A 57671-nucleotide genomic window follows, 5' to 3' on the forward strand; every position below is an offset into this window, starting at 1 on the left:
CCGTGCATTTCAATTGGCTCACGTCCCTAATATGGAATAAATCTCTATTCTCCATATTTATTCATATTCCCTTGTGCCAACGAAGAAAATATCCAACAAAATTTTGGGTAGACCTAAGTAGTTACAGCAAAAAGTGTCCTTATCGCGGGGGTGAGGAAACTACAGTGCGCTATTTTGCTGTTTGATGGGAAATTCAGCGCTTTTCGTGGAAATAAGAACCTGTAGTTCCGCTATGACCCTCGCATCCCTGCTATTTGCCTGAATAGCGCCCTCCATTTCCCTTACTAGTTTTTTCGCTAATTTGCGGATGATCTCCCTATGTAGCGAAGCCTTTTTGTTTTGGGGACTGAGATATCTACAATGAATCGACAGCCTCCTACAGTGCCTTATTTCCACGAAATAAGCTGGATTTCCCGTCAAACAGCAAAATAGCGCACCACAGTTCCCTCAAACTTGAAATAATGACACTTTTTCCTATAATAGCGCACTGTAGTTCCCTCCCTCTTCACGCGAGGCAGCGCGGGCAACTCCTCGTACACAAAGACACCTCCCATTCACGCAAGTGGATGGGAGGTGTCTTTGTGTACGTGCGGTGCGCGGGAGCGGAGCCTACATCCGCTCCGGAGCCGATACGCCTACAACGCGAAGCGTGTTGGCGAGGGTCGTGCGCAAGGCGCCCAGCAAAGCGAAACGCGCCTGCGTCAAAGCTGCGTCATCCGAGATGACGTAGTGGCCTCTGTAATAGCTATGGAACTGGCTCGCCAGTTCGTATACATAGCGGATAAGGCGATGCGGCGCATATTGATCAGCCGCAATGGCGATCTCTTCCGGCAGCTCGCCAATCTTGCGCAGCAAGTCAAACTCAGCTTCAGACGTAAGCTGGCTCAGGTCGACCTGCTCCAGCGGGAGCAGCTGGATGTTCTGCTCTTCCGCCTGGCGGAAGATGCTGCAGATCCGTGCATGGGCATACTGCACATAGAAGACCGGATTCTCATTGGACTGGGAAACCGCCAAGTCCATGTCGAAATCCAAATGCGAATCCATGCTGCGCATCGCGAAGAAATAACGAATCGGATCGACGCCAACTTCGTCCATGAGATCTTCCATCGTAACCGCTTTGCCGGTACGCTTGGACATCTTCACCTTTTCACCATTCTGGAAAAGGCTCACCATCTGCGCGATCAACACAACCAGTCGATCCGACTCAAAGCCAAGCGCAGTCATTGCGGCTTTCATCCGCGGGATGTAACCATGATGATCTGCGCCCCAAATATTAATCAAGCGCTCGAAGCCGCGCCCGAATTTGTTGCGGTGGTACGCGATATCCGGTGTAAGGTAAGTAAACGAACCGTCGTTTTTGATCAACACACGATTCTTGTCATCCCCCAGCGGCGTTGTGTTCAGCCAAGTTGCGCCTTCTTCTTCATAGATGTGCCCATTGTCCCTTAGCTCTTGGAGTACAGGTGGGATGAGGTTATCTTCATAAATCGACGTTTCCGAGAACCAGTTGTCGAAATGGACACCGAAGCGACCCAAATCGCGTTTGATTTTGTCGAGTTCTTTTTTCAATCCGTACGTACGGAAATATGCACGACGCTCATCGTCCGATAAGCTCAAAAGGCGATCCCCTTCTTCGGCAGCGAGATCCGCAGCAAAGCCTTTGATATCTTCTCCGAAGTAGCCATCTTCAGGCATCTCCGCATCTTGCCCCAATGCTTGCAAATAACGGGCTTCGATGGATTTCGCCAAGTTGACGACCTGGTTGCCTGCATCATTGATGTAATACTCACGGGATACCTCGTATCCGGCCAGATCCAGCACGTTGCAAAGCACATCCCCAACAGCCGCTCCACGGGCATGTCCCAAATGCAAAGAACCCGTCGGGTTCGCACTGACGAACTCGATCTGGACTTTCAGCCCTTGACCAATATTCGATGCCCCGTAACGCTCACCCTGCTCAAGAACATTAGCGATCACTGGGTACAAGTACACTTTGTTCATTTTGAAGTTAATGAAGCCCGGTCCAGCAATTTCCGCCTCTGCGATGTTTGCTTTTTCCTTGTTCAGGCCCGCGATGATCTTCTCAGCGATCTGTCTTGGATTCTGCTTGGCAATACGCGTCAGCTGCATCGCGACATTCGTAGCGAAGTCCCCGTGTGTTTTCTCTTTGGGCACCTCAAGAATAATTTCCGGCAATTGATCCGCTTCCACGATGCCCGCAGCCAGAACCGCCTCAACAATCGCTTCTTTCACTATACCTTTGACTTCGTTTAGTACATCCATTCGTCTTACTCCTCCTGAATTAACAACTTGATCCTGTATGTCCCCGCATGTGAGCCTGATGCATATAAATCATAGCGCCACCTCGTAATGCCGATGCCATGATCGGCCTCCAAGGTCAGCTCATGAGTCTCGATTTCGAGTTCCAACCGGCCCTGTGGGGTTTGATAAAAGCCGATCCGCTTCTCACCGGCCACAAACGTCTGCTCGGCTTGTACATCTCCTTGACGGACGATGCGTATTAAATTCTCTTCCAGCTTAATTAGCGTTACCGTTCGTCCTAGCTCGCTAGGCTCTTCTTCATAGCGAATATACGTGTGATTGCCTTTGCGATAGAGATCTCCCCGTGCCTTCTGCACCGTCGTCTCGCTTCCGCTCCGACTCTCAATTCGAATGCGCACAGGCGTTTTTGCCGTCATGGTCCGTCATTCTCCTATTCTGCAGGTCCTCTAGCACCTGATGTCAAGATAAGGCAAGTTAGGTATTAGTTTATATGATAAGGTCGATGAATTCAATGGATGAGGACACGATACAAACAAAAACCACCAGCCCATTCCGTGACAAGCACAGATTAGCTGGCGGCTCTCATATCCTGATTACTTAATCAAATCTTCCACAAATTTCGGCAATACGAATGCCGCTTTGTGTAGACGTGGCGTGTAGTACTTCGTCGGAAATTCCGGAATCGATGCTTCTTCAACTTGCAGCGGATCATGTTTCTTGCTGCCCAGGGTGAACGTCCACAGACCGCTTGGGTACGTAGGAATGTTCGCGCTATACACACGTACGATAGGGAAGATTTCTTTGACATCCCGGTTCACTGTTTGGATCAGGTCTGCTTTGAACCAAGGGTTGTCCGTTTGAGCAACGAAAATCCCGTCTTCTTTAAGTGCCTCATAGATCCCTTGATAGAAACCTTTGGAGAAAAGTTCAACAGCCGGACCCACAGGTTCCGTGGAATCAACCATAATCACATCGTACGTATTCTTGTGGTCGTGGATATGCATGTAGCCATCGTTCACGATCACTTCAACACGAGGGTTGTCCAATTCGCCGGCAATTGTCGGCAGGTACTTCTTGGAATACTCAATGACTTTCCCATCGATATCCACAAGCACCGCTTTTTTCACTTTGGGATGCTTCATGATTTCACGAATAACGCCGCCGTCGCCGCCGCCTACAACAAGGACGAACTCTGGGTTCGGGTGAGTAACAAGCGCTGGGTGCGCCACCATTTCATGATAGACGAATTCGTCTCTCACAGTTGTCATGACCATGCCGTCCAGGGTCAGCATCGTTCCCCATTCTTCGGTTTCGATCATCGAAAGGTCTTGGAAATCCGTTTGCTCTCTTACGTAAGTTTCTTTTACTTTGGCTGTGATGCCGAAGCTATCCGTTTGTTTCTCTGTGTACCACAAATCCATGTTCATACCTTCTTTCGCTAGACTATATTGGGATGAATAAATACTGATATTCGTTATCTCTAACAGTGTGCCACCAGTTGGAAAACTCATGCGATGGGCGTCTAATATTTCCTGTCCCTTTCTACGCACAAATTGTATTATAGTTCATTACCCTCAAAATGCAATATTTTCCTAGCCATTTTACACATTTCACAAAAAATATTTACAATTTGTTGAATACGGACTGCCATGCTTTTCCATACTGGATAGTAAAGCCTTTGCGGCCATGGAGAAAGGAGGCAGAGCACGATGTCCGAGAATGAAAATAATAACCGCCCGCCCGCCTCAGGCACACCTCAGAAACCAAGAGACAAAGAACTTCCTGCTTCTATGCGCTGGATGCGTCGTATTAAGAAATTGTTTTCCTTCTTCTTCACGTCCTGCATTCTGCTGCTCATTCTGGCTGCCGGCTTCTTCGTCTATTTGCGCGCCCAAACTTTGCCTGTCACCAAGATGCTGCAAACCTCTCAAATGTATGATACCCACGGCGAGTTGATTGACACCTTCTATTCCGGGCAAAATCGGCAGGTCGTTACACTGAAGGAAATATCACCCTATCTAATCAATGCGACACTGGCCGTCGAAGATCAGCATTTCTATGACCATTTCGGGGTCGATGTCAAAGCGGTGGCCCGGGCTGCTGTTGTCAATGTGCAAGCGATGGCCAAGGTGCAAGGAGCTGGGACAATAACCCAGCAATTAGCTCGGAATTTATATTTGAATCATGATCGAACCTGGTCTCGTAAAATAAAAGAAACCGTCTATGCAGTACAGATGGAAATGCAGCTTAGCAAGGATGAAATTCTGACGAATTATCTGAATCAAATCTACTACGGTCATTCCACGTATGGCATCGAAACTGCTTCTGAGCTGTTCTTCGGCAAGCATGCCAGTGAATTAACGTTGGCCGAAAGCGCCATGATTGCCGGGGTTCCGAAAGGCCCTCGCTATTATTCACCCTACTATGATTTGAAAAATGCGATGGATCGCCAAAAGATCGTCCTGCAAACCATGGTGCGCAGCGGGTTCATTACACAAGCTGCTGCAGATGCCGCAGGCAAGGAAAAGCTGACCATTCAACCGCTAACGAAGAAGAAACCGGCGGCCGCTCCCTATTTCCGCGATTATGTACGTTCTCTGGCGACTGATAAGCTGGGGATCTCGGAAGAACAATTCGACGAAGGCGGCATTCGGATTTACACGACTCTGGATAAAAAAGCGCAGGACATCGCAGAACGTGTTGTCACCAAACAGCTCGCTGATAAACCGGATCTGCAAGCAGCCCTCGTCGCCATCGACCCGCGAACCGGTGAAATTAAAGCGATGATCGGCGGGCGCGACTACGCTGAGAATCAGTTCAACCGCGCTCTCTCCAATACAAGACAGCCGGGGTCTTCCTTTAAACCGATCGTCTATATGGTTGCCCTGCAAAATGGTTACACGCCAGTTACGCTGGTGAAAAGTGAACCAACGGTGTTCACTTACGATGAAGGACGGCAGAAGTACACACCGAGAAATTTCAATGACCAGTACGTCAACGCCAATATTGATATGCGCCAAGCCATTTCGAAATCGGATAACATTTATGCCGTACACACGATTCTGGATGTTGGCCCCGCGAAGGTCATCGACTTAGCCCGCAAGCTTGGCATCGATTCTCCGATGAAGCCTCTGCCATCGCTAGCTCTAGGGTCGTTCCCTGTCAGCCCCTTCGAGATGGCCTCCGCCTTCGGGACGATTGCCAATCAAGGCATTCACCATGAGGCGACGGCGATTGTGCGGATTGAAGATGCCAGTGGGAATGTCTTATATGAAGCAAGTCCGAAGACTGAGACCGTGCTTGATCCTGCTGTTGCTTATGTGATGACGAATTTGATGGAGAGTGTGTTCGAGGAAGGCGGCACAGGAAATCGGGTTGCCAGCACCATTAAGCGGCCGATTGCCGGCAAAACCGGCACAACGGATACCGATGCGTGGTTGGTCGGCTTTACACCAGAGCTTGCGACAGCTGTCTGGGTCGGCTATGACAAGAACCGGGATATCTCTACGGTGGAATCCCATCTGGCTTCACCGATTTTCGCCGAGTTCACGGAACAAACCTTGGAGGCGATCCCGCCTAAGCTATTCCCTGTACCCGAAGGCGTCAACAGCGTTTATATTGATCCGGTGAGCGGTAAGCTATCCAATGAAGATTGCCCGAATGCCCACCTGGAGACATTTCTTGCCGGCACGGAGCCAACGACGTATTGCACAGGCAAGCCTGCGAAGCCCGCTTCGGGCGATGATCATAAAGGCACGCCAAAAGGTCAAAACGGCTCCTGGTGGAACGATCTCAAACGTTGGTGGAACGACTGATCCGACCAGTTCCAGTAAACACAAAAAGGCAGAACTAAGCGCGTCTTAGTCTGCCTTTTTGCTGTCCTAGTATATGAGGTAACATACACTAGGGTCTAGTATACTCGGTTCACCATTGTGTAACAATGGATGACACATAATGTTCATATTCTCAAATCAAGCCCCGAATTGATTAAGATAGCGCATCTTTCAGCACTTGATCCGAGCGATTCCACCATTCTTCGTTGTGGCTGATCAGCTGTTTTTTGAGCGCGGCCTTCTCCCCGTCTGACAAACCTTCGAGGATGAATTTGCGTTTCATCGCGCCATCCATTTTGTTCACATGATCCGCTAGGATTTTCCATCCACGACGTGCTTCTGTATCGACCAACATTTCACATGCGGACATCCCGGCATAATAAGCGCCTTCTTCCGTGCGGTCTACCGCAACCCACACAATCCAGGCTTTGCGGCCATTGGGCACATCTTCTTTGTTCGTCGAGAATTTGATGCCTTTCTCAATTTTACTCTTCGCATGAAGGGTACCTTCATCCAGGTAAGCTTCATCGCCATCAATAATGACACCCGACACATTGCTTAAATCGATCGCTCCGGCACCAAAGCCTTTGTGATTCACTTTGGAGCTTACTATATTTAAGGCCAGCTTCTTTTTATCCGCTTCCATAAGGGCACCATCCACTCTTCGTAATAATAAAATGACACTTTGCTTCATTGTAGCGAAAGTCACCCCTCAGAACAAGGGCGAGATCGCCAGATCCCCAGAATGGCCGTCTATACCGCCTTTTTCAACAATTCTTTTCCACTCGCAGAAATATTCCCTAGGTTGTCTACATATACATGCTGTAGATGCTTGTTAGGCGGGGTGAATCTATTGAGTGTTCTATTCAAAAACCGCAAGGTACAATGGTTCGTTGTCATGCTCCTTGCAGCAGGCGCTGTCTTGCTGTCTGAAACTTTGCTCCCATCTGCAAGTAGACTGGCGGTTCCGGTCATCTCCAAAGAAGAACCGTCTGCTCCGGCGCCGGACATGCAGCCTGCTGATAGCGGCAAACCATTGGATAATCAAACAACGGCGCCACTTAGTTACCGCATTGCGGAGTATCACATGAACGTTGCCTATACACCGGAATCAAGACAGCTCCAAGGGCAACAAACGCTAACATGGGAAAACCCGGGATCCGTTCCTGTACAAGAGCTTTACCTTCATCTGTATCCGAATGCCTTCGCGTCCAAGAAAACGACGTTCATGCGCGAATCCGGCGGGAAGCTGCGACAAGATGAAGCCCGGACAGGCACCAGCGGCAGTATGGACTTGCTATCCGTTAAAACCATGGATGGCGAAGATCTTAGTCCCCGAATGACGTTCGTTCAACCGGACGACGGCAATAAAGACGATCATACGCTGCTCAAAATTCCGCTGCCAAAGCCGGTAGGTGCTGGTGAACAAGTGACGATCAAAACGGAATTCCTCGTCAAGCTGCCTGCTGTTTTCGCCAGAATGGGCTATGTCGACGATTTCGTAATGGCAGGGCAATGGTTCCCTAAGGTTGCTGCCTATGAACGGGCAGGAACAAGGGGGCGCACGGAGCCGGGCTGGAATCTCCATCAATACCATGGCAATTCTGAGTTTTATGCCGATTTCGGCTTGTACGACGTGAAAATCCAAGTACCGTCGAACTATACGGTAGCGGCGACCGGATTCCCTGTTAAACCGGCAGTAACGGATAAAGGTATGAAAACGTATCAGTTCTACGCGGATGATGTGCATGATTTTGCCTGGTCCGCGTCGCCGCATTTCGTTTATGTGGAAGAGCCCTTCTCGACGCCGCAAATTCCCGGCGTGAAGATTAAGCTGTACCTCGATCCCAACCATCAGGATTTGAAAGACCGCTATATGAATGCAGCGAAAAAAGCCCTTACCCGCTACAGCCAATGGTACGGAACGTATCCGTACTCGACGCTGTCAGTCGTGGTGCCTCCCCCTGGCGGCAATGGCGCTGGCGGCATGGAGTACCCTACGCTCGTCACCGCGTGGGGAGCCGACGACAAAACGCCTGATCTGGAACTGGAACGCGTCGTTGTACACGAGATTGGCCATCAGTACTTTTACGGACTTGTCGCCAGCAATGAATTCGAGGAAGCTTGGCTCGATGAAGGCTTTACCTCCTATGCGGAGGACAAGGTCATGGAAATGGATTATGGGGTTTCCCCTAATCTGCCGGTCGAGTCCAGCTATATTACTTCCCCTAATACATTGAATCAGAATGCATGGGCCTACACCGGACATGATCAGTATGCGGAAAATGTGTATACACGGGGGAAACTCGTGCTGAAAGCTATTGAGAAACAAGTCGGTACGAAGACGATGGACCGCATCATGCGCACCTACTTCCAGAAATGGGAGTTCAAACACCCTTCGACGAAGGATTTTCAAAATGTCGTTGAGGACGTGACCAAAACCAAATGGGATGACTTCTTTAATGACTATGTGTATGGCGCGATGATGATGGATTACTCCGTGGAGAGTATCCAAGTGAAAGCCAGCGGAATGAAAGAGAAGCCTTCCTATGACAGCACGATTGTTATTTTTAAGAAAGGCGGCAATTCACCAGAGGTTCCTATCCACTTCCATTTCGCTGACGGCACCTCGCTCGACAAAACGTGGGATGGCAAGGAAAGCCGGATTGAATTCAAATTAACCCACACGGCACCCGTAGACTGGGTTCGCATTGATCCTAAGTATTCACTCATTCTAGAAAACAAGCACATCAACAATTATCTGCAAACGGAAGTGAATCCGAAGTGGAAAATCCGTTGGAATCTCGGCATCATTCAATTCTTGCAAGCCATTTTCGGCTGGGTTTCCTGGTAAAGCACAACTCTTAAGGAGGGACCACCATGACATCCTATCTCAAATCCGGCTTAAGGGCAGCTTTCGCGCAGCCTTTCGCCACGATCATCTTGTTCGTGTATCAAATGGGCTGGAGCATTCTGCTCTATAAGCTGGTGCAGGGGGTGCTTGTCCCTCTTATGCACCGCTTTCCAGGCGGTCAGCAGCCCAAAGAAGCGCTGCAGGTGTTCCTGGCTGAAAGCCAGTTTCAGCTCATGAAAACAGATCTGAGCCATTCCTATCTCTGGTGGCTCGGAGCTCTGCTGGCGCTGCGCATGCTGCTCACGCCGGTGCTCAGCAGCGGCGTTTATTACTCGCTCACGCATTCCGAACAAAATGCCGGCTATCGCTTCTTCCGAGGCATCAAGGTGCTGACGCTCCCTTTCCTCCTTGCGTATATCACGCGAATTGCGCTTACCTTGCTGCCGCTCATCTGGCTGCTGCCCAAGGCGCAAACAACCTTGGCGCACAGCACATCTTATGAGCAGGCTGCCCTGCAGCTGCTGCCATGGTTCATCGGCATGCTGGTTTATGGATTTCTCTTTCATCTACTCTTCATGTATGTGCAATTCGCGCTTGCCGGCCATCTGGGTGTTCTCTCCACCGTCATTACCTTTATTCGCTATTCGTTTCCTATTGTCGGACTGGCGCTCCTTCTTTTGCTTAGCTCGGGACTATTGGCAGGGCTCACCATTACGGCTACTTACCTATGGGCAGGTCTGGTAGCGCTAATCATTTATCAGCTATTCCCACTTTTCCACATATTCCTGCAAATTTGGGCGATCACGTCACAATTCAAACTGCTTTCCGCCAAATTGAACGGTTAAAATCAACAAAAAAAGCTTATACTGACTTAAATTTCCTCATTCCTCAGCGAATGGGGATTTTTTTGTCTGTTTAGCTTTGTTTTCCACACTTTTTCAAAAGAAATCGTTCCTAAAAAGAGGAATTTAGATCTTTATGACGAATTACAAGGACTAGCATCAAAAAAACCAAATATTTCATGCCGAATTCCCCATTTCATGGGGAAACGGGGGAACCACTACCCGGGTGAATTGATCTTGCAAGACAGGGATCATAGGGAACCTTCAACCGAACCCTCCAGCTAACCTCGTAGGCACCGGAAGGAGACAAGCAGTTGAAAAAGATTGTAGCTCTTGTTTTTAGTCTTGTTTTGTTTTTGAGTGTAGCTTTAGGAAGTGTATCAGCGTCACAATCTAAGTTGGATGAAACGGTTGACGGATTGCTCGGTGTTCCGTACAGAGATGCGGGAACGACAACAAAGGGCTTTGATTGCTCTGGATTCACCGCATACGTTTTCGACCAGTTCGGCATTGACCTTCCTCATAGTTCATCTGCTCAAGATAAAGAGGGCTTCTGGGTTGACAAAAGTGATCTTCGCAAAGGTGATCTTGTGTTCTTCAACACAGGTGGCAAAGGTATTTCTCACGTAGGTATCTACCTTGGAAACGGTGAATTCATTCATTCCGCGTCCAATGAAGGTATTGTGAAAAACAAACTAAGCGAATCCTATTATGCGAAACGGTATGTATCCGCCAGACGCGTTCTGTGGGATGATATCTACAATCAGCTGACTGCTGAATCCAAGTAATTTTCCTGTAATACTATGAATAAAGCCTGGACAAGCCTCAGCTCGAAAGAGCCGCTTTCCAGGCTTTTATTCTTTCTGGAGGCCTAGTCTATAATGAAATTATTCCTACATCGGAAGGATTTGCGGGTAGATGATCTGGCTGCATTCAACTACTTGTTGAGCAGTAGCGAACCTAGTCTGCATATGCTCATTCTCGATCCGTTTTTACTGCGCCATTCTAGACATGAAGCCCATAGCGGCAAGCAATTTCTGCAGTATGTGAGACGGTTGATGAACCTTTATAAGCAGTATGGCAAAACGATCTATGTGGTATACGGAGAGCCGGAAGTTGTTCTTGAACAAGTGCTGCACAACGCACCGATTGATGAGGTTATCGTACATAGGGATTTCACGCCTTATGCCAAAACACGCGATCGGAAGCTTCGTGAAGTCGCTCGAGCACGAGGTGTATCGTTCACAGAATTCGTTGATCACACCTTGGCTGATTTAGCCGATTTCCAGATTTCCTCTGGCAAAAGCGGTCCTTACAAAGTTTATACCCCCTTTTATAAAAAGCTAAACACCTACTTGCAAACTTTTTATCGTCCTTCTTCGCCGCTTCATCTGGGTGATTTGTCGACGGTGGATCTCGCCCAGTTGGAGGGCAGCCAACGCTTATTGGAGCTCATCCAAAGCTGGGTTCCCCCTTTCTCTCTCGAAGATTATATGCCTGCTGAAAATCCCATAGAATCCCTGGACGATTTCCTAACGGACCATCTCCCCTTCTATGCGGCGCGGCGCGACTATTACGCTTACGATGGCACAAGCTCGCTAAGTGCCGCGATTAATGCAGGCGCCATCTCGATCCGCAAAGTTTACGAGGCAGTCATGGAGCAGGAACATTCGGCCGCATGGGTGCGCCAACTGGTGTGGCGGGATTTCTATTTGTATCAATCCATCTATGATGAGAACTTTTTCGGCTATGAGAAGACGTTTGACTTCACCAACCTCAGTGATCGGCATTTCGAGGCTTGGCGCAAAGCTGAAACCGGCGTGCCCATCATTGATGCGGCGATGACAGAGCTCAATGAAACCGGCCGCATGCCCAATCGACTGCGGATGATTACAGCCATGTTCCTCACGAAGAACTTGCTGTGTCCATTTACGTTAGGCGAGCAGTATTTCCGCTACAAACTCAGTGATTACGACAATACCCTTAACCGCGGTGGGTGGTTATGGTGCGCCTCTTTGGGCTTCGATGCGTCGCCCTATTTCCGCATTATGAATCCCGTGACGCAATCGATCACCTATGATCCGAGCGGCCAATACCTGCGCAGATGGCTGCCGCAGATGGCCGGACTAAGCGACAAGCAGATTCATCAGCCTCAAGCCCATGCCATCGTTGATCTGAAGCAGTCCAGAGCAGCCGCGATCGAGGTTTACAAGCATATTTTGAAAAGTAAACCTACCGTTGAGCTCGGTGGCTCTGAGGATGGATAACCTCTGCCAAAACTGTAACTTGACATCACATGTAAGCCATTCTATAATAACGGCATGTCGTTTTCTAGGGTTCCGCGGCGCTCATCCGCCGGTCTGGTCCGAGAGAAAACACGCAGCGAATACGCTGTGGTCACGGAGGGAGAAAAGCCCGGGAGTCTTATCGCGATGCGATAGCTTCCGGGCTTTTCTCTGTCTGCTTATTTTATTTTACGAAAAGGAGTGGTTTATCATGGCTTGGTTATTTCTCGTTATTGCTGGTGTTTTTGAGGTGGTTTGGGCCATCTCGCTGAAGTTTTCCAACGGTTTTACGCGTTTGGTCCCTTCTGCGATTACCTTGGCTGGGATGGTCGTCAGCTTCTACTTTCTGGCTGCTGCAACCAAAACCCTTCCGATTGGCACCGCTTATGCGGCTTGGACCGGAATTGGCGCTGTCGGCGCCATTATCATTGGCACACTGTTTCTCGATGAACCGATCAGCCTCACTCGAATTTTGTTCATGATCCTTATCTTGGTGGGTGTTCTCGGCCTTAAATTTACTTCTGGTCATTAAGCCCCAATCTTTCTATCAAACATAGAATACTCTCGAAAAGCGCAGGTATGCCCAAAGCAAAAGCCTTGCTGCTGTATCATGCGCGAGTCAAGAAACATAGCCTATCAGGGGCAGGTCGTCTTGTTGCTCAACCCACCGTTTCGATTGGAACTGATAATTCCTGGTTCAACGCCCAGATCATAGCTCGCAACCTGAGCAATGAAACGGCTATCGTCTCAACACGCTTCTCAATTTCACAGCGCAGAAACATTCTCGCCGCTTCCCTGTTCCTTTCTGTCGATAACTACGCCACTGTCATCATCAATGGTGTGCCGCTCGTGTATGACGCGCCTCAGAATACACCAGCTTTCTACAATACCGGACGCAGCTTCAATATCCGTCAGTTCCTCCGCCGGGGCCGTAATGACATCGTTATTATCGCCTTTAATGCGAACGGACAGCGGACTGTTGATAATCCTGCTGGTGTAGCCGCAAGGCTCGATATTCGACTTAGTTCTTTGATTAATTGACCGGGCTTATGCCTGGTCTTTCATTTTCAATACCATAATGGTGTGGGAAATTAATGTGGACGATTATTAATCCAATTATTATTATTATTATTATGATAGCGAAAATGCTAATTATTGGTTAATGATCAACTATCTTCTAAATCTTAATTGGATTGAAATACAGAGAGTAAGTGCGTAGTAAATAGACGGAGGCTCCCTATGTTTTTTATTAGTGATCCTCGACATTATATAGGCGCTTAATGGGCAGTTAAATGTAGTGATATCTTCTTGATTAAGTAGGGTTACAACGAAGAAGGTTTGCCAGATAGAATCTCTGCGTAACAATTCGCCTGCTGTGATAGAATTGAGAGAAATTGCTTTTAGTCTATACCGGAAGGGAAATTGCTGATGAAATCTTTGTCCTATAACAGGGGTTATATGGCCGTGAGTATTGCTCTGAGCTATGTCTGCATTCAAATGCTTCCCGATGCGCCTGCAGCCCGGTGGGCGGCGATCGGACTATGTCTCTTGTATGTCGCGGGGCTAGGCGCCGTTTTTAAGCTCTCTTCGCTACGCGCCCTGTCTCTGGTATTTGCCTTGCTATATGGTGCGGCGCTCGCTTACGGATTTTTCTTCAAGGATCAGATTTCCCTGCTCTTAATCCTGCAGGGGTTTCTTACCAGCTTTATTGCCCTCAAACTGCCGGACTGGCTTTCTGCACTAGAAGCAGGGACTTTCCTGATGATTACCTTTGTCCTGCTCGTTTATGATCGAGACTATACATGGGTGTCGCTACTTAGGCAGGAACTGTTCATTCATATCGGTTTGTACGCTTTGCTGCGCATGGTTCGGATCAATCGGGGTCGGGATATAGAAAGGATGGAGCACGCAGAAGAACAGCGTCGTAATGCGGAGGAGCTGACCGTTGTCCACGCCGAACTTGCGCAGACGCATGACAAGCTTCGGCGGGCGCACGAGGAACTTGAGCGGGCGACGCTGCAGTCGCTGCGTTATGCGGTGCTCGAAGAACGGAGCCGGATCGCCCGGGATATTCACGACAGTATCGGGCACCGGCTGACGTCTGTCATTGTGCAGCTCCAGGCCTTGCCTTACGTGCTGAGAAACAATGAAGCTAAGTCGGCGGAAATCGTGAAAAATGTGCTAGGGGTCGCACGCAGCTGTCTGCAGGAGGTACGCACGGTCGTGCACAATATGGGCGTGGATGAGACTGGGGCGGGAGCCGTTTCGCTGCACAGTCTAGTGCAGCAGACCACATCATCATTTGATCTGGACATTCGTCTGGACCTGGACGAAAGCGAAGATCAGGATACCTGGCCGCTCGATACTGCCGTCGTGCTGTACCGCTGTCTTCAGGAGGCGCTGACAAACACCATCCGCCATGCGCAAGCGAAACGGGTTGAAGTTTCTATAAATCGGAGCGGAGAAGGTATAATGCTTCATTACCGCGATGACGGAGAGCTTGCATCTGGCAGTGATTTGCATGAAGGCTTCGGGCTTAACGGCATTCGCAAGCGCTGTGCGGAGGCGGGAGGACGTTGTGAGATCGGAGCGCAGGAACCACACGGTTTCGGCATGAATATTTGGCTGCCTCTGGCAGCACTGAAGGAGAAAGAAACGTATGGATAAAGCGCGTATTTTGCTGGTGGACGATCAACCGCTCGTCAGGCAGGGCATAAAATATATTATTGCGGCACAGTCCGACATGGAGGTGGCCGGCGAAGCGCGCAACGGTCTCGATGCTGTGAAACTGGCGCAGGAGACAATGCCGCATCTCATTCTCATGGATGTGCAGATGCCAGAGTTAGACGGGATTGAAGCAACCCGGCGTATTCTGGCGCAGCAGCCGGACTGCCGGATCGTCATTCTGACAACGTTCGATACAGAAGAGTATGTTTATGAAGGGATTCGTGCGGGAGGAATCGGCTACCTCCTCAAGGACACGGAACCGGAAGAGCTGCTGATGGCCATCCGCGCCACGCTGCGAGGCGAGGCCATCTTCCGGACCGCACTTGCCGCAAAGCTGATCGGGCAGGTATTTCAGAAACAGCAGGCAGATGCCACTGCGAAAGCCGGCGTTGAAACATCGGAACACGGAGGAGACACAGATGGAGACTTGTCTTTGATCCAGACTTTTACCAACCGTGAATTAGAGGTGCTCCAGCAGATGGCCTACGGCCTGCGAAACGAAGAAATTGCCGCGAAGCTGTTTGTCAGCGAAAGCACAGTCAAAACGCATGTCCACCGTATTCTGCAGAAATTTGACGTCCAGGATCGTACGCAGGCGGTCGTCTACGCTATCCGCAATGGAATCGTTAAGTAGGTATTTCTCATGAACAAGGGCCGGTAAATGCCGGTTCTTTTTTTATGGATACAGGACTATTTAAAACAATCATTCACTCGTCTATCCACCTGCAGATTGATTCGCGCGGACAGCAGAATCCATCCACCGATGGACGCGGTGCCTCCTTAAGTCCGGTAAGATGAAGACATCCCAAAACGAAACAACAACCAAGGAGGAACTCAATGAATGACAACTAGTATCTGGATTTCCATCATCGCCACTTTTGCAGTAATCGTACTCAGCACTTTCGGACGCAAATCCTTTAACGGCATTCGTCTTCTAATTCCTGTCGGCATCCTCGGATACTTCGGCGCCACTTACCTGAAGGATGTACCGACCGGCGGCAACAACGGCTGGCTTCTTGCAGCATCTACCCTGTTCGGCGCTCTGATCGGCGCCGTGCTGATTGGCCTCGCCAGTGTCGAACGTGATGACAAAGGTAAAACGTATGTAACAACCGGTATTGCTAGCGTTGCCGTAATGGCAATTGTTTTCATTCTGCGTATTTTACTGGTCGAATGGGTAACACATCATCTGGAGAAGGCTTATCTCTATTCGGTTGAGCATCATTTTGACCTGAATTTAATTGCACCGGCATTCGTCCTGATGGCTATAGCCATGGTAGTGGTTCGAATCGGCGGTGTAGTTGTTAAAGTAAAGCGAGTAAAAATCGGAGCGGAGCTCCAGGATCAGCGCGTGTTAAGCTGAGGAATGAAATCCGTTAGTGTATCAGTTAGTTCCGGCACCATGTATGTATTTGTGTACTCTATATCACCATCACTATAGCGGCAAAGCAAAAGCCCGCGCTTAACGCGGGTTTTCTTCACATCTACTCCATTTTTTTCAGTAGCAGCGAGCATTAGGATTCTCCTCAAAACTAACTATTCATTCCGATTTTGATATGCAGCCTGCTCTGTGCGGGATTCTTGATGGGGCAGAAATAGGTCTGATCGGGAAGGGTGGCAAAGCCGCTTTTATGCGATAGCCCGCTATCGACCGGAAGGATGACCCCTGTAATGAAGGAAGCGTGATCACTAAGCAGCCAGGCTAATTTGTTATTTCAGCAAATACGTGAACAAAAGGGAGTAGGTGAAGCACTTAACGAAGCAGCGGCTTCATTAGGAATTGATCTACCTAAAACAGTTGCTCTAACGTTCTAGCCGTGGTACTGTATACATACAGGTTAATTGTCGTGGAAACACGAAATCACAGGTTGAGAAAAGCTACTGGAAACGGGGCTTTTTTCGTTTTTATATTATGAATATTTTAGAAAAGTTCTTGCGAAAGCAAGGGCTTTTTTACTTATAAATAAAAACAAAAAAGCCTCTGCGTATTACACGTCAGAGGCTTGATCACAATAAGCTGAAGGCTCTTCTTTCTTAATAGAGTTAATATAAGAAATAATCAAATCGATAAAACCACTCGCTGCCTGTCCCAAATATTTATCTTTATGATAAACAATTCCTACTTCTCGGATGAGCTTTGGGTTTACGATTGGAATGATGAGTAAATCCTCATAGTGATACATCTCGATTAATGTTTTAGAAAGAATTGTGGCCCCTATCCCGGACCTGACTAAATTAAATAAAGAATCGATCGTTGTTGTTTCAATAAATGGCTTTATTTCTAGACCTGCATTTCGACAGGTGGAGTCAATCAGTTGCCGGCATCGGTGTGTTTCAGGAAACATCACAATAGGCGTTGTAACTAATTCCTCTAAATTAATTTGAGCATAGCTGGCCAAAGGATGGTTGGCGGTAGTCACGAAAAAGAACGCCTCTCTATAGAGAGGCTTAACCGCCAGTTTATCATGTTCTACAGGTAAAATGGAAATAGCAAAGTCCAGTTCATTTTGCAGGACACGTTCAACAATGTCTTCATTCGTAATCAGCTTTATGCGTATATTTGGAAAATTGCGATGATAATCGATTAAAAGTGATGAAGCGAGTTCATTCAATTCTCCCGGCAAAGCGCCAATCGATAAAGTGCCGCGTTCAACTTTCTGCAGTTCTTGAATTTGCTCGCGTGCACTTGTCAAAGATCTTATAGCTTTATGGGATTGTTGGTACAAAATCATACCTGCTTCTGTAATCATCGTCTTTTTACCGATTCGATCAAACAAGCGAACACCAAGTTCGTTCTCAAGTGCCTTTATTTGATGACTTAACGTAGGCTGTGTAATACCAAGCTTATCTGCGGCCCGAGTAAAATGGAGTTCTTCACAGGTCGTCATGAAATATTCTAGCTGCCTTAATTCCATCCTCATTCACCTCCGGTTTCTTCATTATACCGCTACAACCGATGTCTTTTCACCCTTGTAAAAGCTTTCCGTTGAACAAATTAATGAGCGTCCGAATAAGTAAAACGATGATGACAATCGTTAAAATCAAAAGGATCAACGCTGCAATAACTTTTAATGGCCACGTATTCACATGTATCGCATATTTTAAAGCGGCATTACTAAGTGCAGCCATAGGAAAGCTAACAGCCCACCACGATGCGCCAAAGGTAACGGATTTCTTAAATACTTTAAAAGCAAGCACGATAAAGAGGAAAAGACCGAAATAAAACAATACGGCTGCAAAGTTATCAATCCGCTGCATGAAATTACTATAGCCCAAAAAACCTACTTCAAAAGGTGCGATCAAAATAATCATCGAAGGCATCAGGCCAATGCCTAGCGCCTCATGATGGATTAAACGATTGATAATCAGCGGCAAAAATAGGAGTGCGGCAAAACCACCAATGGCAAGACTCATTAAATTGACTTCATGCGCCCAAGCAAAGGGCATTGTTCCTCCTGTTACCGCAATATCTAATACGCCTACGCAGGGAATTAACCAGGCAGGAACCGCATGGGATGGATCCAATTTACCTTTAAGCAAGCGGGATATGATAATGTAACTTAACGCTAATGCGAGAATCATACCTATTATCCAAACAAATTCACTAAGAACTTTCTGATACGGATTCAAAATAGATGACAACAGCAAAATCGCAATGGGTATGGTACCGAAAAAGTTTCCCACAATCGGATGAGTGAACTCTGCTGCTACCTTCTGAGGATAACGAATCCCTTTCACCAGGAATCCTATGGAAAGTAGAATGAATACGATAATGGCTATGGCTGCTGTCAGATCAGCTAATACAGCAGACGTGTGAAAGAGTTCGTGGGAAAGTCTCCATGATGAAGAAAAACCTGAAATCCCCATTACAGCGGCGAATAAATTCACCGGCAAGTATTGAATGGATCCGATTTTGCCTATATTCTGTTGCTTGGTTGCTGTCAATTCCATGCTGCTCACCACTTTCGAATCATATAGTCTTCCAAACACTCTTCGTAAACATGCCAGTAATGTTTGTTATTGTTTGTTACTGACAAGAGGACAATACATGTGAAAACCTCACTATTACGTTGTACAGCAATTATAATAAATCAACAGATCACCCATCAATGTTCATTTTTCTATCATAATGATGCACAGTTTCTATCGTCCATTGAAGATAAAAAGGCTGCTCCCCTGGTTTGCAACCTGGGGAGACAGCCTTCTGATTTAAGTGCTAAACTGCGCTTGGTGCAAGCGGCTGTAAACCCCGCCTACCGCGATGAGTTCCTCGTGCCCGCCTTGCTCGGTAATGCCGTGCTCCGTCACGACGACGATGCGGTCGGCATTCTTGATCGTCGCCAGTCGGTGCGCGATGACTAATGTCGTGCGCCCCTGCGACAGCTCGGCGAGCGACTGCTGAATCGCTGCCTCTGTCTCTGTGTCGAGCGCCGATGTCGCCTCATCGAGGATGAGTATCGGCGGATTCTTCAAGAACATCCGCGCGATCGCAAGGCGCTGCTTCTGACCGCCGGACAGCTTGACGCCGCGCTCGCCGACAATCGTATCCAGTCCCTTAGGCTGCGACTGGATATAGCCTACGAGCTGCGCGCGCCGCGCAGCATCCCAGATCTCCACGTCCGTCGCGCCCAGCTTGCCGTACGCGATGTTCTCCCGCAGCGTGCCGGAGAACAGGAACACATCCTGCTGCACGATGCCGATTTGGCGGCGCAGCGACTCCAGTTCGATACCGCGAATGTCGCGGCCATCGATGGCAATGCTGCCCTCGCTTACATCGTAGAAGCGCGGCAGCAAGCTGCAAATCGTTGTCTTTCCTGCACCGGACGGGCCGACGAAGGCAATCGTTTCTCCAGCTCGAATGGATAAGTTGATATCATTCAACACCCTAGCCTCATCGCCGTAGCCAAAGGACACCGAATCAAACGTAATTTGACCATTCAGGTGGTCCATTTTCACCGCATTCGGTCGGTCGGAAACTTCCGGCTCCGTATCGATGACTTCGACGTACCTTCTGAAACCAGCGATTCCTTTGGGATAGCTCTCAATGACATTGTTAATTTTCTGAATCGGACCCAGGAATACATTCGTTAAGAGGATAAAGGCAATAAACTCACCATAGCTAATCTGCTTGTCAATGACAAACCAAGTTCCGCAGATGAGGACGAATACCGTAACTAAACGCATCAAGATGTAGCTTAACGAAATATTCCAAGCCATGATTTTATAAGACAGCAGTTTGGTCAAACGGAACCGTCCGTTGTTCACTTCAAACAACTTTCTCTCGTACGATTCATTCGCGAACGCCTGAACCACACGAATCCCGCCAATATTGTCCTCGACTCTCGCATTGATATCAGCCAGGTCGCCCATCATACGGCGGAACGTTTTGGTCATTTTCTGATTGAAGAAGACCGCAATCCACAGCAAGAATGGCACGATAACGAACGTCAACAGCGCCAGCTTCACATTAATTTGCAGCATCAGCAGCAAAGCACCGATCAGCGTCATCACCGCGATAAACAGATCTTCCGGCCCATGATGCGCGACTTCACCAATTTCGAGCAAGTCGTTGGACATACGTGACATCAATTGGCCTGTTTTGTTATTGTCATAAAACCGGAACGACAGCTTCTGCAGATGATCGAACATCTTTTTACGCATATCCGTCTCAATATTAATGCCCAGCTTATGTCCCCAATAGGTCACAACGAAATTCAGCACGGTGTTTATCCCATAAACAGCAAGCAGCCCCGCACAGGCCCATATAATCCAGGACCAATTGCCAGCAGGAAGCAGCTTGTCTACGACTTGATTAACAGCAAGCGGGAACCCCAGTTCGAGAAGTCCAGCCACAACCGCACAGGTGAAATCCAAAATAAACAAGTGTTTGTAGGGCTTATAATATGAAAAGAAGCGTTTTAACACGTGTCCCCACCTCCCATCGACTATTATACCTGAAAGGGTAGTAAAAAGTGGAATATTTTAGTTTGCGCGCAGCGAACCTCTCTATCATGGTGCTCTAATAAATAGGCTTCTGTCGGAGGACAGGTATCCCCTACTTTCATATATATAGATGAACAGCATCTTGTGTGTGGAGGTATCGACCTATGCTCAGTAACTCGTTAGACACACGAACGGCAATATTCCTTGCAGCTATGTGCAGCCAAGGCTATCAACTACTTGAATATGGACCAGAAAGCATTGTTTTGCCACAACGCTATCGGTTGGTCACTTCTTTTGCAGCGAACTCTATTCTGAGTAAAAAAGAACTGTTCGGCTTCATTGCCGAATCGGACGGGCAAATCGTCATCGTCTTCCGCGGCACGCACTCCACATCCGACTGGATCTCTGACAGTATTGCCAGACAAATCGTGTTCCCATATGCCAAAGAGGGCGGACTTTCCCATAAAGGGTTTACTGATATTTATGAGTCGGCTCGCAAGCAAATCCTTGCCGCGCTGCGCAAACTCTCTGCCGACAAAACCCTTTACATCACAGGACACAGTCTCGGCGGAGCCCTTGCCGCTCTCTGTGCGGCTGATTTAGCCACTAACACCAAATTCAAGTCGCCATCCGTCTACACCTTTGCATCTCCACGTGTCGGAAATCCGACATTCGCGGAACTATTTAACCGCCGAACAGGTCCTCATTATCGCATTTACAATACCAACGATATCGTCCCTGATCTTCCACCCGTCATCTATAAATCCTTACGAACCGACAAGATCTATCACTACCTTCATGTGAAAAAGGCAGTCGAACTCACCTTCCAAGCAGGCTCTGTTGCTGCGAACCATGCCATCGGCAATTATTTTGCCGAGTTGACGAAGTTGGACCCTCGCTACACGCAGCGGCTATGCAGTCAGAACCCGGGATTCTGCCCGAATGCTTAACCTGAACATCATCGATCAGCCCCGCTACATGCCAACCATCCGGTGGAACAAGCCGGAAAAGGGGGCTTTTTTTACGCTCAACCAGGTCTGGTCTTCCAGAAATATTTCTTTGTACGACCTTCAAACCCTGACAGACTATTGTCAGGGTTGCTTCTTTATAATCAAGTTATACCAAACATTGAAATAAAGAAGGGAATGGATGAAAGATGAAATCAAAAAACCAAACCGGATTCATTCTAGCCGGACTCCTGCTAGCTATCCTAATGGCCTCGATGGATAATACGATTGTTGCAACAGCAATGGGCTCGATTATCGCTGACCTTGGAGGGCTCGATAAATTTGTATGGGTCACATCCGCTTACATGGTTGCTGAAATGGCCGGCATGCCGATCTTCGGCAAGCTGTCGGATATGTATGGACGCAAGCGATTCTTTATTTTCGGAATTATCGTGTTCATGATCGGTTCTGCTTTATGCGGGACAGCGACCTCCATCGTCCAACTGAGCTTGTATCGGGCCATTCAAGGGATAGGCGGCGGGGCATTAGTGCCCATCACCTTCACCATTATGTTCGATGCTGTTAAACCAGAGAATCGCGGCAAGTTGATGGGCTTGTTCGGAGCTGTATTCGGTATGTCCAGCATCTTCGGCCCCTTGCTTGGCGCCTACATGACGGATTATATCAAGTGGGAGTGGATTTTCTATATCAATCTGCCCCTAGGTCTTATCGCTTTCGCCTTGGTTGCTTTCAATTATAAAGAGTCCCTTCAGCATGCCAAACAAAGAATCGACTGGACAGGCGCGTTGACACTGGTAGGAGCAATTGTGTGTCTCATGTTTGCTTTGGAATTAGGTGGTAAGCAGTATGCTTGGAACTCTGCCCCGATCCTTGGTTTATTCGCTGGATTCGTCGTGCTTGCGATCAGTTTTCTCTATGCAGAAACGAAGGCTCAGGAACCTATTATTTCTTTTAAAATGTTCAGAGATCGCCTCTACTCAGCAAGCAATGCCATCGCTATGTTAAGCGGTGCAGCTTTCATTACGGCTTCTGTTTATATTCCAATCTTCATCCAGGGCGTCCTCGGCGGAAGCGCAACGAATTCCGGCCTCGTGCTGCTGCCGATGATGCTCGGGACAGTTGTTACGGCTACAGCAGGTGGAATGCTGATCAGTAAATTTACGTATCGTGCCATTCTGATGTCGACACTCGTGCTTTTACTAATCGGAATAGCACTGCTTACGACGCTTACGCCGGAATCATCACGACTGCTGATCACCCTGTATATGATATTGATTGGTTTGGGGATAGGCGCTTCCTTCTCGGTGCTAAGCAGTGCGGTTATTCAATCGGTTGACCCTAGTCAACGGGGGGCGGCGAGCTCTACCCTCAATTTCCTTCGTTCGCTCGGCATGACGATTGGGATCACCATTTTCGGTATTATCCAAAGCCATTCACTGACCCGGCATTTGACAGATGCCTTCTCCAGTAATGGGCAATCTGCGATGCCAGCAGGGTTGGATTTCAAGGACCCTCATGCACTGTTGGATCCAGCAACCCGCACCCAAATTCCGGGGCAGGCTCTGGAGCAAATCTCGGCGGGACTCTCATCCTCCATTACGCTTACTTTTGCATGGGCGATTATCCCGGCTGTACTGGCTCTTATTGCCGCTTTCGCGATGAGCAGAGAGAAGTTTGTCTTGGAGGCAGAGACAGAGAAGTTCGTGGCTTCGCACTAAAAAAGACCAAGAAGAAGACCAGAACCCACTTGCGGGTCTCTGGCCTTTTTTTGCGAACAGCGATAGGTTCTGTTATTCATCAAAAAGCGACGTAGACAAATACCGTTCCCCCGTATCCGGCAATAGCACGACAATCGTCTTCCCTTTATTCCCAGGCCGCTTCGCAATTTCCGTAGCTGCGAACACAGCAGCACCGGAAGAGATGCCCACGAGCAGTCCTTCGGATTTGGCTAATTCACGCGCTGTCTGTACGGCATCCTCATTGTTAACCGTGACGATCTCATCGACCACCTCTCGGTGGAAATTGTCCGGAATAAATCCGGCGCCGATTCCCTGAATCTGATGCACACCGCGTTTGCCGCCTGAAAGAACCGGAGAATCCGCCGGCTCCACCGCAACAATCTGCGCGGCTGGGTTCCTCTGTTTGAGCAGCTCACCTACACCTGTAATCGTTCCACCCGAACCAACACCAGCGACGAAAATATCAACGTCACCTTCGGTATCGCGCCAGATTTCCTCGGCTGTCGTTCTTTTGTGAATCTCAGGGTTAGCCGGATTGCTGAATTGCTGCGGAATGAAGGAATTCGGCATTTGTGCCGCCAACTCTTCCGCTTTCTTAATCGCCCCAAGCATGCCTTCGGCGGCTGGTGTCAGAACAAGCTCAGCGCCCAGCGCTTTCAATAATTTCCTCCGCTCCACGCTAAAGGAATCCGGCAAAATAATAATCAACCGATACTTCAGCGCCGCCGCCGCAAAAGCAAGTCCAATTCCGGTGTTCCCGCTGGTTGGCTCAATAATCACCGTGTCTTTGTTCAATTTCCCTGAGGCTTCTGCCTCTTTGATCATCGCGAAGCCGATTCGGTCCTTGACGCTGCCCGCCGGATTAAAATATTCCAGCTTCGCCAGCACTCTGGCCTCCAGGTTAAGCTTATTGCTATAGTTCCAGAGTTCAAGCAGCGGTGTATTACCGATTAACTCTGTGAGATTGTTATATATTTTGGTCATGCGATAGCCTCCTCATCTATTAAACCAATGAACTTAGTCGGATAAGTATAGTATACCTGCTGGACGGCGAAAAATTAAATCAATAATGTTGATGAAAGTGTAGGCTATTTTCTTATATATGGGTGGTTTGTTATAATGACTATAGACGAAGAACGTCCTTTTGCCTTTTGGCGAGAGGGCGTTCTTTTTATTTTATTTAAGGAGGCTTAGACGAATGGACTTTGAAACTGCACATCAAGCATTTCTTGCGCTTCATATCGAGCTTAGACAGGGGGAACGAAAGGGGCGTTTAATTAGAGGGCATTCTTACGCGGAAACAAGTTTTCTCAAGCAAGTGTGGTATCCCTTGTTTGGGCATCTAGATGATCTTCATCCCGAATATGAGGTTTATGATTGAAATCGCAAATCACAATTCATCGATTTTGCTTATATAACACCTTTTGGCCGCTTTGGGATTGAATGCGATGGTTACCAGAGTCATGTCAAAGACATGGACCGTGAGAGGTTTAATTATGCGCTTAACCGCGACACGTTTCTAACCGCATTAGGTTGGAAAATGCTTCATTTCTCTTTGGATGATATCCAAAATCGTTCGGAGGTTTGCCGAATGCTGCTGCAAATGGCCCTAGGCCCGAGTATCGCGCGAAATACCCCATTGACGGCCACCACCATCATGGAAAAAGAAGTGCTTCGTCTAGCATGGCAGCTTGGACGGTGGATTCGTCCCAAAGATGTCACCACCAACCTTGGCGTCGATTTCCGAACAGCACGGAAGTGGTTGCACACCTTGGTCGAACGAGGTTGCCTTTCCCCCATCGTCAGAGGAGCGGACGTTCGGCACTATGAATTGAAGGCGGGTTCCTTCGAACATCTATAGGACATAACTAACGATGCTGGAATGTAGCTCCACCTCCGGAGCTCCTAAATCAGCCATTCCACTGGATTTATCCAATGAAAGCTCCCTCTGGAGCGCCTAAATCAGCATTCCATTGGATTTATCCAATGAAAGCTCCCTCTGGAGCGCCTAAATCAGCATTCCATTGGATTTATCCAATGGCCTAGTGGAGGTACTAGAGAATTGCTGACTATAGCGACCACCCTCGCAAATCCTAGTCGAGCGTTGCAGCACCGCCCCATAGCGGTGGTCAACCCACATGCAGAGAAGCGCATCATGGAGCAGCACATGCATTCTATGCTACACTAGCATAAGAATCTATCGTCAGCAGCAAGGGGAATCTACGAGTATGATACTAGTATCTTGGAATGTGAATGGGATAAGAGCATGTGTGAACAAAGGGTTTGTGGATTACGTTCAGCAGAAGGATGCTGATATTATTTGTCTGCAAGAAACCAAGCTGCAAGAGGGACAGATTAACCTCGAACTTGGCGAGGCGTATACACAGTACTGGAACTATGCCGTTAAGAAAGGCTACTCTGGAACAGCTGTGTTCACGAAGGTGCAGCCGATTTCCGTTCGCTATGGGATGGAAGTGGATGAAGAGCCGGAAGGGCGAATCCTGACACTGGAGTTCGAGCAATTTTACCTAGTCACGGTATATACGCCGAATGCGAAACGCGACCTTTCGCGGTTGGACTATAGGATGGAGTGGGAAGATCGTTTCCGCAGCTATCTTCTGCAATTGGATGCTCTGAAGCCCGTTGTTGTCTGCGGAGATCTGAATGTAGCGCACAATGAAATCGATTTGAAGAATGCCAAAGGGAATCACAACAATTCTGGCTTCACCCTCGAAGAACGCGGCAAAATGACGGAACTCTTGGCCGCTGGTTTCATCGATACATTCCGCGCTCTCTATCCGGACCGGACGGATGTCTATTCCTGGTGGTCCAACATGCCTGGGGTCCGGGCACGGAATGTCGGATGGCGCATCGATTATTTCCTTGCCTCCGAACGGCTGCGCCCTCAAATCGTAGATTCGGTCATCGACTGCGACATCTTGGGCAGCGATCACTGCCCTGTCGTTTTAGAACTCGATTGGGCCCGATAGCACCCTATATCCGCACACGCTCTACACCAAAGAGCACCTACCACAGATTAGCGGGTAGGTGCTCTTTGGTCATGGATCCAACTTGCTAAACGTCTTCGTCTTGCTAATCTTCTCACAGAGGATATACATCAAAAAATATATGGGGAATGACCACCAATAGGCCCAATGAACGAGCACATAGTAGCCTAACCATCGGAAGATAGGCTCAGCCACGAAGGAACATAAGGTGGAATAGATAGCTGCTTTGAGGTAGGGCGACCAGCTCGGCTTCATTTGCAAAAGCACCATGACCGCAACCGGAAATAGCGAGAAATCCCATGGCACATAACTCGGAATTGTGGGTATCGCTACCCCCGTGTAATACCAGAGCCCCATTTCACTACCAAGAAAATCCAACCATGATGAGAAAATAATCGCAAAGAAACCGACAAACAATAATCGGCCTGTGCTGTCTTTCTTTCTATATTTGACCCAAAAGATCCAAGGAGCAATGGCTAGAACCCAAGAAAGTATAAAATCCCAATGGAGAAAGGTATGATGATACCAATACGTTAAATATTCTTTGTTAAGATCAGCGATCTTTTTAAAAAACTCGCCGGCTTTTCGAATCTTTTCCTCGCCTTGCAAAGACCCTATCTCCAGTTGCTCCACCCTCCTCTCCATCCTCCATAGCCTATATAGATTTCCCAATATAAGTAATTCCAATTCCGAATTCATCCCAGCAAAATGAATAAGGCTGCGGCTATTTCCTAAGGAAATAACCACACCCCTGTAAATTTAGTACTCGAAGCCCCGATCATACGAAGATCGTCCCCGGCCCCGCATGTAGGATCTAATTGCCTTATACCCATAAAAAGCAAGCAGCATAAGCTCAAGCACCCAAATAATGATTGTCGAGGTATTGCTCGGTTCAATTTGCAAATAGCTGAATTCTGCGAACTGCTTTCTCTCAAACTTATCCGCTACCATCTGCGCAACATGATCAACGATCGGCGCAAAATCTTTCCCAAAGCCCATCTCACTCAGATAGTCCTGAACCTCGAGCTTCAGAATATCGACTTCACTCCACGAAAATGCATAAACCCATTTCATCGTTCCATCCAGCGCGGGACTGAAGCTGACAATAAAATCATTCTTGTTGCCGTTTTGCCAGCGGTCCTGAAGCGCATAGCCGTATTCTCTAGGCTTGTCCGTCCCCACATTAACGAAAATCAGATTCACTTGCTTCCAGGACCGCGTCTTCCCCGGATGATCCGGATCAGGTATATCTTTATTCAGCTTCGTATTCCAAGCAGCCAGGATATCCAAGGCTCTATCTTTGTTAGGAACAGCGCCGACGATACGATCGACTTTAATTAAATCTCTCACATAACCTGGATACGAGGGTAGATCAGTATAGTCTTTGGGATCAAGCTCTGTGTGTTTAAAAAGACTATACGATCCCTTCACCTTATTGGTGTAGATATGTGTAGAAGCTGACGGCATGCCTAGCGGAAAATATTTGGCCAGATCAGCTGTCGAATTAGGAAAGCGATCATTGAAATCAACCTTCCCATCCAAGGATTCGTCGACGGTCATCCAGCCGTTGTCCGAGGTCTGAATTTTGTTCTTCGCCTCGTGGTGTTCCCAATGCCCGCGGTCCTTGGTGCAGCTCTTGCGGCCATGGCTGTCCGTCTCGCAATCTTCCTTGCCCGGAATCCACTCATCCCATTCCTCTTTATGCTCCCAGCCTGTAATCGAACCCGACCAGACTTCCTGATCCAGTGTTCGCCAGTAATAATCCGCTGCAATCACACCGCCAAAGATGAGAGTTGCCACAACCGTAACCCAGACCAAGCGCCACCATCTTCTGCCCAAAAATAGTTCAATCGCAAAACCGACGATCAGAACAAGAAAGAACGCTGCCCAGTATGCCATCTGCTACCTCAGCTTTACTTCATTATCTTTGCCGGTTTGATAAGCGTCACTCGTTCGCTCCGATGTAATGATGAATTTATCCGCATCCATCGTTTGAAAATGAAAAATACTGTTCATCAGGACATGTTTGCGAATATGCGTATTATATTCCCGCACCAGATCTGCGATTTTCTTCTGATTCCTATCGAATTCTGTACGCCCTGCGGAAATTTCATTTTGAAGCTTGGCATACAAATCTTTGTTCATGGTAGGATTCTGTTCCTGCACGATCTTGAAGAGAGCCCCTGTATCGTTGTAACGCCCTGCAATCAAATCGGTATATACCTTTTTGATATCATCGGCTTGCATATCTGTGACTTGCGCCATTTCCTTAAATCGTTTCCACATATTATCGTAGTTCGATTTATTCGATACGTGCTGCGCTTTAATTTGCTCATCTAGGGCAATTGCCGTATTGCGATGGGACCATAACATAGCTGCACTAATAATCGCAATCAGCAGGAAGATCCCCACAAAACCCAAACAACCGATAACCATAATACTGCTTTTATTCCGCATGACTAGAGACCCCTCTGTATAAAATTTCCACTGACACCTATCATTCTAGCATAATCTTTGACAGGATTGATCAAAATTCCACAAAGTTTTTAGCGCCCTCTTCATACCAAAAAAGGGCTGCAGCAGCTTGCGCCGACAGGCGAACTGCTACAACCCTCATGTTACATAGGACCGCTTACCAACCGAAATCGAGAGTCTTCCCCGTTTCCACGTAACTCTTAATATTGCTCAGAATCATCGGCCAACTGGACTGGGTGCTTTCATAAGATGGATGATTGGCCGGCCATTGATCATTCACCAGCGTAAGCTTCGTGCAATTGCCAACGACATCCAACGTAAGCGTCACTCTTGTTTCCAGCTCTGTGTGATTCTCCCGATAAGACGGCCCTGGATGCTCCGTATAGCTCATGCTTTTATTCGTCTCAAAAGCCAATACGGTTCCATAAACATGCACGGTTTCATCCCCCTCATTGCCCGGTCCCACATACGAATAAGGAGCTCCGATTTCGAAGGTAGAGTTCAACACGCTGCCAAAAAAGATCGCTTTGGTCGCTTCCGGCTCAATGAATACCTTCCATACAGCCTCTGGATTCGCATTGATATAAAATTCATATTTAAGATCCATTTCTACTCCTCCATTTATCGCTATTTCATTGCATAAATCTTGCCGAACTGCTAGTCTCAATAGTAGCGTAGAGCGATTGGAATGTATTGTAAAAACGCGACAAATCCATCACCGTTTGGAGGCGTGATTATGACATCTCATGTACATCGAACCGATAAGGGTATTCTGCAAGCTGAGGCCGGCAAGCACAAATTCTCCCTCAACCGATATCAGCCTTCCCCAGATTTGGCCTTATATATCGAGCATTATTGGGTAGTGCGGTGGGACTTACGAGGACAAGATCCCTACCGACAAGTCATTCTATCTTATCCCAACGTGAATATCTCATTCGAACAAGAGCAGCAGGGCATTTATGCCGGTGTGTACGGTGTTCCCAAAACAACCTATGCTCGCCTTTTACAAGATACCGGCATCGTGTTTGGCGTTAAATTCCACCCTGGCGGCTTTTATCCGTTCTGGAAACAACCGGTCTCCTTGCTTACTGGCGAGATCCTTTCCATACAGGAAGCTTTTGGCGTTGAAACAATCGATATGACCCATATGATGTTTGCCATGGAGCATGGCGAGGATATGATCCCCTTGGTGGAACAATTTCTGCGGGATCGCCTCCCAGAGCCAGACGAACAAGTGGCTCTGATTCGTCGAATTGTACAAGCAGCAATTACGAACAAGGAGATTCTCCAAGTCGAGGATATGGCTCACACCTTTGGCATCAACAAGCGGACGCTTCAGCGCCTTTTCAACCGTTATGTCGGTGTAAGTCCTAAGTGGGTCATTGGACGGTATCGGCTGCAGGAAGCTGCTGAACTGATGGAAAAAGGCAGTATGCCCGACTGGTCCAAGCTATCGCAGGATTTGGGCTACTATGACCAAGCACACTTCATTAAGACCTTCAAGTCCATGATTGGCAAATCTCCCGAGGAGTATGTAAAATCGCTGGGTGGGGTTTAGCATCCATGCTGTTCGCAAAGAAAAGCAGCCCGAACTCGAAGGAGTGATCGGACTGCTTTTTATTATTATTATTTAAATCCTAACATTTAGAGGTTATGGAATCCGTTATTTGATTGAGAAAAATGCTAAAATAACATAGTTTAGGAAATACTGTTCTCATCGTTACCTAATAGAGTTCATAAATCATAAGCTTCGCACAATAATAGTTGTTCGACAAATTTCCGCTAAATCCTACTTAAAACTCTTTTATTCTACAATTTATGTATCTTCTGTATTATAGTAAATAGAGCTACATAATACAAGGTTACTAGGAAATTATTACTACAGACTATCTTTTAAATAGTCCTCTACGAAGTCTGGGGCTGCTTTGGTGATTTGTTGCACGGTATGAAGATAGCGTTGAGTCGTATTAATATGCGTATGTCCGAGTGACTCTTGCACTTGTTGTAATGTTGCGCCGCGAAGTAGGGCTAGAGTAGCATTCGTGTGTCTAAGCCAATGAGGGGTGACCTTTTTCTCGATATTGCTCTGTTCACGAGCTTTCTTGATAATCTGTTCGACAAGCCTGACTGACATTGGAAAGACCCTTTGAGGGGCAGGTATGAACTTTTCCGAAAGATATTGGAAATGCTCTGTGAATAGCTTCCAAAGCATTTGTGGAATCTTTACCTCTCGTTCTTTCCCCCCTTTTCCGGTAATGGTTAGCCACATCGATGTTTCCTCGGGGTCGGTATGGAAATTCCCTCTTTCAATTGAAATGAGTTCAGATACACGCAATCCAAGCATAACGAGCGTTGCCCCAATTAAATAATTTCTAGGTCCTTGATGCTTCAATTGATCGAGCAGAGCAACCACTTCCCTCTTGGTTAAGTAGTTATTTCTGCTGTTAATTGGGATTTTTGGCGTCTGTATGCAGGTCATCGGGTTAATCGCGAAAATTTTGATGTTCGGATCACTCCCCCATTTGTAAAGAGAGCGCAGTGGCGCTAAGTGAATGGCGATAGTAGCTGGCGCTTTAGGTCTATCCTGCTCTGAGAAAAGCCCCTCGATCAACCCAATTCTATATACTTCAACCTCTCTCCAGGTAACTTCAGTTAGGGACTTATCGCCTATGAAATTTCGGAACTTGTTAATTGCACTTTGATAATTCCTGATGGTGTATTTGGACCTCTGACAGGTTGCAAAAAACATTTGTACGATTTGGTCGTCAGAAAATATGTGATGATTATCCGCCAGAATAGAGACTTGAACTAGGCCAGACTGCGTTGCCATGAGTGCTTTTTCTCCTCCTTGTATCATTCGAACAACTATTATTGTGCGAAGCTTATGTTTCGAAAGCGAAAGAAGGAAGCACCCCATCAAGCCTTATTTCGACAGCTTTTCCCATACCCATTATTGGAAATGTGTCTGCAAGTGATTAACGCTTAGTTAATTGTATAGTTGTAACGCATTATTGTCCAAGTTCTCATAGGACCAAATGAGGTGAATGATTGTAGACAACATGTTGTTTTATGGAAAAATGCGCCTTTTAGCGGAGAAGGATATCCAGACTTACCAGCATAGTTTAAGGGTCGGGGCATTGTGCAGACGAATGGCCCTTCATTTACATTTGGACAAGAAGCAGACTCTTCAATTGGTACAGGGAGGATGCCTGCATGATATTGGCAAAGTAGGTATTCCAGATGAAATCCTCAATAAAAGTTCAGCACTTACAGCAAAAGAGTGGGAGTTCATGCGGCTGCACCCCTCAATCGGCATGCAGATGATGCAGGAACATGTGCATACCAATAAGGAGATTATGGAGATTATTCATTTTCATCATGAGCGGTGGAATGGTGAAGGGTATCCGAATGGTTTAAAAGGCGAGGAAATTCCTATTTTCGCGCGAATTTGCGCCATTATCGATACGTTCGACAGTATGGTTTCGGACCGGCCTTATCGCAAAGGCCTATCCTTCGAAGCTGCCGAACAAGAGCTCCTGCTCCATAGCGGGAAACAGTTTGACTCTTATCTTGTAGATTTATTTCTAAAATCGTTTCATTCAATTGGAGAAGAGAAGCCTGTCGCAGATCATTTTAGAAGATCATGAAGACCAGTGAACGACCTTGAGTAATCCAAAACAAAAGGCATCTACCTTATCCTAGGAAGATGCCTTCTATGCGCTCACTCCCTTTCTCAGCCTTGAGACGGAGCCGCTCCCCATCAAAAGTCGGTTTAAGCAGCGGCTCCCCCATGCTAAGATCAGCTTAGAAACATTTTTCAACGAATGGGGATGATACGAGTCATGAAAGAAAGAAATACGGGTCGTAAATGGGCATTTGGCATTTTGGCTTTTTTTGCTGTGGCTATCAGTTTGTATGCATTAATTCTATATGGGCTGCCAGATGGGCTCCGCAAGCAGATGTTCGTAACCGATAAAGGCCCTCTCCCGGAATTATGGTATAAAATTCTATGGGCGCATGCAGTTTCCGCAGGTCTCGCTCTTGGTATTGGGTGGATCCAGTTCATCAAGCGCTTGCGCCAAAGCATGCCCAATCTTCACCGCTCCATCGGCTATCTGTACACAGTGCTCATCACCGTTGCAGGCCTTACTGGCCTGTATCTCGCTTTCTATGCGAACGGCGGCTGGATCGGTCGAATCGGTTTCGGGATGCTTTCGCTGATGTGGCTATACACCCTTTACCATAGCCTGCGCAGCATCATTGTCCTTCGCAACCCCATTGCACACGGCAATTGGATGATCCGCAACTACGCGCTTTCTTGCGCGGCAATTACGCTGCGAATTTATATCCCTCTTGCAGTTGTTCTCTTCGGTGTGACCGATACGAATGATTCATTCATCGTAATCGCTTGGCTTTGCTGGATTCCGAATTTGCTATTCGCTCACTGGCTCATCAATCGCCGAATGGCTAGACCAGCTTATAAATCAACGTACCAAAGGCCTGTATAAACAGGCTTTCTTTCTGATTCAGAGCAGCTGCCTGCGCTTTTCCTGTTCGGTAGATCACTTCTTTATTCATACTCAGATCAAGTCGGCTGCTGCTTTCACCAAGATAAGCAACCCATACGTCCTCTTCCGACAAATTAACCAGAACCAAATATCGCTCATCTCGGCTGCTTCTCACATACGATAAAACCTTCTCTTCTGGATTAGGAATAAACCGTAGATCTCCTTGCCAGAAGGCTTCACAATTCGTTCTTAATGCAATCAAAAATTGATAATGCTCATACATGCTTTCATCAAAATGTTCCCAATCCAGTTTGTACTCTTCGAACAATGAGATCCACGTTTGGTACGTCGATTCATTGAATTCCTGCCCCATCATAAGCATGGGAATTCCACCAAGCGTCAGTAATATAGTCGCTGCCGGCATAGCCAACTGACCCAAATAACTGCCTACTCGAGACAGTTCCTTCTCCTCCAGCCAACTCATCCTTAAAGCTCCTTGGGGGAAGCTGTATGTATAGGATTGATAAATTTGAGCAAAGTCCCTCTGCGTCAGTCGGCCCTCTTTCATCTCATTCAGCAATAGTCTTGGATTGCCATCATAAGTGAGATCACAGGATTCCAAATGATGGTACTCATCATAGGATTGAGAGATGATAACGAGGTCGTCTTTGACCTTGTTCAGCTCCGTTCTAATTTCGGAAAGAAAATCAAACGGCGTTATATCTGAATCATCCAACCGGAACCCGTCAAAATCGCATTCAGAAATCCAATAGGACATAGCCTGAATAACAGCCGTTCTCATCTCTCTATTTGAAAAATTGAGCCCAGCAAAGTATGTGCGATTCGGGACTTCGTAGTACACTTCCTTATTTTCATTTTGTGTAAAATAGGTTGGATGGTTCTTCGTCCATATATGGTCAACACTGCCTCTATTCATGACCCAATCCATAATGACTCTGATCTCCTGCTTATGCGCTTCACGAATGAACGTCTTGAGTTCTTCCAACGTGCCATAACTACGATCCAACGAATAATAATCTTTCACTGCGTAGGGGTCGCCATACCGCCCTATCCGCTGTTCTTGTCCTACTTCTTGAAAAGGCATGATCCACAGCACATTAATGCCGAGCTTTTTGAAATACGTTAATTTGTCCGTAAGACCGCGAAAGCCATTCTCGGTAAAAGCTCTTATGTGCAGCTCGTAGATGACTGCTTTTTTGATCCAATCTGGACTCTCGATAGCCCGAAAGTTCTCATAGAGGTAACCCGGATTTTCTTCGGATATATCCGTAGTTCTGATCAGCACTTCGCCATCTTCCGTCACCGTGATAGACGAGTTATTTTGTTCATCCTCCGAAATATTGCTGTTTCGCGGATCAAGTATCCACTGCTCGTCGTTCACGACAATTTTGTACAGATGACGACCTTTTGGAAGACTCAATTCGAGCTCCCACTCGTTCTCCCCTGTCTTCGTCATATAATTTCTATCATGATTCCAGCAATTGAAAGTCCCTGCTACAGAGACACATGAAACTGTAGGATCTTCAGAGAAATAAAGAAATCTCACGCCTTGTTCACCTTTTTTGGGGAAATCATTGTACATGGGTATGCGCTCCTCCAGATAAGAACTAGTGTTCTTATTATTGTACTATGATTTTATTTGCTTTCATATCTTTTTCATAAGGGGGCGTGAACTATGGCATTAACGAACAATCAAGCATGGCGAAATATCGTTATGTTCTCGCTCATTGCAGGGCTGCTGCGGATCGTGGAATCCTTATTTTGCTGTTTTGACTCGGAAAAGAGCGGCTTTACACGAGATAGCGCACCTGCGATCCGTGAAAAGAGGAAATCGGCCGATTGGTCACAATTAGCGCATCGTCGTTCCCCGACAATCTCCTTATAGGGTTGAAAAGTGAAAAAGGCTGTGAACAGTTATCCACAGATAACCTTTCACAACCTTCAAATTAGCGTTCGGCGCAGCTTCTACCGACTACTCCTCACCCCTAGCAATTGGATTCTCCGCATAGGAAATCCAATCACTCCAGCTCCCCGCATACAGCCTAACCTGCTCAAACCCAGCTTCGCTCAAGCCCAACACATTCGGTGTAGCCGTCACACCGGAGCCGCAGTACACGATAATTTCTTGGTCGCGCGGCACATCAGCGAAATTCTTGGCAATCTCGGCAGCCGACTTAATCTGTCCCTGCTCATCCAGAAGATCCTTCCAGAACTTGTTGATGGCTCCGGGAATATGACCCGCTGCCTTATCGATGCTTTCCGATTCACCGCGATAGCGCGGGGCCTCACGGGAATCGATCAGCACCGTACCAGCCGCGCCTAGCTTAGCGCGTACTTCCTCCATGCTGACCAACCAATGCTTCCGCGGATTAGGCACGAACACCCCGGACGCGGATGCTTTCGGTTCAGCATCCACCGGGTTGCCCGCCTGCTTCCATGCCGAGAAGCCACGCTCCAACACATACACTTCATCGTGGCCCAGGTACTGAAGCACCCACCATAGCCGGGAGGCCATCGCTCCGCCTTGATCATCGTACACAACAACCCGCGAGTTATTGGTTATCCCTGCCCGACCCAACCGCTCAGCCAAAACGTCCACCGCCGGCAGCGGATGTCTGCCACCATGCGCTTCGATAGGAGCGGATAAATCTTTTTCCAAATCCAGATAGACAGCGCCAGGAATATGGCCCTCTTCATAAGCTAGCCGACCCGCTTCAGGCTGCCCGAGAGCAAATCTGGTGTCAGCAATAATTAAGTTAGCCTCTGATAAATGAGCTAACAGCCACTCGTTCGTAACGACATGTTTCATGATTGATCTTCTCCTTTATTCAGCCGAATGGATGCCAATGGCATCGATTAAATCCTTGTCCGATCTCTTCGCCGCATATCGATTTTCCGGAATTGCCAAGCCGAGATGCCCGCGCAGCGTATCGTGCTCGTATTCCTGACGGAACAGGCCTCGCTGCTGCAGAATGGGCACAACATGATGAACGAAATCATCGATGCCCTCAGGCAAAACATGCCCCAGCAGGATGAACCCCTCGACAGCTCCTGCCCGGAAAAAGCTTTCCAGCACATCTGCAATGTGCTCGGGCGTGCCGACCAACGGTCCTCTAGGCGTTGCATTGCGCAGCGCGACCTGACGGAGCGTTAGCCCCTCTTCCTTGGCCGTGCGTTTAATATTGTCCGTGACACTCTTGTAATTCTCGCTGCCCGCGTCCCCAAGCTCGGGAAAAGGTTCGTCCAGTGGATAGGCGGAGAAATCCAAATGGTTGAACCACCTTCCGAGATAGCGAAGGGCATTCTCAATGCTGATAAGTCCTGCAATCCGCTCATATTTGGCCTCTGCCTCAGCTTCCGTCGCACCGACAACAGGCGCGATGCCTGGCAGGATCAGCAGCTCGTCGGGGCTTCGGCCGTATTTGGCAAGACGGCCTTTGACATCATCGTAGAATCGTTTGGATTCTTCTACGGTTTTCACGCCGCCCATGCCGGTGAACACAGCATCCGCGCCCTTGGCCGCCAGCTCTCTCCCGGCCTCGGACGAACCCGCCTGGAACACAACCGGGTACCCCTGCGGGGAGCGGCCGATGTTCAGCGGACCCTGAACCGCGAAGTGCTCGCCCTTGTGATCCAGGCGATGCATCTTCTCTGGATCGAAGAATACGCCGGACTCCTTGTCGTGGAGGAATGCTTCCTCTTCCCACGAATCCCACAGCCCGCGCACCACCTGAAGATGCTCATCCGCACGCTGATAGCGCTGATCGTGAGCCGGATGCTGCTCCCGGCTATGATTAAGCGCAGCGCCGTCAAGCGCCGATGTCACCAGGTTCCATCCGGCTCGTCCCCCGCTCAGGAGGTCCAGCGATGCGAACTGGCGAGCCACCGTGAACGGCTCGCTATAGGTTGCAGAGACGGTGCCTACGAGACCGATTTTGCTGCTGTAGGCGGAGAGCACGGACAAGGCGGTGACGGGTTCCAACCGATTCAAATACTGCGGCATCGTCACCTCATTGATGAACAGTCCGTCCGCAATGAAGGCAAAGTCCATCTTGCCCTCCTCGGCCTTTTGCACCATATGCTTATAATGAGTCAGGCTTGTAGCAGCATCTGCAGGCGTGCTTGGATACAGCCAAGAAGCCATCTGCTCTCCCGTCGCCAGAAGCGCCGCCCCCAGCTTCATTTGCTTTTCTGACATGGACGCTCACCTTCCCTTATTGGCTCTTCTCATCTTCCCGAACGAAGGCACTGTACGTGTTGATCCGATGGGCCAGAGCCGAGCCCGCCTTCAAAGCAGTAGCAACCAGAACCGTCTCGGCAATTTCTGCGATTGTGGCGCCTTCTTCTTTGGCAAGCTGCGTGGAGAACTCAATGCTATACGGACAATCCGTAATATGCGAGATAGCCACTGCGATAATGGCTTTTTCCTTGCGGCTAACGCGTTGACCTTGCAGCACTTGATGACGGAATTCGAGTAAAGACGTATACAACTGCTCGTTGATGTTCTCGAATTGTTCCAACAACGGCAAGCTGGAGCGGCTGTAAAGCTCATCCCTCGGATTCTCTTGCAAAGCATTCAACGTATTGATACCGTGATAGAAGGCAGAATAACCCTTCACTAAGGCGCTCACCGCAATCGCTTCGAACAGCTCTTCCTTCGTCAACTGCAGCTTATGCCCTGTTGTGACATGAATATCGATGCAATAGGGACAACCAGTGGCATGCGCTACGGCAATCGCAATTAATTCTTTGAACCTAGCGGATAATGAACCTTCCTGCATAGCTAGCTTATTGAATTCCGAGAATGCCTTGAACGTCTCCGGGGCGTACGGTACGAATTTGCCGGCATATTTGGCGTAATTGGACCTTAAATATAAGCTGTCCTCGTTCTGTGTTATAGACATGTGCATTCCTCCATGCGTGTAATTTTATATCCTAGTAAATCAGTGTGTTTAATAGTTATTGGTGCTATAATAGCACTGTTTACTAGTTTTGTATAATTGAAAAAAGGAATGAGTCGATTTCCTTTTATCGAATCCTTCTTGACGAAAGGACCACATCACATGGACATTCGAGGCATAGCCACTTTCCAAGTCATCGTTCGTACGGGCAGCTTTCAGCAAGCCGCGAAGGATCTCAAGTATGCACAATCCACTGTCACCAAACAAATCCAGAACTTAGAGGACGACCTCGGGGTCAAGCTCCTGGAACGAGGGAAAAGCATTCGTCTAACTCATGCGGGGGAAGTATTCATCAAGAAGGCTGATCAACTAATTCGAGATTTCTATGATCTGCAGCAAACGATGACTGATCTGAACGATGGCGAGAAAGGTACCGTCAATATCGGTATTATGGAGCCTACCGCCAGCTATCGCATCCCTATGCTTATCAAGGAGTTCGCTGCGCTATATCCCAATGTCGAGATTAATATCAAAATTCATAACAGCCATATGTTTAATCAAATGGTTAGTGACGGCACGGTCGATTTTGCCATTTGCGCTACACCGGAAAGCGGGTTGGGTACGAATTTCGAACCGCTTTTTGTGGAAGAGATCGTACTCCTTTTGCCCAAAGTACATCCTTTATCCAAGAAGAAGCGCGTCTATCTAAGCGATTTGCAAAATGAGCAAATTCTGCTGACCAATGCGACCTGCCCCTTCCGGCGGAAGCTCGAAACTTCGCTCCACGAGAAGGGAGCCACGCCATACCGCAAGATCGAAATCGGCAATATGGCTGCGCTCAAATACTATGTCCAAGTCCAATACGGTCTTGCCGCCGTACCGATGATCACGGTCACTCCGCCACCGGAGGGCACCGTTCTGAAAAGAATCGAGAACCTCGATGGGGGGCTGATTACGGGACTTTTGATCAAAAAGGATACCGAGCTTCTCAGCGCAGCTGCCCGCAAACTGGCCTCCTACCTGCGTCAGGAGCTGAGCATGCTGGCCGCCCAAGGAACTACGGCAAGTGCGGGCAATGCCTAGGCGCTGCGCCTTTTTGGCCAGAGCCATCGGAAGACAGAATAACCAATCAAAACAACGATGAGTCCAATTAAACCTCCAGAAAGCGGCCGAGTGACGAAAATGCTCAAGTCTCCGTTGGACAGCAGCATCGTTTGGCGGAAAGAACTCTCGAGGATTTTCCCTAGCACGAACGCGAGCACCATCGGAGCAGGATCGAAGCCGGCCTTCCGCATGATGTACCCCAGAATGCCGAAGAACAAAACTACCCACATATTGAAGCTGTCGTTGCCTAGACTGTACACCCCGATCATGGTAAGAATGACCGCAAAGGACATTAGAATGCTGCTCTTCACCCGCAGGAGTTGAATGAACAGGCCAACAAACGGTAAATTCAGGATAAGCAGCATGACATTGCCGATATACATGGAAGACACGACTCCCCAGAATAGATCGGGATGATCCGAAATCAGTTGAGGGCCAGGCGTCACGCCGTTCAACAGCAATGTTCCAAATATGAGCGCCATAACGGCATCCGAAGGAATACCCAACGTTAAGAGGGGGATGAAAGCCGCCCCTGCTGCGGCATTATTCGCAGACTCCGGTCCAGCTACACCTTCGATTGCCCCTTTGCCGAATCGCTCCGGCGTCTTGGACAAACGTTTTTCTACCCCGTAGGAGGCCACCGTCGCAATAATCGAGCCGCCACCGGGTAAAATACCGACCAGGAAGCCAATGATTGACCCCCTCACAATCGCCCACTTCGCTTGCGCAAAATCCTTCATCGTCGGCCAGATCCGACCTACCTTCGTAGTGACCGTAGTTCCCTTCGACAAATTTTCCAAGTTGTATAGAATTTCCCCAACACCAAACACGCCCATCGCAATAGCCGCAAAATCAATGCCGCCCAACAGGTTCGTTGAGCCGAACGTCAATCGAATCGATCCTGTAATCGGATCCTGACCAATGGTGGCAATCAGTAGACCTAGTAAGGCGCAGATAGCGCTTTTGATAAACGATTTGGTCCCTAAATAGGCCACCAGTAGAATGCCCAGCGTTGTAAGAACGGTGTACTCGGGAGCCCCGAAGCGCACTGCGAAGTTGGCTAATCCGGGTGCGAGGAAGCTTAGTCCGATAACAGAGAACGTTCCTGCAACGAAGGACCCTATAGCAGCGATGCCTAAAGCAATCCCCGCTCTTCCCTGCTTCGTCATCTGGTAGCCGTCTAACGTCGTCACGACGGACGCAGCTTCGCCTGGAAGATCCAGCAGTGTAGAGGTAATCGAACCGCCATACATGGCACCGTAATAAATACCCGCCATCATGATGATCGAACTCTCCGGTGGAAGCGTGAGGGCGAAAGGCAGCAATAGCGAAATCGTCGCAGTTGGACCCAGCCCTGGCAGTACGCCAATGACGTTGCCGACGAGAATCCCAATTAAGCAGTACAGCAGATTATGAAAGGTCATGGCATCTTGGAAGCCAGAAAGCATTGCATGTAATGTATCCATAGGGACCCCCTTATCCAAATAAATGAAGCAGCTTGTCATCGGGAAAAGGAATGTCCAAACCCCAGGCGAAAATGGCATAGATAGCAGCCGTTAGTCCAAGCGAGACGAGAATGGAGCTGCGCCAGCTCTCCTTGCCGAGAAATCGAATCCAGAACACAAAGGCAGCCAAACAAGGCAAAGTAAGTCCAATTTGATCAAAAAGAAGAATAAAGATGGCCAAACTAATCAAGCCATACAGCGGGAATCGCGCATCACGGGTGAACGACTCCTCCTCTTCAACTCTTCTATCCATAAAGAACAGCAGCAGCGAAACGAGCATGATAAGCGCACTCAAGCAGGTTGGCCACAAGCCTGGCCCTGGGTCATTCCAGGTACCGAAAGATAATCGACGCGATAAAATGAAAAAAAAGAGTCCCACTGCGAAGGGGACAGCGCTTTTGGCTAGCGCAGCATAGCACGAAGCTTTCATAGGAAGTATCCTCTCTAGCATGTATGGCAGCGTTATTTCTTCAGATTTTGCGCATAGAATTCTGCGGTCTCATCGTAAGCCTTGCGGAATTCCGCTGCGGAGCTGAAGATCGGCTCGATAAAGATATTATCGAAGCTCTTTTTCACATCCGCATCAGCGGTTGCCTGTTTCAACGCATCGCTCAGCTTCGCGACTACATCAGCCGGCGTTCCCTTAGGAACAATCAAGCCTCCTGGAGGCGGAGCGAACGTCAAGCCTTTGAAATTCTGCTCATCGGACGTTTTCACATCCGGCAGAATCGCCGAGCGTTTCTTCGTTACGATCGCAAGCGCCTTGAACTTCTTATCTTTCACGTAAGAAAGAATTTCGGAATCTACGTTAACAATAGCGTCTAAATTATGCCCTAGCAGCGCATTAACTGCATCAACACCACCGTTATACGGCACTAGCTGGAATTTCAAATCCTGCGTCTTGGCGAATTGCTGAAGGCCAATGTAAGATGGCGAAGAGGGTCCAGTTGTTCCGACTTTCACCTTATTGGGATTTGCCTTAATATCCGTAACCAGTTCCTCTAACGTGCCGTATTTGCTATCGGCAGAAACGGCCAATGCGTAAGGGTTATCCATATAGCCTCCCACGGCATCGAAGTCTTTGGTCGTATAACCAACTTCAGTTGTTAGTGGTGTGATGATCCCTGGACCAACGGATGTAAAGCCAACCGTGTAGCCATCCGGCTTAGCCTTGATGACTTCATTCATAGACAATGCGCCTGCTCCGCCCGGTTTATCAATGACTTCCACTTTCTGTCCGAGAATTTTCTCCAGCTTGGGCGCCAATGCGCGAAGGGATAAATCCGTTGCCCCTCCCGCAGAGAATGGCACCAAGATTTGAATCGGTCTTGTTGGGTAGCTTGTACCGGCAGACGGCGCCGCACTCCCCTTTGGCGCTGCGCTGACGGCTGCCGAACTTGCAGCTGTATTTACCTTCGTGCTGCTTCCACATGCGGAAAGCACCGTTATAGCTAATAATGACAACCCCACAGCGGCATAATTCCAATTCCAGTTTTTTTTCATTTTCTTATCCTCCCTATTCTCCTAGGACCTTTCCTGATCGGTTTGCACGAAGCGCGCTCTGCCTCAGTCGGTAGCCTTATATTTAATCCCCTGTATACAACTAGGTTTAATTAGATTATAGATGCAGGGCTGGAATAAGTAAAATTGAAATTATGAATACGCCGTATCGAAAAAAGCGAATCAGCCCTCCGCTTTTGTGCGTCCATACAAATTCATTCGGTTCATTGATTTGTATCAGATTTCATTGTTTATACCAGTAGGCGGGGCTTCCCCTTACCCGTTAAGATGGGAACATATCAACATCAACCCAACAGAAAGGGTGGTCGGTTTGAGAGAACCCCCAGCTATGATCCGCACGGATCAACCACAGGCCCGCCTCCGCACATCGCTAGTTGCGGCATGGCTCCGCCAATGGTCCTTGCAGCTCATGGTGCTTCCCGCACTCGCACTTATTCTCGTATTCAGTTATTTCCCGATGTACGGCGTGATTATCGCCTTTCAGAATTACTCCGTTTTCAAAGGATTCTGGGTCAGCCCTTGGGTCGGTCTCAAGCATTTCAGTGACTTCTTCCACTCACCTGAGCTTTATGTGGTCATGCGAAACACACTTGTGATCAGTTTCCTGAAGCTTTTCTTCGGATTCCCGGCGCCGATTCTGCTGGCGATTCTCCTGAATGAAGTGAGGTACAAATGGTTCAAACAGATCGTTCAGACGATCACTTATCTGCCGCATTTCATTTCCTGGGTCATCGTAGCCAACTTCGCCATCACGCTGCTCTCTACCGATAACGGCAGTCTGAATATGCTGCTGCAAGGCATAGGCGTGATCGATCAGCCGATTCCCTATCTATCCGTTCCGCATTACTTCTGGACAATTATTGTGACTACGAACGTATGGAAGGAAATCGGGTTCGCCTCCATTGTCTATCTGGCCGCCATCGCCTCTATCGACCCGCATTTATACGAATCTGCTGCTATGGATGGGGCAAGCCGTTTTCGAATGATGTATTTGATAACGCTTCCATGTATCCTGCCCGTTGTCGTGATTTTCTTCATTCTCGCCATTGGCAACTTGCTCAACGCTGGTTTCGATGATTTATTGCTGCTCGGCGTCAACCCTGCCCTGCGCGATGTATCGGACGTTATCGATACCTATGTGTATCGTCTGGGGATTAGGTTGAACCGCTATTCCTTTGCAACCGCCGTTGGACTCTTTAAGGCCGTAGTCAGTGTCGGGCTGCTTACGCTCGCTAACTTCTGGGCGCGACGATCCGGCAACAGTCTATGGTAAAAGGAGGCCAATGATGAAAACAGCTATGGATGATCGCATTTTCCAAATCCTTGTACATATCGCCCTTGCCCTGCTCGCTTTCGTCACCTTCTATCCGTTCTGGAACGCGCTGGTTGTTTCCTTTAATGAAGGGATGGATACAACCTTGGGCGGTATCACCTTCTGGCCGCGTAAATTTACCTTCGAGAATTATGGGTATGTGCTTAAAGACAGTCGTATTCTGACAGGCTTCGGCATCTCTATCGCCCGGACGATCTCGGGAACGTTACTTACCATTGCAGGTACGGCCATCTTCGCCTACGGCATGTCGCGCAAGGAGTTAATCGGCCGCCGCTACTATATGATTTTCGCTATTATCACCCTGTATTTTGGCGGTGGACTCATCCCTACCTACATTCTAATTCGTGGTCTAGGCATGTTTAATACGTTCTGGGTCTATATTATCCCTTCGATTATCAGCGTGTGGAGCATGATCATATTTCGCACCTTTTTCCGGGAAATTCCGGCCGGGCTTGAAGATGCGGCTCGCATTGACGGCTGCGGCTATTGGGGCACATTCCTGCGTGTTGTCCTTCCTCTGTCTGGACCTGTTGTAGCAACCCTTGCGCTTTTTACGGCTATCGCCCATTGGAACGACTGGTTTGTGGCCTCCATCTATATCAATAATGAGCATTTAATTCCTGTACAGACGTTGTTGAAAAGAACCATCGATTCCAACATTTCACGGGAATTGGTCTCGGATAGCGCTGCGGCAAGCTTTGTGGCCAAGACACAAACTTACACAACCAAATCGCTCATTATGGCGACGATGATGGTGACCACGTTTCCAATTATTATTGTCTATCCATTCTTACAGCGCTTTTTCGTAAAAGGCGTGCTTGTCGGTTCGCTAAAAGAGTAATTGAAGAAGGCTGCAGGGCATTTCGCTTTGAGCATAGAACACTAAAGAATGGGAAGGGGTATAACGTACATGAAGATTACATTGAAAAAGAGTACTGGATCACTCGCTTTACTAGTCGCACTAGGGGCCCTTATCGCTGGGTGCAACAGCGCCGAGAAGCCGCAATCCGGGGCTAGTACGTCACCAGGAACAACCGGAACAACGGCGCCAACCAAGAAAGCAGCGTCAGCCGCATGGCAACTGGGCAGTGAACCCTTCAGCTTCTCTGTGTATGGACATTATGACTGGTATACGATGCCGCAATGGGGAAAAGACATGTTCTCCAAAAGCGTGGCAGAAGCCAAGAAGCTTACCATTACTTCGGTTAACTCCGGCGGGAATGCGGAAGCCAAGCTGAACACCCTGATTGTCGGCGGAGACTTGCCGGATGTTATCTGGGGAGACCGCGATAAGTTCGAACGCTTGAGAGAGAATGGCGCATTAGTCCCTCTCGATCCCTACCTGGATAAATATCCGAATTTGAAGAAATGGGCCGGAGATGAGATTCTCAATATGCTCCGCGCCAAAGACGGCAAGCTCTACATGTTCCCGAACTGGTACACGAATAAACCGACCGGCAATGCCGGGTATGTCGTTAACAAAAAGATCTATAATGAACTCGGCAAGCCTAAGCTGGAAACGACCGATGATTTGTATGCGTATCTCAAATTGGTGAAAGAAAAATATCCTGCCATCATTCCATTTGAACCTGGGCAAGCGCAAGAAGGCAAGGGTGTCGATATTCTGTACTCGGCGTTCGCAGAAAATAACCCAGCCAGCTTTGCCGGCACGCTGCGTGCCGTGCCCAAAGACGGCAAATTCACTTCGCTCTTCGCCGATCCTGTCTACAAAGAAGCGATGGTCTATGTAAACAAGCTTCATCGCGAAGGATTAATAACGCAGGATGCTCTGACGCAAACCGTCGATCAAGTCCGCGAGAAAATCAATACAGGTCGCGTTGCCGTGTACGCCGACGTGACGGCTATTGAATACGCGTCCAAAGGCCACGCGCAATTGATCAAAAATGATCCAAACGCCGGTTATTTCATGATTTGGCCGATTCACAAAGCCGGTTTGGATAAGAATAAAATCATGGTTGCCCACTACGACCGCCTAGGTTGGAATGCAGCCGCCATTACAACTAAGGCCAAAGAACCTGAGAAGATTTTCGCTGCATTGGATTGGATGACAGGTCCTGAAGGCACGCGGGATATTATCTGGGGACCCGAAGGAACATACTGGAAAGGTACGGATGCCGATGGTCTGCCGAACCTGACAGATAAGTTTTTCGCTGAACCGGAAGATCGCACCAAAAACATGAATGCCACGAATGACCTCCAATTTGTTGGAAACGCTACCTTGAATGACAAAATCAAAGTCAAAGCCGAATTGTCCTTGCCTGAAGAGAAGCGTTCCTGGGAAACAAAATATCAAGACGCTATTACCTGGAAAACACATATGGATTTAACGGCAATGCGCGGCATCGAGCCTTCGCAAGACAGTGAGGAAGGCATTATCCGCGAACGTTGGATCGAATTGTACAAAAAAGTTCGCGGCCAGGCGATATTGGCGAAAAGCGAGCAAGAAGTCGGTGAAATCATTGCCAAGGGCGAGAAAGATGCCCAATCTCTGGGCGTTCAGAAACTGCATGATTATTTGACCAAGAAATGGAAGGAAAACGAGGCCAAGATGAAGAAAAAATAAGGGATGGACAGGGTGCGCCAACTGGCGCACCCCCTTTCCATAGGAATGAAAGGTTCTATCATTGGGAAGGGGGCACCTTATGTACAAAGTATTAATCGCAGACGATGAAACGTTGGATTTGGAGGGCATGCAAACCTTCATCCCTTGGGAATCGCTTGGCATGGAAATCGTCGGTGCGGTAACGAATGGGTTCTCGGCTTGCGAACTGATCGAACATCAGAAGGTGGACGTGCTCGTAACGGATGTGAATATGCCGAATATGTCCGGCCTGGAGCTGGCCAAACGCGTTCGGGCGCGATTTCCAGAGGTCAGGGTCATCTTTGTTAGCGGATACCGAGATTTCCACTATGTTAAGGAAGCACTGGCGCTCAAAGCCTACAGCTACGTGCTGAAACCGATGAATGAAGAGGAGCTTATCGGCTCGCTGACCCTGATTCGCTCCGATCTGGATGAAGCGGTCCGGCGTGACCAATTCGAGGTGGATACCCAACGACTCTTGGCAGCCAACACACTTAGTCCTGAGGGGCCGTCTGAGACAGATCCCTTCTTCAAGTCAGTTGTTGGCGGCAAGAATATGAAGCTGATTCAGGAAATGATCCTCTCGATGCGGGAGCGTCTGGATCAGGCCTTGACGCTGAAAGAAGAGGCGGATCGCATCGAGTTCTCCCCTAATTATCTGGGCCAATTATTCAAGGAAGCCACAGGCCAGACCTTTCACGAATACCTGGTGGCGCTGCGCATGGAGAAGGCTGGGGAACTGCTGCGCAATCCCAAGCTGCGGATTTATGAGGTGGCCGATCAGGTCGGCTACCGGTATATGCCCTATTTTAGCAAACAGTTCAAAGAAACGTACCGGATGACTCCGGTGGAATTCCGCAATGGGTTATAAAGCATCGGCCGAAGAACATAAATTCATCCCGTTTGGCTACAAATTAATGATCTCGTATCTCGTATTAACGTTGATTCATGTCCTCGTTTTCGGCTATTTTGCCAATTGGATATTCGTCGACTCCGCCCGCAAAAAAACGAGTGACAACGTGCAGGCCGCTCTAAGCCAAATGAAAGACAATATCCGCTTCAAAATGATGGATACCGTACGATTGTCCGACATGATGTACTATGACGACACCATTGCGGCGCGATTAAGGCAGTATCAGCAAGGTTGGTACAGCTACGAATCGACAACGCAATATCTGGTGCCCAAATTCAACAGTGTATTGAAATCGACGAACCGCCGCACATCGCTTGTTGTCTACTTGCGCAACGAAACGCTGCCCGAGATTTACAATCATTACAACGACAGCGATCCGTTAACGTATGCCGGAAAAAGCTACGATCTGTACCATTTGAAGCGCATTGAGGATCGCAAGTGGTACCTTGAATTCCCCGCTGAGACTTACGGCGAGACTATGGTGTGGCAGCAAGTGGAGCGAGATACGGAGTTCGGCAATATTTCGCTGCTCCGACGGATCATTGACACAGCCAAATCCAAATCAACGATGGATATCGGTTTCATGCGGCTTACCGTCAAATTGTCGGATTTATTCGAGACGGTTTCGCCTGACTTTGGCGAGGGCACATCGGTCCGAATTGAAACTGGCAGCGGCCAAGTTCTTTTTGAACGCGGCACAGCACCGGCTTCCGCTTCTGGGCAGAAAGCCAAAGAGGCCGATTTCCTCACCATCAGAGAACCTTTCGGGGATATGGATTGGCAGCTCATCACCAGCATTCCAAAGGCATGGGTCGAAAAGGATGCGCGCAAAGTCAAATTACTAACAGCAGGCATTGGTTCCGTTAGCTTCTTGGTATTTGTCTGTGTCGGCATCTGCCTGTCCGGCTACTTCTCCAGACGAGTTTCCCGCATTGTGATGGTGCTGGACTCCTTCCGCAATGGAGATTTCCGCAAACGTATACGCTTCAAGGGTCGCGATGAGTTCTCGACGATTTCTGAGTCCATTAATGATATGGTTCAGCATATCGATACTTTGATCCAACAGGTGTATGTCACCCGGTTAAAGAAGAAAGAAGCTGAGCTCGAATCCCTGCAAGCGCAAATCAATCCGCATTTCCTCTACAACACCCTCTCTTCCATCAGCCTGCTGGCGAAGTTCGGCCATGTCGAACAGCTGCATCAGATGGTTAGCAATTTGGCCTTATTTTATCGGCTGTCGTTAAATGAAGGTCGTACGATTATTCCTGTTGCCAACGAGTTGGAACAAGCCAAAGCTTATTTGGACATTCAAAAAGCGAAATATACGGACCGGCTCGACGTGCTCTTCGAGGTTGATCCGGACATGTTGAAATATGAGATGGTGAAGTTAATCCTGCAGCCATTTTTGGAAAACGTACTCAAACATGCCTGGTGCGGAGACCGCGTCCACATTAGAATCACAGGTCAGAAGATCGGTGATGATCTGGAATTCCGCGTTATCGACGACGGGGTCGGCATGACGGTTGACACGTTGCGGCGATTGCATGCAGACGATGAGGATCATGAGAAGGCCGGTTATGGCATTCGCAACGTGAGGCAGCGTATACAATTGCACTATGGCAAGGGATATGGTGTTCGAATTCACAGCCGGTTAGGCATTGGGACTTCGGTGACTCTGCGGCTTCCTTGCGTAGACCGAAGAGCGCCTTATGTGGACAAGGTCATTGCCATTGAGAATGATTATCGGTAGAATACGTCTATCCGATAAAGAAATTCGTTACTACAGCAAACGGAATTATGAGGTTCTCTATGATGATTTAGGCCTCCACACCCCTCCTTCTATACCGGAGCCAACTGAATCCATGAAGGTCATCTCGCTGGAAACCCTGCCTTCTATCAATCCGGATCGTATCTTCTTGCTTTCATCGGATTCGAAGGAAACCAGTGAACTGCAAAAAACGGAAGTATGGAAAGGCCTCAAAGCTGTTAAGAACAACCACGTTTATATCGTTGATTATGGTCTCTGGTTCCAAGGTCCCGGCGGTCCGATTGGGCAAAGCAAAATCATTCAAGAAACTGTTCAACAGTTGACCAAATAGACCACTTATCGGGAGGACAACCTTGATGACCATATCCACAATGGAACAACTGATTCGGGCAAGAAGAACCGTACGGCTATTTAACGAAAAAGTTTTGCAAAAAGAAACCATCCTTGAACTGTTGGAAGCAGCCGTATGGGCCCCCGTCCATTCCCGCAAGGAGCCTTGGCGCTTCATTCTGTTCATGGAAGAAGGAAGAAAACAATTCGCGGACGCTGTGCTGCATACGTTCTCCAAAGAAGAGCGGGAACAATACGAGAAGAAGCTGCGGATCGATTATTGCGAGCGCATGCAAGCCCATTTGCTTATCGTTATTGAGGCCGACCCCAGACAGCGGGAGTGGGAGGATGCTGTTGGCGCAGCTTCAGCGCTTATTCAGAATCTGCAGCTGCTTGCATGGGACAAAGAAATCGGCGTTGTCTGGAAAACGAATGCCTATAACTTCGAACCCGATTTCTGCCGACTTACGGGCGTAAAGCCAGGCGAGCGCATCATCGGAACGCTGCATCTTGGTTATTATGATCCGGATAAAGTGCCTAAGCCCCGGCCGCGCACACCTGTCAATGAACTGCTAACCTGTATTACTTCCGCATGAGCGGGCAATAGAAAAGAGGCTGTCTCCCTAGGCGATTAACCTGGTGAGACAGCCTCTTTGTCATTTTGCCGCGCTGGGTGCAGGAACTGCTTCCACGGACTCATCATGCGGCTGAACCTTGCGAATGAAGAAAGCGAGTACGAGAGCGACAACACTCAGCCACGTGGCGATGACGAAGGAATGATTGATCCCATAGATGGTCGCAGCTTGCGAAATTTCCGCCATCTTGGCTTTATTGCTCGGATCAATCTGTCCCGAGATGATTAGCTCTTTGGCGTGAGAAGCCGCTTTGTTAGTCATGAACGTAACCAGCAGCGCTGTTCCCAGCGCACCAGAAACGTTCCGCAGCGTCTGCGACATGGCCGAACCGTGTGCATTCAGGCGCCGCGGCAGCTGATTCATACCGGCTGTTTGGATCGGCATCATGAGCATCGACATCCCGAACATCCGCAGCGTGTAAATCAACATCAAGTGGTTATATGTCGATTCCGCCGTAAGCTGGGTGAACTCGTATGTGGTGATGGTCATAATGATAAGACCGATGACAGCCAACCAGCGAGCCCCGACTTTATCGAAAATCATCCCCGTAATCGGAGACATAATTCCCATCAGAATAGCTCCGGGGAGCAAGAGCAGTCCAGACTCCAGCGGCGAAAAGCCGCGAATGTTTTGCAGGAAAATCGGCAGCAAAATCATACCTGAGAACATAGCCATTGTGATAATCGCATTAATCAATGTTGTGAGAGAGAACATCGGAAACTTGAAGACACGGAACTCAAGTAAAGGCGTCGTACCTCTTATTGAACGTATGATGAAGAGCAGCAGCGATAGACCGCCCAGCACGAGGCAGGCAACGACTCTTCCGCTCCCCCACCCCGATGATCCGGCATCACTGAATCCATACAGAATACCGCCGAAACCGATGGTGGACAGGATGACGCCCAGCACGTCGAGCTTAGGATTGGACGTTTTGATGACGTCCTTCATAGAGAAAGCGCCGAACACAACGGCGAGGATAGCAAGCGGCAGAACGATATAGAATAGAACCCGCCAATCGTAATGCTCAACGACCCACCCCGACATCGTAGGACCGATCGCTGGTGCGAAGATCATGGCAATGCCCATCATGCCCATCGCTTTACCGCGCTCCGCGACTGGGAAGATCGTTAGGACCACGACCGACATCAGCGGCATCAGAATGCCGGCACCGACAGCTTGCACAAGTCTTCCGCCGAGCAGCCAGCCAAAATTGCCTGATAATGCGCAAATAATCGTGCCGATAGCGAATAAGGATGAGGCCGTAAGAAACAGCTTGCGCGTCGTAAATCGGTTAAGCAGGTAGGCGCTAATTGGAACGAGTACACCGTTCATAAGCATGTAGCCGTTGGACAGCCATTGAATGGTGCCTTCATTCACATTCAGGTCCGCCATCATTTTGGGCAGCGCAACATTCAATACCGTTTGACTTAATAGCGCCACGAATGCGGCGATGAGCAGAGAAGCCATAATGGGCCCTTTGCGCAGCGCAGGGTTAGTCATGCTAGTCATGCAGCACATCTCCTTTGATCGTCTTTAAAATCGTCAAAATCTCAGTCTGTATACGATGAAACTGCTGCTGGTCTTCCTCCGACAAACCTAACAAGGGTCTGAGCAGCATCAGCCGCATATCATTGGACTCCTCCCATAGCGTTGTTCCTTTGTCCGATAGCTTCAATGTCATAGCCCGGCGGTCCGACTCGGTGCGTTCACGCGTTATGATCCCCGCTTTAACCATCCGATCGACAATCCCGCTGGTCGTGCTATTGCCAAGATTAAGCTTGTCGGACAGCTCCATTAACTTAATATCTGGAAATTCCTTCAATATGCGGAGCACGATGAGCTGCAAGGGTGTCAGACCATGCTTCTGAGCAACCTTAGCCATCACTTGAAAAAAAGCCTGATTTACTTCCCGATAAGCCTGAAAAATTTGCATAACACGCTGTTGTTCGTTCAAGAGGTCCTCTTCATCTCCAATTACTTCGTATACGAAGTATTATGCTCCAAGACGGTTTATATGTCAATTTTTATATATGCCTAGGAACTCAATAACTCTTATTCGATCACAATGGTGGGGTTTCTGAATCTTACGAACTCTAGCTACGCTATGACGAGTAAAAGTAAACAATTCCACCCCTACGGGGCTCCATAACGCCGATTCCGTTCATTAGATCGCCAGAGCAGCCGTTTTCTCGTCGATAAGCATCATGCGGTTCGTTAGCTGGGGCTGGTGCTACTTGGTGCGGCCGCCCTACGACAGTAGATAAGAGTCCACAGAAGTATCTACTTGGGGAGTCAGCCCTTTTTGTTTATCGTTGAGGCTCCAAGATCCCGATCCCGCTGGAGCAGAATTTTGAAGTTAGCTAGTTTAGACAGATGGTTGGGAGAATGCTGAGAGGAGCTGCAAGGGAAAGTAGCTGAAATACCCGGACTGTGCGGTGGCACGTCCAGTGTCTAAGGAACGCCTATACGGCTGTTTGATTGGATAAATCCAATCAAACAGCCGTATAGGCGGTTCATTTCACAGCTACATTGGATTTATCCAATGTTATCTGATAAAAAACGCCATATCGGCCGCAGATTTAAGGATTTCAATGGATAAATCCAATCCAACGGCCCGCTGGGCGGTCAAATTCACGATTACATTGGATTTATCCAATGTAATAAGATTCCTCATGTTGTCTGGCACGGAATCTTGAAGTTGCTAGTTTAGACAGATGGTTGGGAGAACGCTGAGAGGAGCTGCAAGGGAAAGTAGCTGAAATAATCAAGTTCATTAGATGCCATTCAAGACTGAAAACCTCCAAAACAAAGAAGCTAAGCACTATAATAGCTGCTTAGCTTCTTTGTCATCTAGATAGTCATCGCCACAACTTACTTTCCACTCAATTGATCGATGATCGCTTTGAGTTCAGGGTCCAGACAAATCGCATTAAACATGACTGTGAGCGCTTCGGCTCTAGTTGCGGACTGCTCCGGAGCGAATGTACGCGCAGCGATGCCTTGAATTAAACCCGCTTCAGCTGCTTTTGCAATGTGCTCCTTGTTCCATGAATTCGCGGTATCCGTAAATGCCACACCACTGTTTAGTTTCTTCGCATTGTTGAAATTGACAATTTTCGAGATAATCGCAATGATCTCAGCACGACTGATTTCTCTATCCGGCTTAAACGTGCCATCCGGATAACCCGAAATGATCCCGTTAGAAGATAACGCAGCAATAGCCTCATTAGCCCAATGTTGTTCTACGTCACTTAATTTGTTAGCAGTTGAAGCTGACTTCACTACACCGAATGCTTTGCTTACAATTGTCGCAAACTCGCCTCGGGTAATGCTTCCATTAGGTTGGAAGGTACCGTCTGGGTAACCGTCAATAACCTTTAGCTTCAAGAAGGTGGCAATCGTTTTGGTGCTCCACAGATTGGAGACATCTGTAAATGCCAACTTCGTAGGATTAACTTTTTCTTGTGCCAAACGAGCACTGTAGGCTTCTTTGATTTGATTAGGTTTAACGCCATCAGCGAAAATAGGTGCTGAAGGCTTTTCATCAGGCTTAGGTTTAACAGTCGGATCAGGTGCAACAGGCACGACAGGACCTGTACTTGGACTTGGATCTGTGCCCGGGTTCGAATCGGGGTCTTGCGTCTTCGCCTTTTCAATGGTCGTCGCTTGCAGCTTTGTCCCATCTGTCGTTCTTGCTTCAATCACAATTCGGTCATTACTAATGCTGATCGCCGAATATACGGGTAAATTATCATCATACAAATAGTTCAAGTAATCATGCTTTACGGCATCGTAGAATTTCCAGCCTGAGGATCCTCCAACGAGATAGATCGTCCCCTTGCTGCCATCTTTCAGCGGTAAGCCGTTTTTCATCGGATACGTCCAAGCTAGGGCGTGATCGTGACCTACAAGCACCAGATCTACACCAAGCTCTTCAAGAACAGGTGCCAGATAATAAGTTACGAGTTCAGGACCACGCCCATCTTCCGTATGATAAGCAGGTCGGTGGAACATGGCTACTTTCCACTTTTTCTTGCTGGCATTTATATTTTCGCGGAGCCATGCAGCTTGTTTTTTCATATCAACTTCATCCGCTTCCGAATTCAAAACGATAAAGTGCGTATCCTCGTAATCATACGAATACGTCAAATGCTCCTGTGTCTCCATGCCGTTGCCAGGCAGTCCAAGGGCCGAGATGAACACTTGCTTGCCACCATTTTTAACATCGTGATTCCCCATGGTATAGGCAGAGGGAACACTTCCGCTATACTTTTCAGAAGCCTTCATATCCTGTTCCCATTGCTTCATAATCCCGCCATCATCCACAATGTCGCCGCCATGCATAACGAATCGCGTATCGGGAAAGACAGAGAAGGCGCCTTGCATCAAATTCTGGTGAATCAGAAGCGCTTCTTCACTATTCGTGTGTGAATCAGTAACAAATAAGAATGAGAATGAATCTGCTTTGGCCGCTTCCGTTTTAAAAACTTGCGGAGCGCTCCAATGACCTGGGTAACCTACACGATAACGATAAGCTGTTCCTGGCGTAAGACCTTGCAAAAGCCCCTTATGAAATAAGGCTTCACCTGTGCGATCAGGCGCCAACAGAAGTTCTGATGCAGCTGCTTGCTGCAACATATTAGGTTGATCGAAATTTACAAACTCACTATCTTTCACATATTGAATGAACCCTTCCCCTGCACGCGGGGCCGTTCTCCAAACGATACTCATCTTTGTTTTCAAATCTTCCGTCACATAAGTTCTAACAAACTCTGGCTCATCTGCGCCAATCTGCGGGACGATGGGAAGGGTTAGCACTTTGCTGACTTTATCCCCATTCACAGCTTGAAGGTCAAGGCTCAGCAAAGCAAGCGTCGTTAAATTCGTCCGAATTTCGCCATTTGCATCCGTTTTCCCCCATTTATCCGTTAAGAGACCGAGTTCGACGTCAGCACTAGGCACCCAAGCAGTGCCTTTTCCATTAGGTAAATTGACAGCAGTAAATCCTGCACTCGTAGCTCCACTCGAAAAATACTGCGCTCCCTGCAAGGCGGAAGAAATCTTAGTTGAACTAGCATCAGCATTTGTATATAAAAAGGATTCCGCTGTTTTCACTTTAACGTAGGATTTAGGGTTAAGTGAATTAGGAAGCACTATGGAAACTCCTTCCACTGGCACACCAATATCATCGGTAACACGAATGGTGCTGCTCGTATTTAAGGAGCTCCCCTTAACTGTGAGCACATAGGGAAATCCAATGGTATAGCTATGAGGTTGCGCCAATGCATAGACCGCTTCTCCTACGGTAAGCTGAACGCTGCCATCACTCATTCCAATCGATTTGAACAGCTCGCCGCGCCCCATCTTGGCACTTGGTTTAACCTTGATATTCAAAGAAACAAGCGTGCCATCCGCTGCTATAGAAGATTTGCTCAATCCTTTAAGCTCGAATTGGTATTCTCCCCTAGCATTGTTAATCTCATTGCGCGTGATCAAAGATTCCGTCACTTTGGGTTCCGTAGAGATGATTTCCAGTGTTTGAGGATCATAGGTCAGCTTCGCATACGAGTTTTTTAACTCATTTGCGTTTTTGACCTGAAGCTTCAACTGGAAAGACTTGTTGCTGATAACTTCATTAGGAGCTTCTAGTTGGTATTGAACACCATCACGAATGAAAAAAGTGCTGTTAATTTCCGCTGGATTGCCAGATCGATCATACACAGCCGCATGAACCGTATGATAACCGCCTGCCATTGCAGTTGCTGATTGATATTGAATATTACCTGATGACGCATCGTATGCAGTGGTAACAGGATGACCATTGATATCCACTTGGATTGAACTCGGATCAATGCCTGATTTATCATCTGTTGCGTTTAATTGAATAAGCGGGCGGTTTGTTTCTAAGACCGCGTTATTACCCGGCGATTTCACGTCAAGTTTGGGAACCGTCATATCTTCATTCGCATCATCTTCATAGATAAGACGAACGTTATCAACCCATACCGTGCCTTTATTTTTTTTATCAAAAATAGATTGCTCAATTCGCATATAAATTTCAAGCGTGAACGGAGTTGGCCTATTCGTTGGCAGTGCGCCTTCGATATATTTCCACCCTGTCCAATTCACACCGACATTCTCATCCAAATATTCCACTTCAAATGACTTGCCTGCGCTATCCCTGAACTTACTGAAAATATGATGACCATCATTGTTGCCGTAAATCCACATACCAATCTTCTTGGGAGCCCCTGTAATCGGAATGGCGCCAGCAGCTGGCCCCACGTAGACGTAGGAAGGATTTTCCTTAACACCTATGTAATCATAATCAATCCGGACGGAATTATTGCCGAAACGGACATGTTTGGGATCGGACTCCAAGCTCATCGCACCGGAGAAATTTCTTTTTTGGATCAAAACATCATCGCTAAGGTTGTTCTCAAAATCCTCTATAACCACACTCTTAGGTGCAACACTCTCCGCTGAGACTAAACCTTCAGGTGGAAGAACACCTATGATGACAGAGATCAACAGAAAGATCAGTGTTGCCTTGTTCACCGCTAATTTGATTCGTTTGGAAACTTGCCGCTTAAACATGATTGTAATCGCTCCTCTGTTTGGTGATGATTTGGTGCCAAACTACCAACGGACGCACAATAGTAAAATAAATCATACAATTAATCATACAAAAGTAATTATATCTGTCCTCTATTTGTGGATTGTTTGCTTCATACGTTGATTTTGTAAATGGCTTGTACATTGGATTGCAATTGTTCGTTGGAACACTAGAGCTCTTGCTGTTATAATCATATCTAGACGAAGAACGTCCTTTTGCCCCTTGCGGCAATAAGGACGTTCTTTTTTTCATTTGCAGAGGAGGAATACGGTCCATGGAATTTGAAAAAGTGCACAAGCAATTTCTCGAACATCATTTGGCTCACAGATCTGGAGAAAGAAAGGGACGACTGCTCAGGGGTCATCGACATACTGAGAAGCTGCTGCTTCAAAATGTATGGTTGCCCTTGTTCGGGTCACTCGAACATTTGCATCCCGAATATGAAATCTACGACTGGAACCGCAAATCGCAGTTTCTCGATTTCGCTTTTCTCCCTCCTTTCGGTCGTTTCGGAATCGAGTGCGATGGCTTTCAGAGCCATGTAAAAGATATGGACCGGGAGAAATTTAGCTACGCCCTGAATCGAGATACGTTTCTTACGGGAATCGGGTGGAAAATGATCCATTTCTCCTATGATGATGTGCTGAATCGCCCCGAGATTTGTCGGATGCTCCTGCAACTGGCTATGAGTCCCTATCTAATTCGGAACCAATCCATTCGTCCAGCTGTTATAGCGGAGAAAGAAGTACTTAGGCTGGCTTGGGCACTTGGAAGATGGATACGACCCAAGGATGTGTCTGACCATCTGGAGGTCGACTTCCGAACTGCTCGCAAATGGCTGCGCGCCTTAGTCGATAAGGGCTGGCTAGAACCTATCGCAAGGGGCGAAGATATCCGCTATTACAAGTTAAAGGATGGAACACTGGAGCATTTAATGTGAGTATGGCTGTCTGCGGG

Annotated in this window: 51 protein-coding genes and 2 riboswitches; of the genes, 28 read left to right on the forward strand and 23 right to left on the reverse strand. The window is 48.1% G+C overall.

Annotated features, from left to right (window positions below):
- Window positions 1-609: 609 nt before the first annotated feature.
- From argS to speE, 3 genes are all read right to left on the reverse strand, one after another.
- Window positions 610-2283 (reverse strand): arginine--tRNA ligase, encoded by a 1674-nt coding sequence (gene argS / locus IEY34_RS24150; RefSeq protein WP_189016080.1) that lies wholly within the window; start codon window positions 2281-2283, stop codon window positions 610-612.
- Window positions 2284-2288: 5 nt separating this feature from the next.
- A complete protein-coding gene (locus IEY34_RS24155) occupies window positions 2289-2699 on the reverse strand; it encodes a YwiB family protein (RefSeq protein WP_189016083.1) in 411 nt (136 codons plus the stop codon).
- Window positions 2700-2876: 177 nt separating this feature from the next.
- Entirely contained in the window at window positions 2877-3704 is an 828-nt protein-coding gene (speE, locus tag IEY34_RS24160) for a polyamine aminopropyltransferase (RefSeq protein ID WP_189016086.1), read from the reverse strand.
- A gap of 369 nt (window positions 3705-4073) precedes the next feature.
- Between speE and IEY34_RS24165 the strand changes: the two genes are divergently transcribed.
- The gene (locus IEY34_RS24165; protein ID WP_189016254.1) at window positions 4074-6098 is read left to right on the forward strand and encodes a transglycosylase domain-containing protein; all 2025 of its coding nucleotides are present in this window, start codon (window positions 4074-4076) and stop codon (window positions 6096-6098) included.
- Between the two features lie 172 nt (window positions 6099-6270).
- Here the strand turns inward: IEY34_RS24165 and IEY34_RS24170 are convergent, their stop codons facing one another.
- Entirely contained in the window at window positions 6271-6810 is a 540-nt protein-coding gene (locus IEY34_RS24170; RefSeq protein WP_373291324.1) for a YwhD family protein, read from the reverse strand.
- A gap of 204 nt (window positions 6811-7014) precedes the next feature.
- On the opposite strand from IEY34_RS24170, the gene IEY34_RS24175 reads away from it, so the two are divergent.
- The 9 genes from IEY34_RS24175 (at window position 7015) to IEY34_RS24215 (ending at window position 16187) form a co-directional block, all read left to right on the forward strand.
- Window positions 7015-8970 carry a M1 family metallopeptidase gene (locus IEY34_RS24175; protein ID WP_189016256.1) on the forward strand — a complete coding sequence of 652 codons (1956 nt, stop codon included), beginning with the start codon at window positions 7015-7017 and terminating at the stop codon, window positions 8968-8970.
- 26 nt (window positions 8971-8996) lie between these two features.
- Entirely contained in the window at window positions 8997-9815 is an 819-nt protein-coding gene (locus IEY34_RS24180) for a hypothetical protein (protein WP_189016089.1), read from the forward strand.
- Window positions 9816-9982: 167 nt separating this feature from the next.
- Window positions 9983-10123: riboswitch (cyclic di-AMP (ydaO/yuaA leader) on the forward strand.
- Between the two features lie 3 nt (window positions 10124-10126).
- Window positions 10127-10600, forward strand: coding sequence for a C40 family peptidase (locus tag IEY34_RS24185; protein ID WP_189016091.1), 474 nt, complete (start codon window positions 10127-10129; stop codon window positions 10598-10600).
- Window positions 10601-10693: 93 nt separating this feature from the next.
- The gene (locus tag IEY34_RS24190; RefSeq protein WP_189016095.1) at window positions 10694-12079 is read left to right on the forward strand and encodes a cryptochrome/photolyase family protein; all 1386 of its coding nucleotides are present in this window, start codon (window positions 10694-10696) and stop codon (window positions 12077-12079) included.
- Between the two features lie 53 nt (window positions 12080-12132).
- A riboswitch (guanidine-I (ykkC/yxkD leader) is annotated at window positions 12133-12236 on the forward strand.
- Window positions 12237-12308: 72 nt separating this feature from the next.
- On the forward strand, window positions 12309-12629 hold the full coding sequence (gene sugE, locus IEY34_RS24195; RefSeq protein ID WP_189016098.1) for a quaternary ammonium compound efflux SMR transporter SugE: 321 nt from the start codon (window positions 12309-12311) through the stop codon (window positions 12627-12629).
- A 47-nt stretch (window positions 12630-12676) separates the two neighbouring features.
- A complete protein-coding gene (locus IEY34_RS24200; RefSeq protein ID WP_189016101.1) occupies window positions 12677-13138 on the forward strand; it encodes a hypothetical protein in 462 nt (153 codons plus the stop codon).
- A 576-nt stretch (window positions 13139-13714) separates the two neighbouring features.
- The gene (locus IEY34_RS24205; RefSeq protein WP_189016104.1) at window positions 13715-14764 is read left to right on the forward strand and encodes a sensor histidine kinase; all 1050 of its coding nucleotides are present in this window, start codon (window positions 13715-13717) and stop codon (window positions 14762-14764) included.
- On the forward strand, window positions 14757-15458 hold the full coding sequence (locus tag IEY34_RS24210) for a response regulator (RefSeq protein WP_189016107.1): 702 nt from the start codon (window positions 14757-14759) through the stop codon (window positions 15456-15458). Before IEY34_RS24205 ends, IEY34_RS24210 begins: the two co-directional genes overlap by 8 nt.
- 207 nt (window positions 15459-15665) lie before the next feature.
- On the forward strand, window positions 15666-16187 hold the full coding sequence (locus IEY34_RS24215; RefSeq protein ID WP_189016110.1) for a CcdC protein domain-containing protein: 522 nt from the start codon (window positions 15666-15668) through the stop codon (window positions 16185-16187).
- Between the two features lie 625 nt (window positions 16188-16812).
- On the opposite strand, the gene IEY34_RS24220 is transcribed toward IEY34_RS24215, so the two are convergent.
- The 3 genes from IEY34_RS24220 to IEY34_RS24230 form a co-directional block, all read right to left on the reverse strand.
- The gene (locus tag IEY34_RS24220) at window positions 16813-17739 is read right to left on the reverse strand and encodes a LysR family transcriptional regulator (protein WP_189016113.1); all 927 of its coding nucleotides are present in this window, start codon (window positions 17737-17739) and stop codon (window positions 16813-16815) included.
- A 49-nt stretch (window positions 17740-17788) separates the two neighbouring features.
- Complete coding sequence (locus tag IEY34_RS24225) at window positions 17789-18775, reverse strand: SLAC1 anion channel family protein (protein ID WP_189016116.1); 987 nt, start codon at window positions 18773-18775, stop codon at window positions 17789-17791.
- Window positions 18776-19033: 258 nt separating this feature from the next.
- Window positions 19034-20749, reverse strand: a complete 1716-nt coding sequence (locus tag IEY34_RS24230) for an ABC transporter ATP-binding protein (RefSeq protein ID WP_189016118.1) — start codon at window positions 20747-20749, stop codon at window positions 19034-19036.
- A gap of 182 nt (window positions 20750-20931) precedes the next feature.
- On the opposite strand from IEY34_RS24230, the gene IEY34_RS24235 reads away from it, so the two are divergent.
- Window positions 20932-21717: a lipase family protein gene (locus IEY34_RS24235; RefSeq protein WP_189016121.1), complete on the forward strand. Its 786-nt coding sequence runs from the start codon at window positions 20932-20934 to the stop codon at window positions 21715-21717.
- Window positions 21718-21923: 206 nt separating this feature from the next.
- Window positions 21924-23453 (forward strand): MDR family MFS transporter, encoded by a 1530-nt coding sequence (locus IEY34_RS24240; protein ID WP_189016124.1) that lies wholly within the window; start codon window positions 21924-21926, stop codon window positions 23451-23453.
- 72 nt (window positions 23454-23525) lie between these two features.
- Here the strand turns inward: IEY34_RS24240 and cysK are convergent, their stop codons facing one another.
- Window positions 23526-24458 carry a cysteine synthase A gene (gene cysK, locus IEY34_RS24245; protein WP_189016125.1) on the reverse strand — a complete coding sequence of 311 codons (933 nt, stop codon included), beginning with the start codon at window positions 24456-24458 and terminating at the stop codon, window positions 23526-23528.
- Between the two features lie 214 nt (window positions 24459-24672).
- On the opposite strand from cysK, the gene IEY34_RS37585 reads away from it, so the two are divergent.
- The 3 genes from IEY34_RS37585 to IEY34_RS24255 all read left to right on the forward strand — a co-directional run bounded on the left by IEY34_RS37585 (window position 24673) and on the right by IEY34_RS24255 (window position 26464).
- The gene (locus IEY34_RS37585; RefSeq protein ID WP_308423048.1) at window positions 24673-24855 is read left to right on the forward strand and encodes a hypothetical protein; all 183 of its coding nucleotides are present in this window, start codon (window positions 24673-24675) and stop codon (window positions 24853-24855) included.
- A 93-nt stretch (window positions 24856-24948) separates the two neighbouring features.
- Window positions 24949-25335 carry a hypothetical protein gene (locus tag IEY34_RS37590; protein WP_308423049.1) on the forward strand — a complete coding sequence of 129 codons (387 nt, stop codon included), beginning with the start codon at window positions 24949-24951 and terminating at the stop codon, window positions 25333-25335.
- Window positions 25336-25702: 367 nt separating this feature from the next.
- A complete protein-coding gene (locus IEY34_RS24255; protein WP_189016127.1) occupies window positions 25703-26464 on the forward strand; it encodes an exodeoxyribonuclease III in 762 nt (253 codons plus the stop codon).
- 69 nt (window positions 26465-26533) lie between these two features.
- On the opposite strand, the gene IEY34_RS24260 is transcribed toward IEY34_RS24255, so the two are convergent.
- The 4 genes from IEY34_RS24260 to IEY34_RS24275 form a co-directional block, all read right to left on the reverse strand.
- A complete protein-coding gene (locus IEY34_RS24260) occupies window positions 26534-27115 on the reverse strand; it encodes a CBO0543 family protein (RefSeq protein ID WP_189016129.1) in 582 nt (193 codons plus the stop codon).
- A 126-nt stretch (window positions 27116-27241) separates the two neighbouring features.
- Entirely contained in the window at window positions 27242-28381 is a 1140-nt protein-coding gene (locus IEY34_RS24265) for a hypothetical protein (RefSeq protein WP_189016131.1), read from the reverse strand.
- Between the two features lie 3 nt (window positions 28382-28384).
- Window positions 28385-28939 (reverse strand): hypothetical protein, encoded by a 555-nt coding sequence (locus IEY34_RS24270; protein ID WP_189016133.1) that lies wholly within the window; start codon window positions 28937-28939, stop codon window positions 28385-28387.
- A gap of 175 nt (window positions 28940-29114) precedes the next feature.
- Entirely contained in the window at window positions 29115-29564 is a 450-nt protein-coding gene (locus IEY34_RS24275; RefSeq protein ID WP_189016135.1) for an SRPBCC domain-containing protein, read from the reverse strand.
- 129 nt (window positions 29565-29693) lie between these two features.
- Here IEY34_RS24275 and IEY34_RS24280 point away from each other — a divergent pair, with 129 nt between their 5' ends.
- Window positions 29694-30515 (forward strand): helix-turn-helix domain-containing protein, encoded by an 822-nt coding sequence (locus IEY34_RS24280; RefSeq protein WP_189016137.1) that lies wholly within the window; start codon window positions 29694-29696, stop codon window positions 30513-30515.
- A 321-nt stretch (window positions 30516-30836) separates the two neighbouring features.
- On the opposite strand, the gene IEY34_RS24285 is transcribed toward IEY34_RS24280, so the two are convergent.
- Complete coding sequence (locus IEY34_RS24285; RefSeq protein ID WP_189016264.1) at window positions 30837-31787, reverse strand: tyrosine-type recombinase/integrase; 951 nt, start codon at window positions 31785-31787, stop codon at window positions 30837-30839.
- A gap of 247 nt (window positions 31788-32034) precedes the next feature.
- Here IEY34_RS24285 and IEY34_RS24290 point away from each other — a divergent pair, with 247 nt between their 5' ends.
- Window positions 32035-32604 (forward strand): HD-GYP domain-containing protein, encoded by a 570-nt coding sequence (locus IEY34_RS24290; RefSeq protein WP_268240174.1) that lies wholly within the window; start codon window positions 32035-32037, stop codon window positions 32602-32604.
- Window positions 32605-32799: 195 nt separating this feature from the next.
- Window positions 32800-33465 (forward strand): DUF2306 domain-containing protein, encoded by a 666-nt coding sequence (locus IEY34_RS24295; RefSeq protein ID WP_189016141.1) that lies wholly within the window; start codon window positions 32800-32802, stop codon window positions 33463-33465.
- Here the strand turns inward: IEY34_RS24295 and IEY34_RS24300 are convergent.
- Window positions 33425-35068 (reverse strand): alpha-amylase family glycosyl hydrolase, encoded by a 1644-nt coding sequence (locus IEY34_RS24300; protein WP_189016145.1) that lies wholly within the window; start codon window positions 35066-35068, stop codon window positions 33425-33427. The genes IEY34_RS24295 and IEY34_RS24300 overlap by 41 nt on opposite strands.
- 93 nt (window positions 35069-35161) lie before the next feature.
- On the opposite strand from IEY34_RS24300, the gene IEY34_RS24305 reads away from it, so the two are divergent.
- Window positions 35162-35371, forward strand: a complete 210-nt coding sequence (locus IEY34_RS24305) for a hypothetical protein (protein WP_189016149.1) — start codon at window positions 35162-35164, stop codon at window positions 35369-35371.
- An 87-nt stretch (window positions 35372-35458) separates the two neighbouring features.
- Here the strand turns inward: IEY34_RS24305 and IEY34_RS24310 are convergent, their stop codons facing one another.
- The 3 genes from IEY34_RS24310 to IEY34_RS24320 are packed head-to-tail and all read right to left on the reverse strand — an operon-like array spanning window position 35459 to window position 38390.
- Window positions 35459-36295 carry a sulfurtransferase gene (locus IEY34_RS24310; protein WP_189016151.1) on the reverse strand — a complete coding sequence of 279 codons (837 nt, stop codon included), beginning with the start codon at window positions 36293-36295 and terminating at the stop codon, window positions 35459-35461.
- Window positions 36296-36310: 15 nt separating this feature from the next.
- Window positions 36311-37684: an LLM class flavin-dependent oxidoreductase gene (locus IEY34_RS24315; RefSeq protein ID WP_189016154.1), complete on the reverse strand. Its 1374-nt coding sequence runs from the start codon at window positions 37682-37684 to the stop codon at window positions 36311-36313.
- Between the two features lie 16 nt (window positions 37685-37700).
- Entirely contained in the window at window positions 37701-38390 is a 690-nt protein-coding gene (locus tag IEY34_RS24320; protein WP_189016157.1) for a carboxymuconolactone decarboxylase family protein, read from the reverse strand.
- 159 nt (window positions 38391-38549) lie between these two features.
- Between IEY34_RS24320 and IEY34_RS24325 the strand changes: the two genes are divergently transcribed.
- Entirely contained in the window at window positions 38550-39470 is a 921-nt protein-coding gene (locus IEY34_RS24325) for a LysR family transcriptional regulator (protein ID WP_189016160.1), read from the forward strand.
- On the opposite strand, the gene IEY34_RS24330 is transcribed toward IEY34_RS24325, so the two are convergent.
- The 3 genes from IEY34_RS24330 to IEY34_RS24340 are packed head-to-tail and all read right to left on the reverse strand — an operon-like array spanning window position 39467 to window position 42499.
- Window positions 39467-40957 carry a tripartite tricarboxylate transporter permease gene (locus IEY34_RS24330; protein ID WP_189016163.1) on the reverse strand — a complete coding sequence of 497 codons (1491 nt, stop codon included), beginning with the start codon at window positions 40955-40957 and terminating at the stop codon, window positions 39467-39469. The genes IEY34_RS24325 and IEY34_RS24330 overlap by 4 nt on opposite strands.
- A 10-nt stretch (window positions 40958-40967) precedes the next feature.
- The gene (locus tag IEY34_RS24335) at window positions 40968-41426 is read right to left on the reverse strand and encodes a tripartite tricarboxylate transporter TctB family protein (protein WP_189016166.1); all 459 of its coding nucleotides are present in this window, start codon (window positions 41424-41426) and stop codon (window positions 40968-40970) included.
- Window positions 41427-41458: 32 nt separating this feature from the next.
- A complete protein-coding gene (locus IEY34_RS24340; protein ID WP_189016170.1) occupies window positions 41459-42499 on the reverse strand; it encodes a tripartite tricarboxylate transporter substrate binding protein in 1041 nt (346 codons plus the stop codon).
- A gap of 427 nt (window positions 42500-42926) precedes the next feature.
- Here IEY34_RS24340 and IEY34_RS24345 point away from each other — a divergent pair, with 427 nt between their 5' ends.
- From IEY34_RS24345 to IEY34_RS24375, 7 genes are all read left to right on the forward strand, one after another.
- Window positions 42927-43790: an ABC transporter permease gene (locus IEY34_RS24345; RefSeq protein WP_373291326.1), complete on the forward strand. Its 864-nt coding sequence runs from the start codon at window positions 42927-42929 to the stop codon at window positions 43788-43790.
- A 10-nt stretch (window positions 43791-43800) separates the two neighbouring features.
- Window positions 43801-44691 (forward strand): carbohydrate ABC transporter permease, encoded by an 891-nt coding sequence (locus IEY34_RS24350; RefSeq protein ID WP_189016173.1) that lies wholly within the window; start codon window positions 43801-43803, stop codon window positions 44689-44691.
- Window positions 44692-44760: 69 nt separating this feature from the next.
- Entirely contained in the window at window positions 44761-46434 is a 1674-nt protein-coding gene (locus IEY34_RS24355) for an extracellular solute-binding protein (protein WP_189016176.1), read from the forward strand.
- A gap of 79 nt (window positions 46435-46513) precedes the next feature.
- Complete coding sequence (locus IEY34_RS24360; protein ID WP_189016178.1) at window positions 46514-47323, forward strand: response regulator transcription factor; 810 nt, start codon at window positions 46514-46516, stop codon at window positions 47321-47323.
- Window positions 47313-49115 (forward strand): sensor histidine kinase, encoded by a 1803-nt coding sequence (locus tag IEY34_RS24365; protein ID WP_189016181.1) that lies wholly within the window; start codon window positions 47313-47315, stop codon window positions 49113-49115. Before IEY34_RS24360 ends, IEY34_RS24365 begins: the two co-directional genes overlap by 11 nt.
- Window positions 49090-49464: an ABC transporter substrate-binding protein gene (locus IEY34_RS24370; protein ID WP_229757822.1), complete on the forward strand. Its 375-nt coding sequence runs from the start codon at window positions 49090-49092 to the stop codon at window positions 49462-49464. The genes IEY34_RS24365 and IEY34_RS24370 overlap by 26 nt, the downstream gene beginning before the upstream one ends.
- Before the next feature lie 25 nt (window positions 49465-49489).
- Complete coding sequence (locus IEY34_RS24375; protein ID WP_189016184.1) at window positions 49490-50059, forward strand: nitroreductase family protein; 570 nt, start codon at window positions 49490-49492, stop codon at window positions 50057-50059.
- A 60-nt stretch (window positions 50060-50119) separates the two neighbouring features.
- On the opposite strand, the gene IEY34_RS24380 is transcribed toward IEY34_RS24375, so the two are convergent.
- The 3 genes from IEY34_RS24380 to IEY34_RS24390 form a co-directional block, all read right to left on the reverse strand.
- Complete coding sequence (locus IEY34_RS24380) at window positions 50120-51607, reverse strand: MDR family MFS transporter (RefSeq protein WP_189016187.1); 1488 nt, start codon at window positions 51605-51607, stop codon at window positions 50120-50122.
- Complete coding sequence (locus IEY34_RS24385) at window positions 51600-52052, reverse strand: MarR family winged helix-turn-helix transcriptional regulator (protein WP_189016190.1); 453 nt, start codon at window positions 52050-52052, stop codon at window positions 51600-51602. The genes IEY34_RS24380 and IEY34_RS24385 overlap by 8 nt, the downstream gene beginning before the upstream one ends.
- Before the next feature lie 917 nt (window positions 52053-52969).
- The gene (locus tag IEY34_RS24390) at window positions 52970-56695 is read right to left on the reverse strand and encodes an S-layer homology domain-containing protein (RefSeq protein WP_189016193.1); all 3726 of its coding nucleotides are present in this window, start codon (window positions 56693-56695) and stop codon (window positions 52970-52972) included.
- Between the two features lie 293 nt (window positions 56696-56988).
- Between IEY34_RS24390 and IEY34_RS24395 the strand changes: the two genes are divergently transcribed.
- Window positions 56989-57654: a hypothetical protein gene (locus IEY34_RS24395; protein ID WP_189016196.1), complete on the forward strand. Its 666-nt coding sequence runs from the start codon at window positions 56989-56991 to the stop codon at window positions 57652-57654.
- The last annotated feature ends 17 nt before the right edge of the window (window positions 57655-57671 follow it).

The sequence above is a fragment of the Paenibacillus marchantiophytorum genome (assembly GCF_014640555.1).
GTDB lineage: Bacteria > Bacillota > Bacilli > Paenibacillales > NBRC-103111 > Paenibacillus_E > Paenibacillus_E marchantiophytorum.

Coding starts and splice junctions, on each gene's coding strand:
- argS (WP_189016080.1), bottom strand. CDS start 2,283: ATGGATGTACTAAACGAAGTCAAAGGTATAGTGAAAGAAGCGATTGTT.
- IEY34_RS24155 (WP_189016083.1), bottom strand. CDS start 2,699: ATGACGGCAAAAACGCCTGTGCGCATTCGAATTGAGAGTCGGAGCGGA.
- speE (WP_189016086.1), bottom strand. CDS start 3,704: ATGGATTTGTGGTACACAGAGAAACAAACGGATAGCTTCGGCATCACA.
- IEY34_RS24165 (WP_189016254.1), top strand. CDS start 4,074: ATGCGCTGGATGCGTCGTATTAAGAAATTGTTTTCCTTCTTCTTCACG.
- IEY34_RS24170 (WP_373291324.1), bottom strand. CDS start 6,810: ATGAAGCAAAGTGTCATTTTATTATTACGAAGAGTGGATGGTGCCCTT.
- IEY34_RS24175 (WP_189016256.1), top strand. CDS start 7,015: ATGCTCCTTGCAGCAGGCGCTGTCTTGCTGTCTGAAACTTTGCTCCCA.
- IEY34_RS24180 (WP_189016089.1), top strand. CDS start 8,997: ATGACATCCTATCTCAAATCCGGCTTAAGGGCAGCTTTCGCGCAGCCT.
- IEY34_RS24190 (WP_189016095.1), top strand. CDS start 10,694: ATGAAATTATTCCTACATCGGAAGGATTTGCGGGTAGATGATCTGGCT.
- sugE (WP_189016098.1), top strand. CDS start 12,309: ATGGCTTGGTTATTTCTCGTTATTGCTGGTGTTTTTGAGGTGGTTTGG.
- IEY34_RS24200 (WP_189016101.1), top strand. CDS start 12,677: ATGCCCAAAGCAAAAGCCTTGCTGCTGTATCATGCGCGAGTCAAGAAA.
- IEY34_RS24210 (WP_189016107.1), top strand. CDS start 14,757: ATGGATAAAGCGCGTATTTTGCTGGTGGACGATCAACCGCTCGTCAGG.
- IEY34_RS24215 (WP_189016110.1), top strand. CDS start 15,666: ATGACAACTAGTATCTGGATTTCCATCATCGCCACTTTTGCAGTAATC.
- IEY34_RS24220 (WP_189016113.1), bottom strand. CDS start 17,739: ATGGAATTAAGGCAGCTAGAATATTTCATGACGACCTGTGAAGAACTC.
- IEY34_RS24225 (WP_189016116.1), bottom strand. CDS start 18,775: ATGGAATTGACAGCAACCAAGCAACAGAATATAGGCAAAATCGGATCC.
- IEY34_RS24235 (WP_189016121.1), top strand. CDS start 20,932: ATGCTCAGTAACTCGTTAGACACACGAACGGCAATATTCCTTGCAGCT.
- IEY34_RS24240 (WP_189016124.1), top strand. CDS start 21,924: ATGAAATCAAAAAACCAAACCGGATTCATTCTAGCCGGACTCCTGCTA.
- cysK (WP_189016125.1), bottom strand. CDS start 24,458: ATGACCAAAATATATAACAATCTCACAGAGTTAATCGGTAATACACCG.
- IEY34_RS37585 (WP_308423048.1), top strand. CDS start 24,673: ATGGACTTTGAAACTGCACATCAAGCATTTCTTGCGCTTCATATCGAG.
- IEY34_RS37590 (WP_308423049.1), top strand. CDS start 24,949: ATGGACCGTGAGAGGTTTAATTATGCGCTTAACCGCGACACGTTTCTA.
- IEY34_RS24255 (WP_189016127.1), top strand. CDS start 25,703: ATGATACTAGTATCTTGGAATGTGAATGGGATAAGAGCATGTGTGAAC.
- IEY34_RS24265 (WP_189016131.1), bottom strand. CDS start 28,381: ATGGCATACTGGGCAGCGTTCTTTCTTGTTCTGATCGTCGGTTTTGCG.
- IEY34_RS24270 (WP_189016133.1), bottom strand. CDS start 28,939: ATGCGGAATAAAAGCAGTATTATGGTTATCGGTTGTTTGGGTTTTGTG.
- IEY34_RS24275 (WP_189016135.1), bottom strand. CDS start 29,564: ATGGATCTTAAATATGAATTTTATATCAATGCGAATCCAGAGGCTGTA.
- IEY34_RS24280 (WP_189016137.1), top strand. CDS start 29,694: ATGACATCTCATGTACATCGAACCGATAAGGGTATTCTGCAAGCTGAG.
- IEY34_RS24285 (WP_189016264.1), bottom strand. CDS start 31,787: ATGGCAACGCAGTCTGGCCTAGTTCAAGTCTCTATTCTGGCGGATAAT.
- IEY34_RS24290 (WP_268240174.1), top strand. CDS start 32,035: ATGCGCCTTTTAGCGGAGAAGGATATCCAGACTTACCAGCATAGTTTA.
- IEY34_RS24295 (WP_189016141.1), top strand. CDS start 32,800: ATGAAAGAAAGAAATACGGGTCGTAAATGGGCATTTGGCATTTTGGCT.
- IEY34_RS24300 (WP_189016145.1), bottom strand. CDS start 35,068: ATGTACAATGATTTCCCCAAAAAAGGTGAACAAGGCGTGAGATTTCTT.
- IEY34_RS24305 (WP_189016149.1), top strand. CDS start 35,162: ATGGCATTAACGAACAATCAAGCATGGCGAAATATCGTTATGTTCTCG.
- IEY34_RS24310 (WP_189016151.1), bottom strand. CDS start 36,295: ATGAAACATGTCGTTACGAACGAGTGGCTGTTAGCTCATTTATCAGAG.
- IEY34_RS24315 (WP_189016154.1), bottom strand. CDS start 37,684: ATGTCAGAAAAGCAAATGAAGCTGGGGGCGGCGCTTCTGGCGACGGGA.
- IEY34_RS24320 (WP_189016157.1), bottom strand. CDS start 38,390: ATGTCTATAACACAGAACGAGGACAGCTTATATTTAAGGTCCAATTAC.
- IEY34_RS24325 (WP_189016160.1), top strand. CDS start 38,550: ATGGACATTCGAGGCATAGCCACTTTCCAAGTCATCGTTCGTACGGGC.
- IEY34_RS24330 (WP_189016163.1), bottom strand. CDS start 40,957: ATGGATACATTACATGCAATGCTTTCTGGCTTCCAAGATGCCATGACC.
- IEY34_RS24335 (WP_189016166.1), bottom strand. CDS start 41,426: ATGAAAGCTTCGTGCTATGCTGCGCTAGCCAAAAGCGCTGTCCCCTTC.
- IEY34_RS24340 (WP_189016170.1), bottom strand. CDS start 42,499: ATGAAAAAAAACTGGAATTGGAATTATGCCGCTGTGGGGTTGTCATTA.
- IEY34_RS24345 (WP_373291326.1), top strand. CDS start 42,927: ATGGTGCTTCCCGCACTCGCACTTATTCTCGTATTCAGTTATTTCCCG.
- IEY34_RS24350 (WP_189016173.1), top strand. CDS start 43,801: ATGATGAAAACAGCTATGGATGATCGCATTTTCCAAATCCTTGTACAT.
- IEY34_RS24355 (WP_189016176.1), top strand. CDS start 44,761: ATGAAGATTACATTGAAAAAGAGTACTGGATCACTCGCTTTACTAGTC.
- IEY34_RS24360 (WP_189016178.1), top strand. CDS start 46,514: ATGTACAAAGTATTAATCGCAGACGATGAAACGTTGGATTTGGAGGGC.
- IEY34_RS24365 (WP_189016181.1), top strand. CDS start 47,313: ATGGGTTATAAAGCATCGGCCGAAGAACATAAATTCATCCCGTTTGGC.
- IEY34_RS24375 (WP_189016184.1), top strand. CDS start 49,490: ATGACCATATCCACAATGGAACAACTGATTCGGGCAAGAAGAACCGTA.
- IEY34_RS24380 (WP_189016187.1), bottom strand. CDS start 51,607: ATGACTAGCATGACTAACCCTGCGCTGCGCAAAGGGCCCATTATGGCT.
- IEY34_RS24390 (WP_189016193.1), bottom strand. CDS start 56,695: ATGTTTAAGCGGCAAGTTTCCAAACGAATCAAATTAGCGGTGAACAAG.
- IEY34_RS24395 (WP_189016196.1), top strand. CDS start 56,989: ATGGAATTTGAAAAAGTGCACAAGCAATTTCTCGAACATCATTTGGCT.